This is a genomic window from uncultured Kordia sp. (assembly GCF_947489565.1).
In the GTDB taxonomy this organism is placed as follows: domain Bacteria; phylum Bacteroidota; class Bacteroidia; order Flavobacteriales; family Flavobacteriaceae; genus Kordia.
The window spans coordinates 1-57,671 of the sequence record NZ_CANLEA010000010.1 but is presented as its reverse complement, the minus strand read 5'-3'; the positions used below and the strand labels follow the sequence as shown (position 1 = coordinate 57,671).

53 protein-coding genes and 1 other RNA gene (1 of these 54 running past the window's edge) are annotated in these 57,671 nt (G+C 33.5%); 32 read left to right on the top strand and 22 right to left on the bottom strand.

What is annotated here, in order from left to right; translation table 11 throughout:
- Positions 1 to 993, bottom strand: the beginning of a protein-coding gene (gene clpB, locus Q0845_RS14650; protein ID WP_298514605.1) for an ATP-dependent chaperone ClpB. The gene continues 1,608 nt to the left of window position 1, outside the view; the window shows 993 of its 2,601 coding nt (coding positions 1-993); its start codon is at positions 991 to 993; the stop codon falls past the left edge of the window.
- 159 nt (positions 994 to 1,152) lie between these two features.
- Between clpB and ytxJ the strand changes: the two genes are divergently transcribed.
- Both ytxJ and Q0845_RS14640 read left to right on the top strand, forming a co-directional pair.
- Positions 1,153 to 1,548 (top strand): bacillithiol system redox-active protein YtxJ, encoded by a 396-nt coding sequence (ytxJ, locus tag Q0845_RS14645; RefSeq protein WP_298514603.1) that lies wholly within the window; start codon positions 1,153 to 1,155, stop codon positions 1,546 to 1,548.
- A 124-nt stretch (positions 1,549 to 1,672) separates the two neighbouring features.
- Positions 1,673 to 2,788, top strand: coding sequence for an AraC family transcriptional regulator (locus Q0845_RS14640; RefSeq protein WP_298514601.1), 1,116 nt, complete (start codon positions 1,673 to 1,675; stop codon positions 2,786 to 2,788).
- A 184-nt stretch (positions 2,789 to 2,972) separates the two neighbouring features.
- Here the strand turns inward: Q0845_RS14640 and Q0845_RS14635 are convergent, their stop codons facing one another.
- Positions 2,973 to 4,166 (bottom strand): hypothetical protein, encoded by a 1,194-nt coding sequence (locus tag Q0845_RS14635; protein WP_298514597.1) that lies wholly within the window; start codon positions 4,164 to 4,166, stop codon positions 2,973 to 2,975.
- Between the two features lie 281 nt (positions 4,167 to 4,447).
- Here Q0845_RS14635 and Q0845_RS14630 point away from each other — a divergent pair, with 281 nt between their 5' ends.
- From Q0845_RS14630 to Q0845_RS14605, 6 genes are all read left to right on the top strand, one after another.
- Positions 4,448 to 4,648 carry a hypothetical protein gene (locus Q0845_RS14630; protein ID WP_298514594.1) on the top strand — a complete coding sequence of 67 codons (201 nt, stop codon included), beginning with the start codon at positions 4,448 to 4,450 and terminating at the stop codon, positions 4,646 to 4,648.
- A 60-nt stretch (positions 4,649 to 4,708) separates the two neighbouring features.
- Positions 4,709 to 4,903 (top strand): class I lanthipeptide, encoded by a 195-nt coding sequence (locus Q0845_RS14625; RefSeq protein WP_298514591.1) that lies wholly within the window; start codon positions 4,709 to 4,711, stop codon positions 4,901 to 4,903.
- A gap of 38 nt (positions 4,904 to 4,941) precedes the next feature.
- A complete protein-coding gene (locus Q0845_RS14620; RefSeq protein WP_298514588.1) occupies positions 4,942 to 5,184 on the top strand; it encodes a hypothetical protein in 243 nt (80 codons plus the stop codon).
- Between the two features lie 351 nt (positions 5,185 to 5,535).
- Complete coding sequence (locus tag Q0845_RS14615) at positions 5,536 to 6,285, top strand: sulfite exporter TauE/SafE family protein (RefSeq protein ID WP_298514585.1); 750 nt, start codon at positions 5,536 to 5,538, stop codon at positions 6,283 to 6,285.
- Positions 6,286 to 6,500: 215 nt separating this feature from the next.
- Positions 6,501 to 7,811: a polysaccharide lyase family 7 protein gene (locus Q0845_RS14610; RefSeq protein WP_298514582.1), complete on the top strand. Its 1,311-nt coding sequence runs from the start codon at positions 6,501 to 6,503 to the stop codon at positions 7,809 to 7,811.
- Positions 7,812 to 8,077: 266 nt separating this feature from the next.
- The gene (locus tag Q0845_RS14605; protein ID WP_298514579.1) at positions 8,078 to 9,205 is read left to right on the top strand and encodes an AraC family transcriptional regulator; all 1,128 of its coding nucleotides are present in this window, start codon (positions 8,078 to 8,080) and stop codon (positions 9,203 to 9,205) included.
- A 441-nt stretch (positions 9,206 to 9,646) separates the two neighbouring features.
- On the opposite strand, the gene Q0845_RS14600 is transcribed toward Q0845_RS14605, so the two are convergent.
- Together Q0845_RS14600 and fahA are read right to left on the bottom strand one after the other, a co-directional pair.
- The gene (locus tag Q0845_RS14600; protein ID WP_298514575.1) at positions 9,647 to 10,588 is read right to left on the bottom strand and encodes a hypothetical protein; all 942 of its coding nucleotides are present in this window, start codon (positions 10,586 to 10,588) and stop codon (positions 9,647 to 9,649) included.
- Positions 10,589 to 10,777: 189 nt separating this feature from the next.
- Complete coding sequence (fahA, locus tag Q0845_RS14595) at positions 10,778 to 12,067, bottom strand: fumarylacetoacetase (protein WP_298514573.1); 1,290 nt, start codon at positions 12,065 to 12,067, stop codon at positions 10,778 to 10,780.
- A 122-nt stretch (positions 12,068 to 12,189) separates the two neighbouring features.
- On the opposite strand from fahA, the gene glyA reads away from it, so the two are divergent.
- On the top strand, positions 12,190 to 13,464 hold the full coding sequence (gene glyA / locus Q0845_RS14590) for a serine hydroxymethyltransferase (RefSeq protein ID WP_298514571.1): 1,275 nt from the start codon (positions 12,190 to 12,192) through the stop codon (positions 13,462 to 13,464).
- An 81-nt stretch (positions 13,465 to 13,545) separates the two neighbouring features.
- Entirely contained in the window at positions 13,546 to 15,258 is a 1,713-nt protein-coding gene (locus Q0845_RS14585; protein WP_298514569.1) for an FG-GAP-like repeat-containing protein, read from the top strand.
- 7 nt (positions 15,259 to 15,265) lie between these two features.
- On the opposite strand, the gene Q0845_RS14580 is transcribed toward Q0845_RS14585, so the two are convergent.
- The 7 genes from Q0845_RS14580 to Q0845_RS14550 all read right to left on the bottom strand — a co-directional run bounded on the left by Q0845_RS14580 (position 15,266) and on the right by Q0845_RS14550 (position 22,305).
- The gene (locus tag Q0845_RS14580) at positions 15,266 to 15,643 is read right to left on the bottom strand and encodes a hypothetical protein (RefSeq protein WP_298514567.1); all 378 of its coding nucleotides are present in this window, start codon (positions 15,641 to 15,643) and stop codon (positions 15,266 to 15,268) included.
- Between the two features lie 138 nt (positions 15,644 to 15,781).
- Positions 15,782 to 17,356, bottom strand: a complete 1,575-nt coding sequence (locus Q0845_RS14575) for a hypothetical protein (protein ID WP_298514564.1) — start codon at positions 17,354 to 17,356, stop codon at positions 15,782 to 15,784.
- Positions 17,357 to 17,473: 117 nt separating this feature from the next.
- On the bottom strand, positions 17,474 to 19,225 hold the full coding sequence (locus Q0845_RS14570; RefSeq protein ID WP_298514562.1) for a LytTR family DNA-binding domain-containing protein: 1,752 nt from the start codon (positions 19,223 to 19,225) through the stop codon (positions 17,474 to 17,476).
- A gap of 80 nt (positions 19,226 to 19,305) precedes the next feature.
- On the bottom strand, positions 19,306 to 20,133 hold the full coding sequence (locus Q0845_RS14565) for a carboxypeptidase-like regulatory domain-containing protein (protein WP_298514559.1): 828 nt from the start codon (positions 20,131 to 20,133) through the stop codon (positions 19,306 to 19,308).
- A 10-nt stretch (positions 20,134 to 20,143) separates the two neighbouring features.
- A complete protein-coding gene (locus Q0845_RS14560; RefSeq protein WP_298514556.1) occupies positions 20,144 to 21,007 on the bottom strand; it encodes a carboxypeptidase-like regulatory domain-containing protein in 864 nt (287 codons plus the stop codon).
- 10 nt (positions 21,008 to 21,017) lie between these two features.
- On the bottom strand, positions 21,018 to 21,860 hold the full coding sequence (locus Q0845_RS14555) for a carboxypeptidase-like regulatory domain-containing protein (RefSeq protein WP_298514554.1): 843 nt from the start codon (positions 21,858 to 21,860) through the stop codon (positions 21,018 to 21,020).
- A gap of 163 nt (positions 21,861 to 22,023) precedes the next feature.
- Entirely contained in the window at positions 22,024 to 22,305 is a 282-nt protein-coding gene (locus Q0845_RS14550) for a hypothetical protein (protein WP_298514551.1), read from the bottom strand.
- 229 nt (positions 22,306 to 22,534) lie between these two features.
- On the opposite strand from Q0845_RS14550, the gene Q0845_RS14545 reads away from it, so the two are divergent.
- From Q0845_RS14545 to Q0845_RS14525, 5 genes are all read left to right on the top strand, one after another.
- A complete protein-coding gene (locus Q0845_RS14545) occupies positions 22,535 to 23,311 on the top strand; it encodes a hypothetical protein (RefSeq protein WP_298514549.1) in 777 nt (258 codons plus the stop codon).
- A gap of 132 nt (positions 23,312 to 23,443) precedes the next feature.
- Entirely contained in the window at positions 23,444 to 23,986 is a 543-nt protein-coding gene (locus Q0845_RS14540; protein WP_298514547.1) for a hypothetical protein, read from the top strand.
- The gene (locus tag Q0845_RS14535) at positions 23,953 to 24,747 is read left to right on the top strand and encodes an ATP-binding protein (protein WP_298514545.1); all 795 of its coding nucleotides are present in this window, start codon (positions 23,953 to 23,955) and stop codon (positions 24,745 to 24,747) included. The genes Q0845_RS14540 and Q0845_RS14535 overlap by 34 nt, the downstream gene beginning before the upstream one ends.
- A complete protein-coding gene (locus Q0845_RS14530; RefSeq protein ID WP_298514543.1) occupies positions 24,744 to 25,394 on the top strand; it encodes a response regulator transcription factor in 651 nt (216 codons plus the stop codon). Before Q0845_RS14535 ends, Q0845_RS14530 begins: the two co-directional genes overlap by 4 nt.
- 306 nt (positions 25,395 to 25,700) lie before the next feature.
- Positions 25,701 to 26,588, top strand: coding sequence for an aldose 1-epimerase (locus Q0845_RS14525; RefSeq protein ID WP_298514540.1), 888 nt, complete (start codon positions 25,701 to 25,703; stop codon positions 26,586 to 26,588).
- A gap of 24 nt (positions 26,589 to 26,612) precedes the next feature.
- Here Q0845_RS14525 and Q0845_RS14520 read toward each other — a convergent pair whose 3' ends face one another.
- From Q0845_RS14520 to Q0845_RS14505, 4 genes are read right to left on the bottom strand one after another with little or no spacing between them, the layout of a single operon-like run.
- Positions 26,613 to 27,803 (bottom strand): AGE family epimerase/isomerase, encoded by a 1,191-nt coding sequence (locus tag Q0845_RS14520; protein ID WP_298514538.1) that lies wholly within the window; start codon positions 27,801 to 27,803, stop codon positions 26,613 to 26,615.
- Complete coding sequence (locus Q0845_RS14515) at positions 27,803 to 28,978, bottom strand: glycosidase (RefSeq protein ID WP_298514536.1); 1,176 nt, start codon at positions 28,976 to 28,978, stop codon at positions 27,803 to 27,805. The genes Q0845_RS14520 and Q0845_RS14515 overlap by 1 nt, the downstream gene beginning before the upstream one ends.
- Before the next feature lie 16 nt (positions 28,979 to 28,994).
- Positions 28,995 to 30,827 carry a sodium:solute symporter family protein gene (locus Q0845_RS14510; RefSeq protein ID WP_298514533.1) on the bottom strand — a complete coding sequence of 611 codons (1,833 nt, stop codon included), beginning with the start codon at positions 30,825 to 30,827 and terminating at the stop codon, positions 28,995 to 28,997.
- The gene (locus Q0845_RS14505; RefSeq protein WP_298514531.1) at positions 30,824 to 31,963 is read right to left on the bottom strand and encodes a glycoside hydrolase family 26 protein; all 1,140 of its coding nucleotides are present in this window, start codon (positions 31,961 to 31,963) and stop codon (positions 30,824 to 30,826) included. The genes Q0845_RS14510 and Q0845_RS14505 overlap by 4 nt, the downstream gene beginning before the upstream one ends.
- Positions 31,964 to 32,064: 101 nt before the next feature.
- Here Q0845_RS14505 and Q0845_RS14500 point away from each other — a divergent pair, with 101 nt between their 5' ends.
- Together Q0845_RS14500 and Q0845_RS14495 are read left to right on the top strand one after the other, a co-directional pair.
- Positions 32,065 to 32,943 carry an AraC family transcriptional regulator gene (locus Q0845_RS14500; protein ID WP_298514529.1) on the top strand — a complete coding sequence of 293 codons (879 nt, stop codon included), beginning with the start codon at positions 32,065 to 32,067 and terminating at the stop codon, positions 32,941 to 32,943.
- Between the two features lie 288 nt (positions 32,944 to 33,231).
- Entirely contained in the window at positions 33,232 to 33,618 is a 387-nt protein-coding gene (locus Q0845_RS14495) for a hypothetical protein (protein WP_298514527.1), read from the top strand.
- Here the strand turns inward: Q0845_RS14495 and Q0845_RS14490 are convergent.
- Entirely contained in the window at positions 33,605 to 34,669 is a 1,065-nt protein-coding gene (locus Q0845_RS14490; protein WP_298514525.1) for a glutaminyl-peptide cyclotransferase, read from the bottom strand. The two genes, Q0845_RS14495 and Q0845_RS14490, sit on opposite strands and share 14 nt — an antisense overlap.
- Before the next feature lie 86 nt (positions 34,670 to 34,755).
- Between Q0845_RS14490 and ffs the strand changes: the two genes are divergently transcribed.
- From ffs to Q0845_RS14435, 11 genes are all read left to right on the top strand, one after another.
- An RNA gene (ffs, locus tag Q0845_RS14485) (signal recognition particle sRNA small type) lies at positions 34,756 to 34,854 on the top strand.
- Positions 34,855 to 35,024: 170 nt separating this feature from the next.
- On the top strand, positions 35,025 to 35,834 hold the full coding sequence (locus Q0845_RS14480) for an SDR family oxidoreductase (protein ID WP_298514522.1): 810 nt from the start codon (positions 35,025 to 35,027) through the stop codon (positions 35,832 to 35,834).
- A 98-nt stretch (positions 35,835 to 35,932) separates the two neighbouring features.
- Positions 35,933 to 36,502: a DinB family protein gene (locus Q0845_RS14475; RefSeq protein WP_298514519.1), complete on the top strand. Its 570-nt coding sequence runs from the start codon at positions 35,933 to 35,935 to the stop codon at positions 36,500 to 36,502.
- A gap of 11 nt (positions 36,503 to 36,513) precedes the next feature.
- Positions 36,514 to 37,563: an alpha/beta hydrolase gene (locus tag Q0845_RS14470; RefSeq protein WP_298514517.1), complete on the top strand. Its 1,050-nt coding sequence runs from the start codon at positions 36,514 to 36,516 to the stop codon at positions 37,561 to 37,563.
- Between the two features lie 20 nt (positions 37,564 to 37,583).
- Positions 37,584 to 37,946: a hypothetical protein gene (locus tag Q0845_RS14465; protein ID WP_298514514.1), complete on the top strand. Its 363-nt coding sequence runs from the start codon at positions 37,584 to 37,586 to the stop codon at positions 37,944 to 37,946.
- A complete protein-coding gene (locus tag Q0845_RS14460) occupies positions 37,943 to 38,179 on the top strand; it encodes a VF530 family protein (RefSeq protein WP_298514512.1) in 237 nt (78 codons plus the stop codon). Before Q0845_RS14465 ends, Q0845_RS14460 begins: the two co-directional genes overlap by 4 nt.
- A gap of 369 nt (positions 38,180 to 38,548) precedes the next feature.
- A complete protein-coding gene (locus Q0845_RS14455) occupies positions 38,549 to 39,307 on the top strand; it encodes a LytTR family DNA-binding domain-containing protein (RefSeq protein ID WP_298514510.1) in 759 nt (252 codons plus the stop codon).
- Between the two features lie 117 nt (positions 39,308 to 39,424).
- Positions 39,425 to 40,087 carry a type II CAAX endopeptidase family protein gene (locus Q0845_RS14450; protein ID WP_298514508.1) on the top strand — a complete coding sequence of 221 codons (663 nt, stop codon included), beginning with the start codon at positions 39,425 to 39,427 and terminating at the stop codon, positions 40,085 to 40,087.
- Between the two features lie 71 nt (positions 40,088 to 40,158).
- Positions 40,159 to 40,695 (top strand): hypothetical protein, encoded by a 537-nt coding sequence (locus Q0845_RS14445; protein WP_298514505.1) that lies wholly within the window; start codon positions 40,159 to 40,161, stop codon positions 40,693 to 40,695.
- Positions 40,696 to 41,152: 457 nt separating this feature from the next.
- Complete coding sequence (gene fsa, locus Q0845_RS14440; RefSeq protein ID WP_298514503.1) at positions 41,153 to 41,806, top strand: fructose-6-phosphate aldolase; 654 nt, start codon at positions 41,153 to 41,155, stop codon at positions 41,804 to 41,806.
- Positions 41,807 to 42,180: 374 nt separating this feature from the next.
- Positions 42,181 to 44,298 (top strand): glycoside hydrolase family 3 protein, encoded by a 2,118-nt coding sequence (locus Q0845_RS14435; protein WP_298514501.1) that lies wholly within the window; start codon positions 42,181 to 42,183, stop codon positions 44,296 to 44,298.
- Between the two features lie 207 nt (positions 44,299 to 44,505).
- Here the strand turns inward: Q0845_RS14435 and Q0845_RS14430 are convergent, their stop codons facing one another.
- The gene (locus tag Q0845_RS14430; protein WP_298514498.1) at positions 44,506 to 45,924 is read right to left on the bottom strand and encodes a thioredoxin-like domain-containing protein; all 1,419 of its coding nucleotides are present in this window, start codon (positions 45,922 to 45,924) and stop codon (positions 44,506 to 44,508) included.
- Between the two features lie 193 nt (positions 45,925 to 46,117).
- Between Q0845_RS14430 and Q0845_RS14425 the strand changes: the two genes are divergently transcribed.
- A complete protein-coding gene (locus tag Q0845_RS14425) occupies positions 46,118 to 47,749 on the top strand; it encodes an ABC-F family ATP-binding cassette domain-containing protein (RefSeq protein WP_298514496.1) in 1,632 nt (543 codons plus the stop codon).
- Between the two features lie 129 nt (positions 47,750 to 47,878).
- On the opposite strand, the gene Q0845_RS14420 is transcribed toward Q0845_RS14425, so the two are convergent.
- From Q0845_RS14420 to pheT, 3 genes are all read right to left on the bottom strand, one after another.
- Positions 47,879 to 48,031 (bottom strand): hypothetical protein, encoded by a 153-nt coding sequence (locus Q0845_RS14420; protein ID WP_298514493.1) that lies wholly within the window; start codon positions 48,029 to 48,031, stop codon positions 47,879 to 47,881.
- Between the two features lie 73 nt (positions 48,032 to 48,104).
- The gene (locus Q0845_RS14415) at positions 48,105 to 48,527 is read right to left on the bottom strand and encodes a hypothetical protein (RefSeq protein ID WP_298514490.1); all 423 of its coding nucleotides are present in this window, start codon (positions 48,525 to 48,527) and stop codon (positions 48,105 to 48,107) included.
- Positions 48,528 to 48,883: 356 nt separating this feature from the next.
- On the bottom strand, positions 48,884 to 51,316 hold the full coding sequence (pheT, locus tag Q0845_RS14410) for a phenylalanine--tRNA ligase subunit beta (RefSeq protein ID WP_298514488.1): 2,433 nt from the start codon (positions 51,314 to 51,316) through the stop codon (positions 48,884 to 48,886).
- Positions 51,317 to 51,541: 225 nt separating this feature from the next.
- Here pheT and Q0845_RS14405 point away from each other — a divergent pair, with 225 nt between their 5' ends.
- On the top strand, positions 51,542 to 51,988 hold the full coding sequence (locus Q0845_RS14405; RefSeq protein ID WP_298514486.1) for a GNAT family N-acetyltransferase: 447 nt from the start codon (positions 51,542 to 51,544) through the stop codon (positions 51,986 to 51,988).
- Positions 51,989 to 52,048: 60 nt separating this feature from the next.
- On the top strand, positions 52,049 to 52,741 hold the full coding sequence (locus Q0845_RS14400; protein WP_298514484.1) for a hypothetical protein: 693 nt from the start codon (positions 52,049 to 52,051) through the stop codon (positions 52,739 to 52,741).
- 22 nt (positions 52,742 to 52,763) lie between these two features.
- Here the strand turns inward: Q0845_RS14400 and Q0845_RS14395 are convergent, their stop codons facing one another.
- Together Q0845_RS14395 and Q0845_RS14390 are read right to left on the bottom strand one after the other, a co-directional pair.
- The gene (locus tag Q0845_RS14395; protein ID WP_298514481.1) at positions 52,764 to 53,489 is read right to left on the bottom strand and encodes a LytTR family DNA-binding domain-containing protein; all 726 of its coding nucleotides are present in this window, start codon (positions 53,487 to 53,489) and stop codon (positions 52,764 to 52,766) included.
- 6 nt (positions 53,490 to 53,495) lie between these two features.
- A complete protein-coding gene (locus Q0845_RS14390; RefSeq protein WP_298514479.1) occupies positions 53,496 to 54,551 on the bottom strand; it encodes a sensor histidine kinase in 1,056 nt (351 codons plus the stop codon).
- 248 nt (positions 54,552 to 54,799) lie between these two features.
- On the opposite strand from Q0845_RS14390, the gene Q0845_RS14385 reads away from it, so the two are divergent.
- Complete coding sequence (locus Q0845_RS14385; protein WP_298514477.1) at positions 54,800 to 57,214, top strand: outer membrane beta-barrel family protein; 2,415 nt, start codon at positions 54,800 to 54,802, stop codon at positions 57,212 to 57,214.
- Positions 57,215 to 57,671: the final 457 nt, after the last annotated feature.

The following is a 57,671-nucleotide window of genomic DNA, read 5'->3' as shown; positions in this document are numbered from 1 at the left end:
GAAACGACGTTCTAAGGCTTTATCCTGCTCAAAATATTTTTGATATTCGTCTAAGGTTGTTGCACCAATCGCTCTTAATTCTCCTCGTGCTAAAGCAGGTTTTAAGATGTTTGCGGCATCCATAGCACCTTGTCCGCCACCAGCACCAACTAAAGTGTGGATTTCATCAATGAATAAGACAATATCGCCATCTGCAGAAGTGACTTCTTTGATTACTGCTTTTAAACGTTCTTCAAATTCACCTTTAAATTTTGCACCGGCAATCAATGCGCCCATATCGAGCGAATAGATTTGTTTGTCCTTTAAATTTTCGGGAACATCACCTTGAATAATTCTGTGCGCTAATCCTTCCGCAATAGCGGTTTTACCAACTCCAGGTTCACCTACTAAGATTGGATTATTTTTGGTTCTACGAGAAAGAATTTGCAAGACTCTACGGATTTCTTCATCTCTACCAATGACAGGATCTAGTTTTCCATCGTTTGCCAATTGGTTCAAGTTGTTAGCATATTTGTTAAGCGAATTATACGTGTCCTCAGCAGAAGCAGAAGTCACACGTTCTCCTTTTCGCAGTTCTTGAATGGCTGCTTTTAATTCTTTTTCTGTAACACCTTGATCTTTTAAAATCTGCGCTATTTTGCTATTAGATTTGAAGATAGCTAACACTAAATGCGAAGTAGACACAAATTCGTCATTCATTTCTTTTGCTACAATGCTTGCATCTGTCAGAGTTTTTCCAGTAGCTGGCGACAACATAATATTTCCGCCACTTACTTTTGAAAAACTATTTAACGTGCTTTCTAAAATCTGTGAAAGCATAGTGATATTTACATTAAGTTTCTTCAATAAAAATGGCAATACATTGTCATCAACATCCATAATGGCTTTGAAAAGGTGTTCATTTTCAATTTGTTGGTGCCCGTATGTTTGCGTTATAAGCTGTGCTTGCTGTACAGCTTCTTGTGATTTTATGGTATAATTATTAAAATTCATAGCGTTCAATTCTGTAATTTTATAGTAATTTTGCAATAGTTATTCCAATTCAGAATACAAGACAAAATGACGGTTAATGCTAGTATTTACAAGACATTTTGACATTCGTGCAAGTTTTAAAAAAAGCATACGACTGATACTTTAAATTTACAGATACTTATGGGAATATTCAATAAATTATTTGGAAGTTCTGGAACATCAGAAACTCCTGAGCCTTCAAAATTGCAATGGACACGTTTGACAGATGTGTCACAATTAGATACTATTGTTAAAGAATCGAAAACACAACCTGTTGCGATTTTTAAGCATAGTACACGTTGCGGAATTAGCAGAATGGTAATTAAACAGTTTGAAAGTTCGTATGATTTGGAGGAAAACCAAATGAAAGTGTATTATTTAGATTTATTGAGTTTTCGTCCAATTTCACAAGAGGTTGCTGCACGTTTTCAGGTTTGGCATGAAAGTCCACAATTAATTATTGTTAAAAATGGAATTACGGTTGCGCATGCTTCTCACAGTCAAATCAACGCAATTCCACTGGAGCAATTTGTGTAATTTTTCTTTTTTAACTTTTCGCGGATAAGAATTAAGAGTTTTTTAAGACAGATTTTACGGGCTGTTTTGTACATTGATTTACATCATTCAATCAATCAAAATTCGTTCTTAAAAATTACTGCCGATGAAAACTACCATTAATATATGGATAATGCTGTTTTTTGCATTTGCCATACAAGCCTTCGTACTCGGAATTTTGTTTTTCCTAAAGCGCAAAGGTGATCGCGTTGCCAATAGTATATTTGGCGTTTTTTTACTGCTATTTTCTTATAATCAATTATTTAACTGTGCGTATTGGTCTGCCTACGATGGCTATTACATAGAGCACATGTCATTTACCAATTTTATTCCTTGGGTATTGTATGGTCCTTTGTTATATATATATATGAAGCGTGTGCTGAATAAAAATCCATTTACTTGGCGCGATTTACGGCATGCCATTCCCTTAGTCTGGATCTTTTTTGTGTTTGGGAGTTATTATGTATTACCGATAGAACTCAAACATGAAATTGATAGTACAGGAAACTATGCTGAGTATGTAAATTGGTGGCCAATTCCCAGAGAATATATGGTAGATGTAGTGACACTTTTAATGTTGGTATATGCTGTTAAAATTTACTTTTTGTATAGAAAAGAAAAAGATAAAGTTACCGAAGCACAACGGGTTTGGATTAAATCTTTAGGCCTGTGTTTTACTGGATATGCTTTGGTTTTTTTGCTCTATTTTGTATTGGTCAATTTACGACTCATGACCATGTCTAACGATTATTTGATAGGCTATGCGATGGTATTTTTTATAGGAATTGTTTCTTATTTTAGTTTTATGCAGCCTAGTATATTTTCGGGCGCTTTAAAGATTCCATTTATAAAGTATCAAAATAACGGTTTGTCTTCTTCAATTGCTGTTGAGATGAAAGAGAAGTTGATTTCTTTGATGGAAGCCGATAAGTTGTTTTTAGATAGTTCGCTTACGCTAGATGAATTATCTGCACAATTGAATATGTCACGACATCATACATCGCAATTGATTAACGAGCATTTTCAGGTCAATTTTTTTGAATTTGTCAATAATTATCGGATTAACGAGGCTATTCGATTGTTACAGGATAAACAAAACGATTTAAATATTAACGAAATTATTTATGCTGCAGGATTTAACAATCGGACATCCTTTTACAATGCTTTTCGGAAAAAAACGGGGATTTCACCAAAATCCTATCGGAGTCAGCATGCTTTGTGAAATAGATTTTTAGACTTGCTTTGCTTTTAGACTTTTAGACCGCTTTAGCTGTTAGATATTAGATTGCTTCGCTACTAGATTTATAGAAATTCCGAGCACAGTTGAGAAACTAAAGAAAACGAATGTTTCCACTGCATCTCAACTGTGCTCGATTTGATATTTGTATTAAATAATGAGATTAGGTTCAACGCCTAAATTTATTCCGTGTAAGAATGGCTTTGAGTCGTGCTTTTATGTCTTCTCCAGAGTCGTAAATCATTTGCTCATTGCTAGGAAATGGTATTGCTCGTACAGAAATTAAATCACGATATCTGTCGTCCAAAGCTCTTCTATCTCCATCAAAATCAGCATATGCATGTTCAAAAATGAATTCTGTACTAATTGGAAATGCTTCAATTAATTGTTTGGTTCTGTAATCAACAAAACGAACTTGTCCATTAACTTGTGCAGCTTTGAATTGTGTAAATTCATACAATTCGCAACGAATCGTTTTAAATTTATCTACTTTAATATCATTCCCAAGACTATCTTTTAATACGTTTCCATTGTTGTCAAGTGCATATTTCCAGCCATCTTTGATTTCTTTTTCTTTGATGATTTGCTTTTCTCTAATTTGCTCAGGGGAAACTTGAATATCTCTAAAATCTAAGATAAGTCCGAAATCATAGTTGATTTTTGCAATTTCATTTCCATGATATACAGTCCACATATCATTCAATCCATACGTATTAAAGTTCAATAAATCATCTTCCAAACGTCTAGGAATTACCTTGTCAGTTGCATTATTGAGTTGCACAAGTACAAAATCAGTTCCTTTGGCATGTGCTTCTTCCATGAGTCGCTGCACATTTTTATAATTTGGAGAAATCTCATCAATATATTGTAGATCTTCAAAGGCTTTTCGGTATTCGTATTTATTCCCTTTGTTTAAAAGCATTGATTGCGAAACCCTTTCATATAAATGTTCGGTCAATTTATTTTTTGTATCAATAATTTCTTCTGAATAATCTTCCATTGCAAACCGTGCATTTCTTCCTTCTTTCAAAATAGGTAAAGGGAGCAAAGGTTTAATCGATTCTTGACGGTTGTCCAATCCTGTATAAATAGTATACAGCGTTTCCAACTTTTCTGGATTTCCTTCTTTCTTTAAGAATTTAATCTCTGCCAAATCACGTGCTACAGCTTTTGAATATGCAGTTTCTAACAAATGTACATATTGCTGTTTTCTTTTTCGAGTTTTATTCTTCTTCAACTGATTAATGGCATTGTTAATCACCATGTCATAATCTCCTGTATTCAGTGCTTCTTGTGTTTTTTTGACACTGCCACAGGCAATTAATACTAAAGAAATACTAATGGTAAGTAGTAATTTTTTCATACGCTATTTGTTAGGTTTTATAGGTGTATACAATATGAATACCAAACTCACAAAAATACATTGATTTTTTAAAAAACCATGATTTAACTTTTAAAACCCGCGCTATAAAACAACTACAAAGAGTTCCAAAAAAAGCTCAAATCTAATTTTGTCAACCTTTATCGGTTAGGATGTTTTTACAGACTTTTCTGATTTACTTTATGAAAGAAATAAACGGCCATTTATATCTAAAAGTGGAAGCCGAAAAACTATTAGAGTAGGCATTACTAATATATTTTATCATGAAAAAACAAGAGTTAAAATCAAGTTTATCGTTGAATAAGTCTGTGATTTCAAATTTTGAAACTTCATATTTAAAAGGAGGAACTATCGGAATTGAGTCTGAAGACAGATTGAACTGTGAAACAGAAGACTGTGTAACACAAGATTGTATTACCATATTACAAACGAACTGTTATCAATGTCCAAATACGACTTGTTAAGTCTTAAAAATTAAAAATAACGCCAAAACTAAAAGTAGGCAACATTAAACACAAACCATCATGAAGAAAAAAAAGATAGAAAAAACGTTAAAGATTAATAAATCTAACATTGCAAGTTTATCAGACAAAAAAGTTGATATGATAAAAGGAGGATCAGCGGTACCACATTTATGTCCAACATTTATTCCAATTCTTTGTTTAGTTACCTATCGTTCTTGCACATTTACGGAAACGTTTCGTACGTGTCCCGTATAAAAGTATAATTTTTTAAAAATCATTAAAACCGAAACATTATGAAAAAACGAATCAAAAATTCATCGCTAAACATAAATAAATCAACTGTAGCACATTTAATTCAGCGTCAGCTTAGAGGTGGAGGCACATATACATGTCATGGACATTCATGTTGCCCAGAACCAACAGTAGCTGCAACATGTGCGAATACCTGCGCAAATACTTGCGGACCATTATGCGGAGAAGAGACAATTAATCCGAGAAGATGTGTGACTGAAACAATTATCACTTGTCCAGTATAATGAAATGTTTGTTGTAACAGAGTTAAGTTTTAAATTCATAGCATTATAAAAGCAAATCAAAGACTCATAATCACAAATTAAGAAAGCTGCGATAGCCGATAATATTTAGAAGCGAGTAGATTCAGATACATCAGAATCTACATATTCCACCTCAGTATTGGCAGGATAGTATGCTGTTATGAATCCCTCAGAGTATACGACGATTGCTTATTTCATGTATTAATTTTAATTAATTTAACTACAGTTGGATAACTCCAGGCTTCGGCTTGGAGTTATTTTTTTGGAATGGTTTTTTTCAGGATCGTATTAAAAACTAAACTTTTAAAGTAAATTGCAGCCAAATTTTATTGCATGTGTGATCCGCTTATTTATGTTCTTCTTGGTTTGGTAATTGGTTATATTGGAGGTTTTGCTGGAATTGGCGGCGGTCCGTTTTTAGTATCTTTCTTAGTTTTATACTGCGGAATGTCACAATTAGCTGCCCAAGGTAATGTACTTACCATGATGTTGGGACCTATGAGTTTGCTTGGTGTAATGTCACTTTACGGATATGTAAAACAACAATGGCTCAATATTGCTGTAGGCGTGATTTCCTATTGCGTGTTTTCATATTTTGGAGCCGAGCTTGCCTTTTATATCGGAGAAACGGACTTAAAATATTATTTCGCAGTATTGTTAATCCTCATTGCATTGTTACAATTTAAATCTTACCTGAAAAAAAATGCAAAAGAAGCACACAAAGATCATGTTTCCGTGTATTGGATAGGAATTTTGGCAGCTTGTACAGGAATTTTAGGAGGCATGTTTGGAATTGGAGCCGGTGTATTAATGGTGCCAATTTTAATAGGCGTTTTTAAACTAAAAAAAGAATATGCACGTGCGTTGAGCTTAGCCATTTTAATTCCACCGGTGAGTTATGGTGCATTTTTAAAGTATAATTATGAAAGTCCTGTTGATTGGCAATTGGTAGGAATTCTTTTTGGAACTTATTTTATTGCGAATTTCTTCGGAGCAAAAATGGGAAGTAAAATTTCAGGAAAAGCTTTTACACTAGTATATGGCATTCTTCTTCTTTCGATTGCTATTATTTATTTAGTCTAATATCATATTGATCGAATTCTAGACTCTTTCTTTTTTTCTTAGAAAGAGAATTTTGTATGCAATAAATTGTCTCAAAACGAACTGCATTATAAAACCCTCTCAATTTTACGGTTTTACATTTTTTCAATGTATATAAATTGTTGTATAATTGGTAAACCAATTTGGTTTACCAGATTGGTTTACCAAAAGAATAATATCAACCAAAAATTTTAACCATGAAACAATTTTTTATGAATTCATTTTACAACACTATTAAATGCATGCTATTATTATGCTTTTTGCTATGTGCTTCTTGCTCCAAAGATGAAGTAATAATGCTAGACGAAGATGCAGCTATTGAAAACGGGAAAATTCCTATACTCGCAAAAAATGGTCAAATTATACCCAACAGTGTTTCTGCCAATGGTGATGATGGAAATGTTCCACAGAATACATTAGACGGAAACTTAGGAACAAGATGGTCTTCCAATGGCTATAACGGAAAGTATATTACCTACGATTTAGGATCTGTGAAATCAGTTTCTTCTGTAAAATTGGCTTGGTATAAGGGAAATCAAAGAAAAGCCTATTTTAAGATTCGAGTAGGAACCAGTACATCTAATTTACAAACGGTCGTAGATCGAAAGAGCAGTGGAAGTAGTGGAAACACGAATAGCTTGGAAACCTATAGTTTTAATGCAGTAAATGTTCGTTATGTGCGTATTTCTTGTTTTGGAAATTCTTCAAGCTCTTGGAATAGTCTTACAGAAGCAGAAATTTTTGGAAGTGGCGGTACAGATCCAGGGACTGGAAATGGAGATTCTCCAGGTGATGTTTTAGGATTGACATCGAATAACTGGAAACTGAATGGTTTTACAGGAAGTCCAGGATCAAATGCAACCTACAGAGATAATGTATTGGCTTCTACAGGAGAAACTTTTGCTACGTATAACGATCCAAATTATTTTTATACGGATGGCGAATGGACGTATTTTAAATGCTATAGAGGTTTAGGCGGATCGGCAAATTCTGGAAATCCGAGAGTGGAATTAAGAGAAATGAGCAATGGAAATCTTGCTAGTTGGAATGGCGGTTCTGGGAATAATACCATGACGTTTACAGTTAGAGTAGATCGATTGCCGCAAGATGCCGATAATAATGGTGGAATTTTATGTTTTGCCCAAATTCACGGACCTTCCAATACTGTAGATGATGTGATTCGAGTACAATTCTTAGGAGACGAAAATCAAACTTCTGGAGGTGTACGATTGAAAATTAGTGGTTATATAACCGAAGATGTACAAGGAAGCAGCTTGATTATTGATAATGGTTATCAATTAAATACGAATTATACATTTAAAATTAGCTATAATAATGGTGTTGTAAAACTTTTTGATGGCAATAACGAAATCTTTTCACAAGCTATCGGAACAAATACTTCGGGTAATTATTTTAAAGTTGGAAACTATTTGCAATCGGTTCAAGGTGCAAGTTTTACAGGTTCTAACGGAATTGTTCGAATTAAAAATTTAAGCATTACACACTAATCAAAACTTAGTTCTTACATAAAGAGTCGTCTATAAAGTAAAATTTACAGACGATTTTTTTATGCATCTATATTTTTTCAAATGAAGAGCTTGGCAATGAATTTCAATTTGATTTCTAAATAACTAAAAACAAAAAATAAGCTGCATTTTTAGACAGTTTCAAGCTTTTAAATAAAATTCATATTAATTTCTTTTCTTACAAATAGCATTGAATTACTTTTTTGGCTAACTTACTAATGTAGTTGTTTTATGAAAAATACTTTATCGTGATCACACCTCAAATAGACATATGGATTCTGCTTTTTTTTGCATTCTCTTTTCAAGCGTTCATGTTAGGAATTTTATTTTTTCTAAAGCGGAAAGGCGATAAAGTTGCCAATAGACTTTTTGGCGTATTTATACTTTTATTTTCATACAATTTACTTTACAATTGTTCTTATTGGGCTACAAATGGCGGCGTATACCATCCGCATTTTATATTTACCAATTTGATTCCTTGGATTTCCTATGGTTCCTTATTGTACTTATACATTCGTCGTGTGTTGTATCAAAAGAAATTAACGCTAAAAGATAGTTTGCATGCAATTCCATTAGTGTCTGTTTTAGTAGTTTATGGAAATTTTTATGTATTGCCAGCTTCAGAAAAAATTCGAGCTTTAAGAACTACCGTGTTTTCTCACGATATTACTCTGATTAAGTTGTATAGAGAGTATGTGATTATCATCGTTATTTTCATCATGTTTTTTTATATCGGATTGATATCTAGAGAATATTACAAATACAAGGAAGAAACACCTTCGACTCAAAAGAAGCTTTGGATCGCAAGTTTATTAGTCTGTTTTGCTGCGTATGTGTTTGCCTTTACCTTATATTTTGTGTTGAATTATTTTAGATTAATGACCATTACAGGCGATTATATTATTGGCTATTGTATCGTCTTATTTATAGGTGTTGTTTCGTATTTTAGCTTTATGCAACCCGATATTTTTTCAGGAAAAAAAATCATTCCGTACATAAAATATCGTAAAAATGGAATGCTAGAATCTTTTGCACTGGAGATGAAGCAGCAGTTAGAAGATTTAATGGTCACAGAAAAAGTATATTTAGATCATACACTCACACTAAACAAACTGGCAGATTTATTAAATCTTTCCAGACATCATACTTCACAAATAATAAATGAGTATTTTCAATCAAATTTCTTCGAATTTGTAAATAACTATCGTATTAACGAAGCCATCAACTTAATGTCTGATAGTACGAATACAATGAATATTAATGAAATTATTGATGCAACAGGATTTAACAATCGTTCTTCATTTTATACAACTTTCAAAAAGAAAACGGGCATGTCTCCAACGGCATATCTACAAAAGTTTTCCAAAGACTCTTAGTCTACGCTTATAACGCTTTGTCAATCATAATCGGGAGGATTCAAAATTTGTCAATCCTTGTCGGCTCACGTGTCATTTCTTACACTTTTAATTTCCTTTGAAAAGAATTGTTAACGGCCAAAAACATTCTTTTTATAGCGGAATCCGAAAAGCTAATAGAGTAGGAAAATTATTTTAATCTTTTATCATTATGAAAAAAAATAGAAAATCAAATATGTTAGAATTAAAGAAGTCAGTTGTCGCTGAATTGTCTAATAAAGAAGTTACATCAGTATTAGGTGGATCAACCGTTTCGACTTCGGTTATACGTGCAGCGTGTGCGACTATCAATCCGTTAAATTGTTCTATGAGCGCATTTTGTGCTTATTAATACGCATTGATTGATAAGATCGTCTACTAGTAGACGATCTTATTTTTTAGGTATATAATATCTACAAATTTTTAATCGATTAGCTTTATGAATTGTTTCAAATCTTTGAATGTAATTTTCTTTTTTACACGATTTATTGAGATACTGATACCATTTGATGGAACAAAAACATAAATAACTTCATTAGTTGCAGAATCATAAACACTATATGAGATCATTGATAACGTACCATCGTCAGAAAGTATACTTTTACTTTTTCGCATGGGTGGTTGTATTTGTGCAATTCCTTTTATATATGCTTTATCTTCATAACTATTTATGATAGCATCGTCAATTACTTCTTTGCTTACGATTTCATACTCATATTTATACATTGATTCGAACTTCTTCAAGGCTTTTTTTGTAAAAGTATTTGCATCAATTAAAAGTGTTTTATTTTTTAAAACAGATACTCCTTTTAACTGTTCTTTGTATGCTTTCATTATTTCTTTTCGTTTCATTTTTTTATACTTAGTAAAAGAATCAATGTTTAATTGCAATTGTTTTACGGCAAATAATAAATCAGCTTTTGTAAAATCCTTTTTTTTATTTGTAGCTACTACTTTTGAAGCATTCTTTCCAAATATATTTCTGGCATATTCAGTAGAAACGGCTGTATAATATATAGGACTTGCTTCTCCTAAAAAACTTACTTTAATAACATTTCCCGGATACATTCCAATTTTTGGAGATGAAGTATAATCTAAGTAAGCATATGCATCACGTTCTTTTTTATTTTTCCTAAACACTTTTAGTTCTTCTTTAGTAACAAACTTGATCTCTTTATTAAATGTCCAATTTTCTTGTACAGCGGTTTTTAATCGTTGTCCAAAATCAGAATCTTCTACAGGAACTAATAGGATTTTCTCTTTTAATAATTTAGCTTGTTTCATCTTTTTTTTCATGCCCATTTGAGCTACACTTGTAGAAACTATGAATAGTGTAAATAATGCAAACAATATTTGTTTTTTCATGTCGATGCGTATTAAATATTTTTATGTTTTTGAATGCACAATTTTACATAGATAAAATTTAAAAACTACAGTGTTTACGGATACTAACGCCCGTAATTATCGAATTAAAGGTTGTAGTTGAAAAGGTGTAAAATCAAAAAGACCAGACATTTAGTCTGGTCTTTTAAAAATAATATTGTGTTAAAAGAATTATTTCTTCTTCGGTTCAAAAACAGGCAATAATTTTGAAGTCACTTCTCCAAAACCAATACGCACATGCTCATTTTTACAATGTCCGCGCATCGTTACCGTGTCACCATCATTGATAAATGTACGTTCAGAACCATCATTTAATTTCACAGGATTTTTTCCTGCCCAAGATAATTCTAACATAGAACCGTACGAATCAGGCGTTTTTCCAGAAAGTGTTCCACTTCCCATCATATCACCAGAATTTACAGGACAACCATTTACGGTGTGGTGCGTTAGTTGCTGCGCCATATTCCAATACATATATTTAAAGTTAGAACGCGAAACAATCGTTTCTTCACCATTCTCTGGCGTAATTCCAACTTCTAAATGTACATCATAGCTTTTCTTTCCCGTGTATTGTAAATACTCTAATTGTGGTTTTAACGGCTTTGGTGTTTCAACTCTAAATGGTTCTAAAGCATCCATCGTTACAATCCAAGCAGAAATTGAAGAAGCAAAACTTTTTCCTAAGAAAGGGCCTAATGGCACATATTCCCACTTTTGAATATCGCGCGCACTCCAATCATTGAATAATACGACTCCAAAAATATAATCTTCTGCTTCATCAATAGGAATTGGTTCTCCTAAATGATTGGCATCTGTAGTGATAAACGCCATTTCTAATTCAAAGTCAACACGTTTTGAAGGACCAAATATAGGCGCATCTGCTCCAGCTGGCAAAGTTTGCCCTTGTGGACGGTGAATTGGAATTCCTGAAGGAATAATAGAAGAACTTCTTCCATGGTATCCAACTGGGACATGAAGCCAGTTTGGCATCAATGCGTTTTCTTTTCCTCTAAACATGACACCAACGTTGGTAGCGTGTTCAATACTAGAGTAAAAATCTGTATAATCACCAATTTGCACAGGCAATTGCATTTCTATTTCATCTAAAGTAAAAATAATGGTATTTCTATGTTCAGCATTGTCACGTAAACTGGCATTATCAGCATCAAAAATGTCTCCAATGCGATTACGTACCAAACGCCATGTTTTCTTTCCGTCAGAGATAAAATCATTTAAACTATCCTGAAGAAAAATATCGTCTGTTAATGGAATTCCATCAAAGTATCCTAATTGGTGCAAAGCGCCTAAATCAATGGCATAGTCACCAATTCGGGTTCCGATCGTAATCACGTCATCTCTAGTAAGAAAAACTCCAAATGGTATATTTTGAACTGGAAAATCACTATTGTCAGGGACTTCTAGCCAAGTTCTTCGGTTGGGATTATTGGTTGTATCTGGCATAGTTGTGTGGAATATTTATAATTTTAAAAATTTTGTTATATCTATTCAAATATATGAGTTTTCTATATGAGTTATGGAATCTAAATCATATTTTTGGTTTTTATTAACATAGAGTCAAAATAATGCAACGCGACGAACAAATTTTTGAATTAATTCAAGCAGAAAAAGAGAGACAAATTGAAGGATTAGAGTTAATCGCTTCGGAGAATTTTACAAGTGAACAAGTCATGGAAGCTGTAGGTTCTGTATTAACTAATAAGTATGCAGAAGGCTATCCAGGGAAACGCTATTACGGCGGCTGTGAAGTCGTTGATGAGGTAGAAACTATCGCCATTGAACGTGCAAAAGCATTGTTTGGTGCTGCGTATGCAAATGTACAACCGCATAGTGGAAGTCAGGCAAATACAGCAGTTTTTGCAGCATGTTTGAAGCCTGGAGATAAGATTTTAGGATTCGACTTGTCTCACGGAGGTCACTTAACACATGGTTCTCCAGTAAACTTTTCAGGAAAATTATATACGCCAACTTTCTACGGAGTAGAGAAGGAGACTGGTGTATTAAATTATGATAAGATTCAAGAAATTGCAACGAAAGAACAACCAAAAATGATCATTGCTGGTGCGTCTGCATATTCAAGAGATATTGACTTTAAACGTTTCCGTGAAATTGCTGATAGTGTGGATGCATTATTGTTAGCAGATATTTCGCATCCAGCAGGATTGATTGCAAAAGGAATTTTAAACGATCCAATTCCGCATTGTCATATTGTAACTACAACGACACATAAAACTTTACGTGGACCACGTGGAGGATTAATTTTGATGGGGAAAGATTTTCCAAATCCTTTCGGAATTACATTAAAGAACGGAAAATTGCGTAAAATGTCTTCCATGTTAGATGGTGCAGTATTCCCAGGAAATCAAGGTGGACCTTTAGAGCATGTTATTGCCGGAAAAGCAATTGCTTTTGGAGAAGCATTAACCGATGAATTTATGCACTATATTTTGCAAGTTCAAAAAAATGCACAAGCAATGGCAGAAGCATTTGTAGCAAAAGGATATAATATTATCTCTGGAGGAACTGACAATCACATGATGTTGATAGATCTACGTAACAAAAACATCACAGGAAAAGAAGCTGAAAAAGCTTTAGGTGTTGCCGATATTACGGTGAATAAAAACATGGTTCCTTTTGATGATAAAAGTCCATTTGTAACTTCTGGAATTCGTGTTGGTACGGCAGCGATTACCACTAGAGGTTTAAAAGAAGACGATATGGCATTGATTGTAGAATATATTGATGAAGCCATTACAAATTTTGAAGACGAAGGAAAATTAGAAAACATTGCATTCAAAGTAAATACAATGATGTCTGATAAACCTTTATTTCAAGCATAATTCATAAAAAATAAACAATCGTGTAATTTTTTAACATAAAATTAAGATTTATTATATTTGCTTCTATCAAAAGTTGCAGATATGAAAAATTACACGATTGTACTCTTATCTTTTCTATATTTTCCCCTTGTACACGCGCAAATACTTTTTGAAGAAAAAGCGATTGAATTAGGGATCAACATCACAGGAAGCTTTAGCACACAACTTGGAGGCGTTAGTTTTTATGACTACGATAATGATGGTTGGGACGATATTACTTTTGCGAGTAAAGGGAACTTTCCGGTTCGATTTTTTAAAAACAATTCAGGCACTTTTGTAGAAGAAACTTTTAATATGACTGTTACGGGACATTCGAAACAGGTATTATGGGTTGATTATGATAATGATGGCGATAACGATTTGTTTGTAGCACGTTTGGATGGCGCAAATAAATTATACAATAATGACGGAAGCTTTAATTTTACAGATGTTTCCCTTGCTGCGGGAATTCCCACGACTATATTATTTACATACGGCGCTTCTTTTGGAGATTATGACAACGATGGCGATTTAGATTTGTTTTTGAGCAATAAAGACGATGCTAAAATCATTCCGAATAAATTATACAGAAATAATGGTGACGGAACATTTACAGATGTTTCACTCATTGCAGGCATTAGTAATGTAGGTCATTTATCGTTCTGTTCTTCTTTTTTTGATTATGACAATGATGGATATTTAGACATCTACATTTCAAACGATCGTTTTGCAAACACCAATATTTTATATAAAAATAACGGAAATGGTACGTTTACAGATGTAAGTGCGTCTTCTGGAGCTGGTGTTGCGGCAAATGCGATGTCTACTACGATTGACGATTATAATTATGATGGTTATTTGGATATTTATGTAACCAATACTGTAGAAGGAAATCATTTATTAAAAAATAATGGCGACGGTACTTTTACAGATATCGCTTCAACTTCAGGGACTATTTTTAATAGTATTGGTTGGGGCGCAAATTTCTTTGATGCAGACAATGACACAGATTTAGATTTGTATGTGTGCAGCATGATCAATAATACAGCCTCTGGCTTGTTGACTTCTGGTTTTTATGAGTGCAATGCTATAGACAATTATACAATTCCGACATCGGCAGGCTTTACCAACGATACGTTTACAAGTTTTTCCAATGCCATTGGAGACATTAACAATGATGGTTATCAAGATTTTGTCGTGGTAAATCAAGCACCAGAAAATCATGCGTTATGGAGAAATGCTGGTGGTACAAATAACTGGCTGAAAGTAAAGTTGGAAGGTACAACGAGCAATAAAGCTGGAATTGGCGCAAAGATAAAAGCGACGGTTAATGGACAAGAGATGTACAGATATATTCTGTGCGGGGAAGCTTTTTTAGGACAGAATTCGGCAACAGAAATTTTTGGCTTGGGAACAGACACAACTATAGATATGCTAGAAATTTTCTGGCCAAGCGGATTGGTAGATACATTGAATAATGTTTCAGCAAATCAGACTATGACCATTATAGAAGGAAGCACTTTGAGTATAAACGAAGAAAACGCCGAACAATTCAGCGTTTTCCCAAATCCTGCATCGGATTATATTATGATAGCTACCACAGTTTCTGAACCGTATACGGTGACAGTTTTTGATAGTTTGGGAAGAAAAGTGTTTGTTCAAAAAGAACAAAACGGTCAAACAAAATTGGACGTTTCTTCACTTTCTAGTGGATTGTTCTTTGTAGAAATTCGCACCACAACTACCAAAACTGTACAAAAAGTGGTAATTCAGTAATTTCTTCTTATCCTAACGGATGAATACTTAAAAAGCGTAATACTGTTAATACTAGCAATGCTATACCAACAATTACTTTAAAAGGCATCAACGTTTTAGAAATTTTTACGAGCGTATCTCCAATTTTTGGTACTTGACTCAGTACGTGTGTTAATAATAATACACCGGCAGCCATCGCAAGTATATTGAAAATTAAATGATCAAAATGAAGTAGGTAGTAAATTCCCAATCCTAAAATACCACCACCAATCATAGTTGTAAAAGGCATGAGTTTTTTTGCAATATCATTAAAGAAGTTGCTTTCTCCATCTAGTTTGTCTAGTGCTGTTAATCCTAGTAAGATTCCGGCAGCTAAACAGGCAATCTTAAAAATAATCTCAATCATGTCGTTAATTTTTGTGTTTAATTATTCTTTGTTTCGTTAATAAGTTCTCCTAAATATACGTATAAAAAAAGAATCATAAAATAGCGAACTATATTTATGATTCTTTTCGGTGTATTGTATGTTTTTTAGCTGAATGTATTAATCGTCCCCAAAAGGAGCATTATTATACGCGCCTACATCCGAAGGATTTGTTCTAGGATTGCCTAGAAGATCACTTTGAACTGCAGGAATAGCTGATGTATTTCCAATACCAATGGCGGCTGAGTTTTCTCCAATATTGAATTCGCCAGTATCTGTATTTTTAAAGTCAATTGTATTTGAATTCATAACCAATGAAATATTTTCAAAGTTATCCATAGTTGGATCATTGAAGTTATATAAAGGATCATTGAGAAAACGATCATTAAAGTCATCAAACTTAATCAAACAGTTTTTAAAGTTATATTCTAATAAAATAGAAGAATCATTTTCAACTTGATTGAATAGTAGTTCAATGCTATTATTTCCATCAATAATACAATTAGAAAAATTCGCTTGTTCTAAATCTGCCGTAAACACAGTTCCGTTACCAAGATCCAAGAAATTATCTATTAAAACAGTTGGAACTGTTCTAAAACTATTACTCCAGTAGTTTGCAAACGTACAATGTCTGAATGTATATTTTCCACCTAAATTCAAATATAAAGAAGCTTGTCCTGCACTTCCAATAACTGAGTTATTCGCTTCTACATGTCCTGTACGCGCTAATAAACCTACGGTAGCACTGTTGTATATTTTAGAATTGTTAAAGGTTAGAGTCGGATTGTCTGGATCATCACTATTTTCTGTTAAGATTCCTACCGAAGCGTTCTTTATGGTTGCATAATTGATATTGTTATTTGTACTTCCATCGGTAAGCCAAATCGTTCCCCATTGTCCTGGAACATTCGCAAAACTAGGTTCCAAACGATCGCCTTCAAAAATAACTTCGTTTTCAAGATCTTCCGTTGTACTTAATGTTCCATTGACTTGTAACGAACCTAAATTTCCAACGATGAGACCCGAATTTGCATGAAAATGCACACGTGCGCCAGCATCAATATTTAAAACTTGATTTTGTCCTACGGCCGCATATCCATAAATAACATACGGTTTTTCATTGGTCCAGTTCAATTCAGAATCTTCTAAAAAGAAACCTTCTACGCGTGATTCATTGCCTTCTTCATCTACACCAAGTAATAAAGTTTCAATCGTACCATCGTCAAATTGTTGTGGATAAAGAAAAACAGCATCTTGTACAAGTGTTACCAATTCTACTTTTTGCTCATTACTTCCAGTATCAAACTGAATGGCATCTGTATATAAAAATTGATTCCCACCAGAAAAATCGTTGATATCTAAGGTTGTTTCCACAAAAACAAACATACTGTCATTCGCTAATAATTCTATGTCTTGAAATACTTTTCCAGCAATTCCATCCACATTTAAGCGATATCTTGAATTTTCTCCTTCGCCCAATTGAATGGTTGGAATGCGAATATCTTCATCACTTCGGTTGTATACTTTTAAATTGTACGTACTAGAACCAATATTAGTAAAAACAGTGTCTAAATACACTGTATCTTTTGAAAATTGAAGTTGTCCAGAGCTTGGTACAGTTACAAAGTCCTTTCGGCAAGAACTCCAAAGTATGATGGTAGTCAGAATTAAAAACGTGTATAAAAGTTTCTTCATTGTGGTATTTTAATTGTCGTATGTCTTGTGCAGACATAGTTAGCTGTAAAAATATAACTTTTTGAAGTTCTTATTATTGTTTCGGAAGATTAATTTTCTTTGAATTCCTAGAAAGAATTAAGAAACTACATTTTTTTTGAACGTTCTTGAGATTGGAATTTCAATATCTGGCTGTATGTACAAAACGGTTCCGCTAATGGACTTTATTTTGTTTTTATTCACAATATAAGAACGATGCGTTTTAATGAAATTTGGAGGCAATTGTTCGGCAATTTCACTTAACGTACTTCGATCGACAATTGTTTTTTCGGCAGTATGCACTTCTACATAATTTCGATCTGATTTTATATACGTAATATCATCTAAATATACTTTTTGCTTGTTGTGCAGTAAAATGCTTTTGCGTGCTACTTTTTGTGCGATGATTTCTTTTTCCTTTTCAACTTCTATTTTTTCCTTCGCGCTCGATTTGTACTTTTTATACACAAAAACTAACAAGGCTAATAAACCAATACTCAATATAGAAAGCAGTACGAAGTTATTCTCTAAAAATGATACAGAGTCGTTCAAACTTGTGTTTTCATCTTGTAAATTTTCAACTTCTTCACGATACTTTACAATATTCACAAAGGCTTCTTTTTGATTTTCTATGATATTTCTATTGATATTGTTCGCATAGGTTTGATATTGAATACTTTTGTCTTTATCAGCCGTTGTATAATGCTTTGCCAATACATCATAGGTAAAATATAAATAGTCCAAAAACTGTGTCGTATCAACCTTTGCCAAGTTTTCTTCTAGTCGTGAAGCATAATAATTGGCAGAATCTTTTGCTTTTGTTTTGATGGAATAATCCAATAGAAAATTATGCACATTTAAGGAAACAAACGCACGATTGGTTGCATACGCAATAGGTTTAAACTTTAGTGTATAGTTTCTGTAGCTTTCTAAATTGTTGGTCGATTTTGCAATCTCGCACAATTGCTCATATTTTGAGAATACAATATTTTTTGGCAGAGAATCGCTAATGGCTAGCAGAATCTCTTCACTTTTTGCATAGCTTGTTTCATGAATGTAAAACTTTGCCAAATAGAGTCGTGTAAACATTAAAATGTTCAGAATGTCATGTTTCTCCATAAACTTTTCGGCAATAAGTGCTTTTTTTATCAATGGTCTTACATCTTCCGCTTTTATCGGTCGCGGAATTAGCTGATATGACAAATCGAGCTCTGTAACTTTTGCTGCTGCAACGAGATACGGATCTTTTGATTTTTCGGCAAAAATGGCTTCTTGTTTGTTGTAGTTTAGTGCTTTCCCAATTTCTTTTCGATTTCTGTGTAATAATGAAGTTCTGCTTAAGACTTCCGTAATCAGATCGTACTTTTCGGAACCTTCTAAATCTTTGAGAATTTGTTTGTACATCACCAAAATACTATCTGAACTTGCATCTTTATGGCGAATTAAATACGAAGCATGTCTGAGTTTATTTATGACATATACTTCATTCAAATTTGACACATTGTTGGTTTCTGCAACGAAAAATAGTTCTTTGTATAAATTAGAAACACGTGCAGTATCGTTCTTTATCAGCGCATTTAGTATTTGCGCTTGCATGCCTTGTAGTTGAAGCACAGGACTTTTGGCACGTTTGGCATATTTTAAAGCAGAATCTGCATATTGTAGTTGTGCTTTATAATCTTTGGTGAAATCTGACTTTTCAGAAAGCTTAAAGTATTCCTGACTTTTCACAGAATCATTATCCGTTTCTTGAATTTTTTGCAGTGTTTCTTCAATATTTATGTTAACTGGCGCTTGACACAGAGAAGACTGTACAATAAAAAGAATTATGGGGAAGATTATTTTTTTCACAGATAAAAGTCACATTTAATACGCATAAATGTAGCCATTCTTAAGAAGAAAACATAGTTTGTTAACAGAATAATTGGTGCCTATTCTTTCTTATTTTTTGAAGCTTTTTTTGGTTTTATTTTTTTTAAACTTTCTTTTAAAGAAGTAATAATTGACTTCTTTTTTTCTTGATTAGTTGTAAGTTTATCTCCATCTATAGCAATCGCAGCTCCCGCAACACCACTAAGTTTTACAGCTTGTCCAGCCACAACTATAACTTCTTCTAAAGGTTCTCCTGGCTTCAAAATTACCTTGTAGACTGTTTTATCTGCTAATATTTTTACTTCTTGACTTTCACAACCTACATAGCTTACCAATAGAATATCTCCAACAGTCACTTGTAGTGAAAAGTTTCCATCAAAATCTGTGGAAGTCTTTGTATTGGTTCCGTTTATTTGAATTGTTGCGCCAGGAAAAGGTATTTTAGTTTCGTCCAAAATGATTCCTGTGATGGAGAGTGTATCTTTTTGAATCTTCTTTTTAGCTTTTCTATCGAGAGAACCTATATGCAATCGGGTAAAGTTATACGTATCCAATTGCTCCGTTTTTGTAACCTTTTCAGTCATTTTGGGTTTGCCTTGCGAAAATACAGTCATCGGTAACAGTAATGTTGCAGCATAGGATAACCAATGATTGCGTTTCTTCCGGTCTGCAATTAGTTTTCTATTGAGTTGTGTAGTCTGAAAGCGTCCACATAAGTTTCCATGATTGCTAAAATGATTGATAATTTCTTCATCACTTTTTGCGGTAAAATCAACGACTTCTTTGGTACAGACTTTACAAAACCTACCTTTTTCAGTCGGAGACATTTTGTTCCAATCTTCATGACAAGGTTCAGGAATTTTTACGATAAGTTCAGGATGTTTCATACATAGAAGATTAGTTATTGTTAGCTTGTTTTTCTGCTTTTCTAGCAGCACGTTCTGCACGACGTTGCGCGCGTTTCTCTTTCCATTTTTTTCTTTGAAACTCGAAATAGTTTTTAGTACGTTCTTTAAGCACTTTCGCTTCTGCAGTTTCAATATGGGTTGAAGGATACGAAGTAGTATCACAACTACGATAACCGCCAACTACCACAACTTCTAGCAATGCATTTTCATCTGGAATCATCTCAATTTTATATTCAGAGACATCCGCTAGTATTTTAATTTCCTTCGTTTTATAACCAACATAATCAACTACTAAAATGTCTCCAGAAGTTACTTTTATTGAAAATATTCCGTCAAAATCGGTAGCTTTTCCTGTAGTAGTTCCTTTTACAATTACGGTAGCAGCCGGAAGTGGTATTCCAGAATCATCGTGTACAGTGCCAATTACTGTCATAGTTTTTGTAGACTTCTCTTTTTGAGCAATTGGTTTTGTTCTGTTGAGTGCGCTTATATGTAGTGTTTTAAATTTTAAGGTATCTAATTGCTCTGTTTTAGAAGTTTTCTTTTCAGCAGACTTTGTTTGTTGTGAAAACAAAGTCATCGGAAGCAATAATGTTGCTGCATACGATAACCAATGATTCCGTTTTTTTCTATCGGCAATGAGTTTTCTATTCAATTGCGAAGCATAAAAACGACCGCAAGCATTTCCATGATTGTTGACATGTGTTATAATTTCTTCATCACTTTTGCTTGTAAAATCGATTACTTCTTTTGTACACGCTTTACAGAATCGTCCTTTTTCTGTAGGAGACATGTTTTTCCAGTTTTCATGGCAAGGTTCAGCAATTTGGACAATCAGATTAGAATCTTTCATAACTAGAAGATTAGTGGTTATTTTTAGTTTGTCTCTCTTCACGGCGTTTTGCACGCTTGTCTAACCATTTCTTTCTTTGAAACGCAAAATAATTCTGAGTACGTTGCTCACGTTCATTAATTTCTTCTGGAGTTTTTGAATATGATTTCTTAGTGAATTTACTTCGATATCGTTCATTAGGTCCTGCTGTGACAACTTTGCCAAGAAAATCACATGAGGTGCCATCGAGTTGGACATTTATAATTGATTCTTTAATCTTTATAGTTTTCGAATTAAAACCAACATACGCAAAAACTAACTGATCTTTTTTACGTGCTTTTATTTTATAATTTCCATCAAAATCTGCTGTTGTTCCATTTCCTGTTCCTTTAATAAATATGGAAGCTCCAGGAAGTGGCAATCCACTATCATCTGTAATAGTACCATTTACAGTGATAGAATCATTTTGCACATTGGTATTTCGATTTGTTTTTCTATCGAGTGAACTTATCTTTAATGATTTAAAACCAGACGTATCTATTTGTTCTGTATTGGTAGTTTTTTGCTCAGAGATTTTTGTTTCTTGTGAGAATAAAGTCATTGGCAATAGGAGTGAAGCTGCATACGACAACCAATGATTTCGTTTTTTTCTATCGGCAATCAGTGTTCTATTGAGTTGTGAGCCATGGAAACGCCCACAAATATTTCCGTTATTAGATAAGTAGCGTAATACTTCTTCGTCAGATTTTGCAGTAAAATCTACAACTTCTTTAGTGCAGACTTGACAAAACTTGCCTTTTTCAGTAGGAGACATTTTGTTCCAATCTTCATGACAAGGCTCAGGAATTTTCACTATAAGTTCAGGATGCTTCATGATGGTTCGCTTTTAAATTCAATTCAAAAAAAGCACATATCCTATAATAAAGAAACCAACAATGAGTAAACAGGCGTTTTGGGTGAGTAAACTTTCAGTCATAAAAAAACTCCTTTACTTCATAGCGAAATAAAGGAATTCATTACGTATTAATTTTGAATGATTAGAGTTCTTTCACGATAAAGTTAGAACTACTCGCAACAGGTGTAAGCACACCACCAGCATCTTGAAATACTTGTAGCGTAAAACCATTTGTATATGGATATAACATATAAGTTAATCCAGGAATTTGTTGCGTTGGAGATACAACTACTGAAGCTCCGGCCGCAACATTTCCATTATAACTTACAGTATACTTTTGCTGTCCAGAATCGTATTGACATGAAAAGTTGTTATTACTTGTAATTTGACCACTAGAAGTGATCGTTCCGCAATAAGTTGACATAATTTTAAGGTTTTAAATGATTAATAATTGTTAGTTTTTTTATCAATTAGTTTTTGACGTCATTACTAATAAATTGATATGGTTCAAAATTAGTATGCTGACTAAAGATATAAAAGATAGCTTTTACTTGAACTATATTACGTATTTTAAGAATGTAAATACGTAGAAATACTTATTTTTAATTTTCTTGTTTTCAATACTTTAGTGTTAAATTTAAAAACAATTAATTATGGCTTTAGAACCAATTAACAATTATGACCTAACTCCTTTTGGTCTTGTAGACGAATATGCAAAATCATGGCAAAAAGTAAATGATTTAAAAGCATTTTTATTTCACCGAAATGATATTGAATGTATTTTGGATGAAAAACAAGCCGTTGCTGTACGTTTTTATATGGGAATTAAAGAAGATGGAGATACTAAATGTCCTGATATGATAGTCGTCGGAGTGAATGAAAGTAATAGAGACATTATTTCTTTACTTCCAAAGGATTCAGGAATCGGACCAGAAAACGAAATCAGAACGGGAATTTATGATTTTACCATGCCTTGTCCGCGAACCTGTGATACAAGTAGTTATTTGTATTCTAATACTGGTCCGGGAATTATTGGAACCGAAAATTGTGCACCACGTGATGGTGATAGAACGCCAAGTACCGATGATAAATGTAATATTGAAGGATTTCAAATAACAGTTGCAGATGCCAGAACATCAACACTAGCTTGGCAAACATTGTTCAATTTAAAATCGGTACTATTTAAAAAAGAAGATTTAGTCGAAATATACAAACAACTTGGAACAGACGATATTCGTGTATATTTTGGTTTAGATGAAGAAGGAAACGAACGCATTATTCTTGTAGGCGTAAATGAAGAAGGATTTGATATTTTTCCTGAAGATGCAGATGGAAAAATTGAAGAAATGTATGTAAATAGTACTTCGCTCTGCACCAAAAATTCTATAACAACCTGTGCTGTAGATAGTCCGTTATATCATGAAGAATAATTGTATATGTATCTGCTTTCCAAATCTGCTTTATTTTCTATTTTAAACATTGCACAGTTGTTTATTTTGTTACCGTTAATCACTATCGTTTTTCGGTACAAACGCTTCAATACAACGTTTAAATTAATTGCATTGTTACTGGTTAGCGCAGGAATTTTTGCGCTGATAGGAAATATTTTGCACCGACAAGCCATCAATAATATGGTGATTTCACATTTGTATACCATTGTAGAATATATCTGTTGGAGTTTCATATATATGCGATTGTTTGATAATAAACTGGTTAAAAAACTAATTGTAAGTTCTATATTTTTAGTCATCACATTTTCCATTATCAATATATTCTTATGGCAACCATTAGATGTATATAATTCGTATAGCAAAACTGTGGAAAGCGCATTTTTACTATGTTTCGCAATCGGTTGGTTTTACAAAATCTTTGTAGACCAATCGATTCGACGTTTGGAAACACATCCTGTTTTTTGGATCAATGCCGCAGTTTTAATCTACTTTTCAGGCGCTTTTTTATTATTTGTGACGAATAATTTTTTGTTGGAAATTCCGCTTATTGAATATTTTGAAGCTTGGGCATTGCATGGGATATTCATTATGATTCATTATCTTTTCATCTCAATTGGTTTATGGCTACTGAAACACAAGAAGGAACTTCGTTAATACTATTTATTGGCATGTTAGGAATGTTTTTCCTAGCGCTTGCCATTGTAGGATTTGTTATTATTTACAGAAGACGTTTGCTCAAGCAGCAAATGAAATTGCAAGAACAGAAAATCATACATCAGCAACAATTATTACAGAGCGCTATCAAAATCCAAGATGAAGAACGTAAACGCTTTGCAGCAGATTTACACGATGAAATTGGTGGCGGAATTTCTACCATTTTGTTGAGTGTTGAACGCATCAAAAAAGAGCAAGCTGATCAACCAGAAATGGTTTTAAAATCACAAAATGTTCGCGATCAGCTGAATCATTTGCTAAAAAAAGTTCGCGAAATTTCATATAATATCATGCCGCCAACCTTGGAAGATTTTGGGTTGCATGAAGCCATTAGCGATTTGTGTTATTCTATTTCAGAATCGAGTAGTATAATTATAAATTATGAATGGAATGGAGACGAACAACGATTGGGCTTTTCTCAAGAACTCGCATTATATCGTATCATTCAAGAATTGCTAACAAACATTATCAAACATGCTGAAGCCACAAATATTGATATCACCATTGAAAATAATACAGAAAACTTCCAGTTACATTTAAAAGATAACGGAAAAGGATTCAACCCAGAAACGATTCAAAAAGGAGCAGGATTGCGAAATATATATGATCGCGCACAGATTATGGGTGCAGAATTAGTCGTTTCGGGAGTTATTGACGAAGGAACAATAATCCATCTTCATTTAAACAAAGAAAACACATGATAAACATCGCATTAGTAGACGATCATTTGCTCTTTAGAGAAGGAATTAAAGCCATTTTTCAAGATGAAAGTGACAAGGAAATTATACTAGAAGCTTCTGACGGACAGGAATTTTTGGACGCTTTACACAATGCTGTTGTTAAACCCGAAGTCGTACTATTGGACATTCGTATGCCCGTTTTGGATGGATATGAAACGGCAAAAATTATCTTGGAAAAATATCCAGACATGAAAATTGTCATTCTCACCATGCATCAAGAAGAACGCCACATTATTAAAATGATTGAATTGGGCGTGAATGGATATTTGATGAAAAATGCTAGTTCTGATGAGGTGATTGAATGCATTGAAAGTGTGTTGGAATACGATTATTATTTCAATAATAAAATTACGAATATCATGCGGAAAGTCATGATGTACAAAGGCAAGGGAACACCAACGACTGTCATACACGATTTATCAGAACGTGAACTAGAAGTGTTAGAATTGATCTGTAAAGAATATACCGCCAAAGAAATAGGTGAGCAGTTATTTATCAGTTTTCGCACGGTAGAAGGACATCGTAAAAATCTGCTGTCCAAACTCAATGTCCGCAATACTGCTGGCTTGGTAGTGTTTGCGTTAAAAAATGAAATTGTGAAGATTTGATTACTTTTTTTGAACTTCATAACGTCACTTCGAGTAATTCGTAAAAGCGAATTGTATCGAGAAGTACTCTGAAATCAAAATCATTATAAAATCAAAGTAGATCTCGATACTAAATTCTTAGCAGAATTTCACTCGATCTGACGTCTTTAAATTGAAAAATGTTTTTCTTAATCAGCAATCAGCAATCAGCAATCAGCAATCAGCAATCAGCAACCAACAAATCCGTACAAAAAAAGTCATTATTGTATGCGCTCAATACTGAGTTTCGTAGTATTTTCGATCTCGGATTTATAAAAGTATCACAGCGTGTTTCAAATACAAGAAAATAACCATCTTATCACCATTACAAGGACTAATAACAAATCAGCTGCTTCCATTAACTTGGTTGAAGGTGCACGATTGTTTGATGTTAGACTAAACGATCGAACTATCATTTCAGAATACGAGAATTTCCCGTACAATCATTCTTCAGCATCGGCGATTTTATTTCCTTTTGCCAATAGAATTGAAGACGGAACCTATACTTTTGAAGGTGAAACCTATCAAATTCCATGTAATGAAACAGCAAAAAACAATGCGATTCATGGATTGTTATACACACGAAAATTTGAACTTTTTGAAAAACAAGTCACTTCAGATGCAGCAATTGTAACGCTTCAATACATACATGATGGCACTTCGCAGGGATTTCCATTTCCGTTTGATTTCTTTGTTACGTATACACTCACAGAAACTACTTTAAATGTACAAATGAAAGTGGTCAACACAGGAATCAAAACATTTCCGTTTACGATTGGTTGGCATCCGTACTTTAATTCGGAAAACTTATATGAAAGCACGATCAATTTTAATTGTGAAGAAGAATACACTACAAGCGATGATAGAAGTTTGACTAATGGCACAACATCACATGAAATGCAAATGCCTTTTCAATTGAAAGATCATCCGTTTGATACAGCGTATAAAATGCTTGATGATACAATTGGATTCACAACACCAACGTATAAAGCAACGATTGTTGGAAATGCAATAAAAAACTTTGTACAGTTTTACACGCCAAAAGATAAAAGTATCATTGCTATAGAACCTACCGTTGGACTTTCCAATAGTTTTAACAATGGTATTGGTTTGCAAACATTGGAATCTGGTAAAACGTATGAAATAGCTTGGAATGTTGAGGTTGAAAAAATGTAAAATTTAACCTAATTGCGATTCAATTTAAGAAGTTTGTGTATTGAGAACAATACAAGCTCTTGCATTGTGATAAGGAGCTTTCCACATGCTTACTTTGTCTTCAATGGTGTATGGATTGTTATTTTCATCAACTCTAAAATACCATTCTCCATGCGTATGATCAATGATATGTTTTTTAGTATATGACCATATTTTTAACGAAGCTTCTATATATTTTTGATGTTGAGTAAGTTGATACGCATAATCTAAGCCGATCATGGCTTCTACTTGTGGCCACCAATGCAAATCAGTGTCAATTTCGTTGGTTTTTCTATTTTTTTCGTTGAGAACAGCGCCGTTTTTATGCAATGCAGTCGCTAAAAAATTATCCGCAATTTGTATCGCGATGGAGTTTGCTTTTTTGATAAGATTGGAATCATCTACCGCTTTTGCAGCTTCTATGATAAGCCAAGCCGCTTCAATATCATGTCCGTATGAAATGGAATGACTTAGAAGTTTCCATTGGTCGTCAAAGAACAATTCAAAATTGTAATCAACATTTAAAAATTTGTCAAAAAGCAAGTGAATTAAAGAACGTAACGCCTTTTTTACCTCGATACTGTCATGAATTTTTAAAAGTGAAGTATAGGCTTCCAATATGTGTAAATGCGTGTTCATGGTTTTAGAAGCATTTAAATCCTTCTTACTTAAACGCATGTCTTTAATTGGAGACCAATCTTCATGAAAAGCTTCAAAATAACCGCCATGCAATGTATCTTTTGCATACTTTTCAATCGTATTAAAAAGGTCAATTGCCCAAGATTTTGCACTTTCGTTTTTTGTAGTTATGTAGTATTCTGACAATGCATATATGGTAAAAACCTGCGCATATATTTGCTTTCTTTTGTTGATAGGTTTTCCTGTAAAATCTACTTCCCAAAAGACTCCTTTGTGATATGTGTCTTTAAAATACGTCTGAATATACGCAAAGGATTGATCGCAAAGCGTTCTATATTTTTCTGTGTTAAGGTGATTCGCACTTGCTGAAAATGCCCAAAGAATTCGGGTGTTCAGGATGATTCCTTTAGAAGCTTTTGGAACATGATTGTTAAAGAAATCAATTTTGCCCACAAAACCGCCGTGTTCTTCGTCTATGGTATGTGTTTCCCAATACTGAAGAATGTTAAGCAGTTCTTTGTGAAGTTCTAATTTGAGATTTTTGTACGCTTCCGTCATCAATACAAACCTTTATTTTTATCGATTAAATCAATGATCGTATTTACAGAAAGATGCGATTTGTATTGATCTACAGCAGTATTTTCACAATAATCAATTAAAGTATCAATCGTTGTGGTGGCAACATGCATTCTAGTATCTGAAGAAGCATAATAAATATAAACTGCACCATCATTATCTGCAATCCAACCGCTAGAGAATAAAACATTCGACACATCGCCAATTCTTTCTTCATCAATAGGCGCCATAAAATGTCCTGCAGGTTGATGAATTACTTTTGAAATATCTTGCAAATCCGTCATAAACATATACAAAGTATAGCGTAAACCTGCAGCGGTATTACGAACACCATGTGCCAAATGCAACCAACCTTTGTCCGTTTTAATTGGAGCAGGACCCAAACCATTTTTAAGTTCGTAAATGGTATGATATACTTTATTATTGATGATTTTTTCATCCAAAACTTCAGGATGATTCATATCGTTTATATATCCAAGACCGATTCCGCCACCGCTACCAACATTGATAAAACCGTCTTGAGGTCTTGTATATACTGCATATTTTCCATTGATAAATTCGGGATGTAAAACCACATTTCTTTGCTGACCAGAATTCGAAATTAAATCGGGCAAACGTTCCCAATGAAGTAAATCTTTTGTTCTTACAATTCCAGCATTTGCAATGGCCGAACTTGTATCTTCTTTTGGAGCATTTGGATCTTTGCGTTCGGTACAAAAAATACCATAAATAAATCCGTCTTCATGTTTTGTTAGGCGCATGTCATAAACATTCGTATCTGGATTATTCTCTATTTGAGGAATGACGCAAGGTTTGTCCCAAAATTGAAAATTATCAATACCATTTGGGCTTTCTGCCATCGCAAAAAAGGACTTTCTATCATTGCCTTCTACACGTACGCAAAGTACATAGTTGTTGTTCCATTTGATGGCGCCAGCATTGAAAGTCGCATTAAAACCAATACGTTCAAGGAATTTAGGATTGGTTTCAGGATTCAAATCATATCGCCAATGAATTGGAATATGATCACTGGTTATAATCGGATATTTATAGCGTGTATATATTCCATTGGATAAGAACGTGCTTTCATTTTTCTTGGTGATTAATTCTTCATGCTCTTTTTGTAAGCGTTCAAATCTGTTTTTATTTGTATGCATTATGATTGATTCTATATTACCGTTCTGTTAAAGTATTCCACCAATATTTTTTTAGTAATATCAAACAAATGACCAATACCAATAGCGATATTAATAAAGGCGTTGTTTTGTTAAATACGAGATACATTGGCAAGATGACAAGCGTGGTTTGCGCAATGGTGCCGACAAACACGTTAAACATGTCACTTTTAAAGTTTGAAGTGTCTTTTACTTCAATATTTTGTGCAATTAATTTTTCTTTGATTGGTTTCCAAAAACCCCAAGGTTTTACATTTTTATAAAAATCCAGCAATACAGATTCTTCTGTTGGTGGCGCAGAATAAGTTCCTATTACACATCCAGCCAAAGAAATAAGTAGGAGTATTGGAAATAAATAGAGCGCTAAAACATCTGGGAATAATTCAGGAATAATAGCAGCAGCTAAAAGACCAGCTGTCATTCCCCAAAAGAATCCTTCTCCATTAAATCGCCACCAATGCCATTTTAAAATATTGGCAGCTACATAACTTCCATACAACACAGAAACAATCCATTGTAATACAGAATTCACATCTTTTGCAAACAGCCCTAAAATGATGCTTACCACAACGACCAACAATCCGGAAGTGTAATTCATATTCTTAATTTGCTTGGCACTTGCATTCGGATTTTTATATTTTAGATAAATGTCGTTGACTAAATAGGCTTGTGCTGCATTTAAAGTTCCAGCAAAAGTGGACATAAAAGCTGCGATCAACCCAGATAATAGCAATCCTAAAAGTCCTATAGGAACAAATTCTTTGATAGCACTCGGAAGAATTAATTCGAAATCAACATCTCCAGAAGCTGTAATTAAGTCTAATTTTTCATAGTAAATCAATGCCAGTGCAGCAAAACCAGCAATCATTAAATACCTGATTGGCATTAGCACGACAGAGACAAAACCACTCATTTTGGAAGCTTCAGAAGGCGATTTTGTAGATAGTATTTTTTGCATGTCATAATTAGGAGCAGGACCAGCAAAACTTACCAGAATACCTTTAAAAACCATCATCATAAAGAAAATGGTAAATAGATTGAAACCATCATCTTTTATCTTTTGATTGACTTCAGGAATGATATTCACCCAATCCATATTCAGTTCCCAATTAAAAAACGGACTTAACCATCCATCTGGAACCAAAACTTCGTTATCTATCACGGCCATATATCCTAAATAACCAACAACAACGGCAGCTATAGTCATGATGGCAAATTGTATAAAATCTGCCCAAACAATACCGGACATTCCGCCTAAAAGCGAATAAAAGACAGCAAATATGGTAAAAATGATTCCGTAGAAATGCGGTACAAACTCTGGGCTTATGGTAAAAGGTACATAGTTGCTCACAAGTTCCCAAGGAACAAAAATTTCTACAAATTTTCCTAAACCAATAAATCCGTATGCTAAAAAACCAAGACAGAGAACAAGTGCAAATATCACCACAATCAAGTGCGAGCGTTTTGCGCCTTTTTTAAATCCAAATCGTGTCCCAATCCATTCGGCGCCAGTAGTAGCATTGGACCTTCGAAGCCATTTGGATAAATACACCATTAAAAATATTTGATTAAAAATGGGCCATAACCAAGGAATCCAAGCACTTTTAATACCGTACACAAACATTAAGGTAACTAACCAAATGGTTCCTGAAATATCAAACATACCAGAAGCGTTGGAAAGTCCTAACATATACCATGGAATGGATTTTCCGCCCAATAAATAATCGTCTTTACTGCGTTGCGCCTTTTTTCGTAATACAATCCCAATAACTACGATCGTACAGAGATAAAAAGCAATAATTAAAAGATCTACAGTGTTTAAATATTTCAAAATTTTAGGTTATTTAAGTCCTTCAAAAAAAGCGTTTCTGTCAAGCTCTGAAACTTTTTAAAATCGTCTTCATTTTTATGAAATTTATAAGGCATATAATGATGTTTTCTATTGGCATTTCTCCAAAACAAGATCCAAGATATTCCAGAATTTTTAATATTAGGATATAATGTCTCCGTAAACCAATTGTTGGTTGTAACCGATTCCAATCCTGTTTCTGTAAGCGCGTACAGTTTATTCTTTTCGGTGGCAACACGTTTTACCAGACTTAGATCATTTTTAAGCGAAACTACATATTCATCCGATCTGCTATAATCATAAATATCGACACCTAATATATCAACATATTCATCACCAGGATAATATTTTAGATAATCTTCATTCTTTTTAAGTCTGTTTGGCGCATATACATACAAGAGATTATGAACTTTATATTCATCTCTAAGCATGTGTACCGTTTCCCGCCAAAGTGTTTGGTATTCTTCGGGTGTACAATGTCCTTTTCCCCACCAAAACCATTCGCCATTCATTTCGTGAAACGGACGAAAGATGACAGGAATTTTTCGACCTTTATATTCTAGCGATGTTAAAAAGTCAGCAACTTTCTTTCCCCATGCTTTGTATTTTGGTTTCAAATTTCCATTCTTAATAATTTTGCTGACCGCAGGAATGGTGTCCCAAGAACTTGCATCATTTACAGGATTGTATGCATGCCAACTAATTGTGATTAAACCACCTTTTTTATGTGCTTCTACAATTAAATTCCGCATAACATTAAAATCAACGGAATCAATATTTTTACTACTATCAAACTCTATTTTGGCAATATCAAAACCATAAATGGAAGGAAAATTACCGCTAACGTCGTGCATATCGCTTCTCCACACATTTGCGTTTCCAATTTTTTTCCAACCAATACCATATGCTGTAGCATCTTGTTGACCAATGGCAAAACCTGCTTTTGAGATCATGAATAGTTTTTTGTGAAGCACTTTTGTTTCTTTCGATAGTTTCTGATCTACGAGTTGTGGTTTTGCATACGTAGCATCATATAAAGAAGTACACGAAGAAAATGATAACGCGACTAATACTATTATAAAGATTTTGGAGTAATTAAATATGTTTTTTTTGATCACTATGTTGATAATTTGTTTAAAATAAAGGATCAAAGTTAGGTAGACATTCTTATTTTTGATGGTACTATTTTGTCAAATTGATAAAAAATTGATAAAAAATTATGCGTTTACTAAAAAATGTACAACGAGAAATAACACCTTTAACCTTAGAAGATAGCTTTCTTGTTTTTGATAGAAAGAAGAAAATTTTCGATTATCCCATACATTTTCATCCTGAATATGAATTCAATTTTATACGGAATGGAAAAGGAATAAAACGATTTGTAGGAGATAGTTTTGAGGAAATTGATGCGGTAGAACTCGTGTTGGTAGGACCCAATTTACATCATGGTTGGCTATCGGATGAATCATTAGATGAAAATGCTCATGAAATCACCATACAGTTTCATGACAGTTTGTTTCATCAAGGATTATTAGATAAAAAGATCATGAAACCTATTAAAAACATGTTAGAACGATCTTCGTACGGAATATTGTTTTCCAAAGAAATCAGCCTGAAACTGTACGATAGCATTTCAAGCTTATCTGAATTTCAAGGAATGGATTATTTTATAAAATTCTTATCCATACTTCAAGATTTAGCAACTTCCGAAGGACAAACTTTATTGTCAAATTATGCCGTAGACAGACCTAATTTTGAAAATAACAAACGTTTAGAATTGGTGTATGAATACATCAACGATCATTTTAAAGATAAAATCAAATTGGACGATGTATCAAGCTTAGTCAATATGAGCAATGTGTCCTTTAACCGTTTTATAAAAAGTAGAACGGGAAAGACGTTTATTGAATATTTAAATGATATTAGAATCAGTCACGCTTCCATGAAACTTATTGAAGGCGATCATCGAATTTCTGAAATTGCTTTTGAATGCGGATTCAATAATATTGCAAACTTTAATCGTGTTTTTAAGAAAATTAAAAATTGCACACCGACTGAATTCAAAGAGGAATTCTCTGGAATTAAAAGAATTCTTTAAGCTCTAAGAAGTTTATGTGTTTATAAGTTTAGGAGTTTACGTATTATAATCAAAATACAAAAAGACGAAGCTGCGTCTAATAAATCTAAGAGCATAGCAAATCTAAGAAGTCTAAGAAGTTTATGTGTTTATAAGTTTAATAGTTTACGTATTATAATCAAAATACAAAAAGGCGAAGCTGCGTCTAATAAATCTAAGAGCAAAGCAAATCTAAGAAGTCTAAGAAGTTTATGTGTTTATAAGTTTAGTAGTTTTCGTATTGTAATCAAAATACAAAAAGGCGAAGCTGTGTCTAATAAATCTAAGAGCACAGCAAATCTAAGAAGTCTAAGAAGTTTATGTGTTTATAAGTTTAGTAGTTTACGTATTCTAACCAAAATACAAAAAGGCGAAGCTGCGTTTAATAAATCTAAGAGCAAAGCAAATCTAAGAAGTCTAAGAAGTTTATGTGTTTATAAGTTTAAGAGTTTACGTATTATAATCAAAATACAAAAAGGCGAAGCTGCGTCTAATAAATCTAAGAGCAAAGCAAATCTAAGAAGTCTAAGAAGTTTATGTGTTTATAAGTTTAATAGTTTACGTATTCCAACCAAAATACAAAAAGGCGAAGCTGTGTCTACTAAATCTAAGAGCAAAGCAAATCTAAGAAGTCTAAAAAAACCTATCGCTCCATAATCTCAACTTCAAACATTTTATCCCAGTATTTTCCAGTAACAAAATATGTTTTCGTTTTAGGATTGTACGCAATACCATTAAAAACATCGGTTGTAGGAAGCACCGTTGTTTTCTCTTTCAAACCTCTAAAATCAATAATACCTTCCAATGCACCATTCTTTGGATTAATGATCATCATACTAGGTTTTTGATAGCTATTTGCATAAATCTTCCCATTGATATATTCCAATTCATTCGATTTTACATACGTACGTTTGTTGTCACATACTTGAATTGCGTATTCTTCTTTCAATGTCGTAGGATTTAAAATCCAGATTTTTTCAGTTCCATCACTTTTATAAAACTTTTCACCATCGGTACACAATCCCCAACCTTGATTACTCTTTTGATAATAGAAAGTACGAATCTCTTTTAAATTATCAGGATTAAAAACAAACCCTTTATTTGCCTGCCAAGTCAGCATATACAAAGTATCGTTTAAGACTGTAATACCTTCACCGAAATATTGACGATCTAAATCAATTTTTTGGTAAATTTCTCCTGTTTTATAATTCACTTTACGAAGTGATGATTGTCCACGCTGTCCTGTACTTTCAAAAAGTGTATCTCTATAAAACTCCAATCCTTGAGTGTAGGCTTTGTTGTCATGCGGATACGTATTGACAATTTTATAAGTGTAAATCTTAGGTTTACTGTTTGATAAAACAATAATATTCTTCACCACAGGTGCCGTTTTTCCGCCTCCGTAGGTTACTGTAGCTTTCAATAATTGTTTTCCTAACAACATATCTGCAGGAATTGTAGTTTCTAAAACAGAAGGATCTGCACTAGAATTTTCTAACTTTTGATCGTTTAAAGTATACGAAACAGACTCAACAGGACCATTATTTACGTTGATCAAAGTCGCTTTTATAGCGGAACTTAGTTGAAACTTATCCGTTTTTCCATCTATTTTCAGTGAAAACTTGGATGGAGTTGGTTTTTTTTCGCTTCCGCAAGAAAAAATAGTTAAACTTAAAAATGTGATTATGAATATCTTATAAAGTTTCATAGGAATGCAATATTTTTATTGAGCTAAAGTATTAAAATCAGTTCAAAAAATGGTTGCTTAAATGTAAAAACATTTTATCTTTGCAGCGGCAAGTCCTACACAACCAGCTCCTGTTTAATCCTCCAGGGCGGGAACGCAGCAAAGGTATACGGTCGTAGCGGTGTGATGTAGGTAGCTTGCCTTTTTTTATGCCCTAAAGTCAACGATCCCAAAACAACTTCACAAATCATTTATAAGAAGGTTCTATAAATACAAGATAGCAAGTCTTACATTGTTCATCTCGATTATGAAGTCAAGGCTTTATTTCTCCTTTTTTTTAAGCATATTTGTAAAAAATTAACCAAAAATTAAACGAATGTCAAAAGTTGTATTGATTACTGGTGGTTCATCAGGAATTGGAAAATCTATAGGAATCTTATTAGCAGAAAAAGGCTATACTGTATATGGTACAAGTAGAAACCCCGATAAATTCAAAGATTTTACAGCTTTTAAACTCATTGCTTTGGATGTACGTGACACGGAAACTATTCAAAAAGCAGTGGCTACGATTATAGAAGCAGAAGGTCGTTTGGATATATTAATCAACAACGCAGGAGTTGGAATTACAGGTCCTATTGAAGAAACTCCAGACGAAGAAATCCACAAAGCTTTTCAAACCAACTTATACGGTCCAATTGCTGTAATGAAAGCAGTTTTGCCACAAATGCGCAAACAAAAAAGTGGTCATATTGTCAATGTGACTTCTATTGCAGGTTATATGGGATTGCCGTATAGAGGAATTTACTCAGCAACCAAAGGTGCTTTAGAATTGGTGACAGAAGCCATGCGTATGGAAGTAAAAATGTTTGGTGTTGAAATTGCGAATGTTGCGCCAGGTGATTTTGCAACCAATATTGCCGCAGGACGTTATCATACGCCAGTTTATGACGATTCTCCGTATAAAGAAGTGTATGGAAACATGCTTAAAGAAATGGACGAACATGTAGATGGCGGATCGGATCCAAAAATCATGGCAACTTCCGTTTTAAAGATTATTGAAACCAAAAAACCTAAAATTCACTACAAAGTCGGAGCGTTTATGCAGAAGTTTTCTATTGTATTAAAGCGTGCTTTGCCGGATAAAGTGTATGAAAAAATGCTAATGAATCATTATAAGTTAAAATAAGGAACGTTAATAATTCTTAAACTTATTCCTAATTAGTCCAAAATAATCATAGAATTCAGTAATTTCCAGTAAAATATACTAACGAAATTCTTTTACTGATGAAATCATACACACGACCAATCTCTATTTTCTTACTATTAATTGGTATTTGCTCGCCTACATTACAGGCACAACAAATAAAAGCTAAATCGGGCTATGATACCCAGATTGGAAATATGGTGTCTATGCTCGAAGACTTAAAAAGTCGTGTTACGTATAGTGTTGCCAATTTATCTGAGGAAGAAACAGACTTTCTGCTAGATGAAGACGCCAATAGGATAGGAGCAATGATTTACCATTTGGCAGCTACGGAGAAATATTACCAACTATATACATTTGAAAATAGAGGATTTAATCGAAGTGAAAAAGAATGGGAAACAGCATTAGGTTTAGGTGAAAATGGTAGAAAAACCTTTGTAAACAAGCCAATTAGTTATTATCTCGATATTTGGGATGAAGTGCGTAAAGAAACATTACGATTATTAAAAACCAAAAATGATGCATGGTTTGAAGCAAAAGTAGAAGGAAGCAGCATGAACAATCATTGGGCTTGGTATCATGTAATGGAACATCAAGCGAATCATATGGGACAAATACGATTAATTATCAAACGAATTCCAAGAAAGTAATAGAAAATAATATGCTTGCAAAAGATTTCCCTTCAATCCTACTTCGCATATTGCTGCTCATTGTATGCATACTGCAAGTAGCTTGTGCTCCAGAAGTAAGTTCTCTTCCTTCGCAGCATATAGAAAAGGGTTTGCAGGAATTTGAATCACCTATTTCTACTTCTTTAAATTCGGTTAGTTTTCATCCAAATATTATATATGGTGATGACAAACGAAATAGATATGACTTTTTTAAACCTAATACGGAAAAAGTTTCTTCCTTACTAATATTAGTTCATGGTGGCGGATTTGTCAACGGAGATAAATCTAAATATTATGATTCTTATCGCTATCGCGGATTTATTGATAGACTGTTAGAAAAAAATATTGCGGTTGCTACGATCAATTACCGATTTGTAGATCCACATAACAATCAAGGAATTCTCAATAGTTTACACGATGTAAAACGTGCGTTGCAACACATGCGTTATTTTTCAGATAGTTTGCATTTTGACAAAGAAAACGTAATGCTGTATGGAAGTTCGGCAGGTTCGGCTGCTGCTATGTGGATTGCTTTTCAAGATGATATGGCGATTGATGCTGGTAAAAACTCATTGGAGAGTGAATCTACACGGATCAAAGGGTTTGTTGGCATTTCAACACAAGCCAATTATGATATTGCCCAATGGCATCAAACCGTATTTGCATCATTTCAAGAAGATGGATTTACAGCAACTTCTTTGGAAGAATTGATTCAAGAACATCGTATTTTATTGTATTATGGAATAGATACGCGTACAGATTTAACTTCTGAAACCACAAAAAAGTACCTAGAAAAGACCAACATGCTGCAAATGTTATCGGCAGATGATCCAGTGTTTTATTTACAAACAGATACTTCTTCGGGTGGTATTCCAGAGAATATGGGCGAAATTTTTCATCATCCATTGCATGTAAAAACCATTCAGCAACACGCAATAAAAGTAGGTGCAAAAGGAATCTATTATTGTCCACAAATTGATTTGGACACTACAGAAGGAGAAAGTTATGAAGACTTCATCATTAGAACAATTGGCAATTAAATTTATAAAGACAAACAACGATGCGTATCAAGCTTTTATTTTTTTTGGTAATCGGAATTCATATCACAACCGCACAAACAAATTTTAAAAAAGAAATTTATGGCACTTGGGAATTGGAAACTATTACAGGAGAATTAAAAAGTGAACTAGCAAATCCTTTAATTGACAAAAACGTTGTATTTACATTCAAACAAGATGATATTTTAGTAATAGAATTTGCAGACTTTTTACTCGAAGCTACTTATACACTAGAAGGCGATGAGCTTACCATAGGAAAAATGCAGTATAAAATTACATCTATAAATAAAGATACGCTGTCTTTTAAAGAAAATAATAAAGAAATTACATCTCAATATACTTACAAACGAAAAACCAAACAATGAGCAATGAACAACCTAACAATCCGCTACACGGAATAAAACTGGCGGAAATCGTAGAAACTTTAGTTGACCATTATGGTTTTGAAGAATTGGGCGAACGAATTAAAATCAATTGCTTTAGAAGCAATCCATCTATAAAATCGAGCTTAAAATTTTTACGAAGAACACCTTGGGCACGCGAGAAAGTAGAAAAACTATACTTGAAGTTAATAGACAAAGCGATCTACAAAAAATAATGACCAACATTACAAATTACTGTGACATCTATACATATTACGGTAAAATTCTCACAAGTTTTCGCGTACTTTGAATTAACAATATAATCATTGTGTTTCAACAATTACATCATACTACTGTCTTTTTAAGAATAAGCAGTAGCATACTTTGAAATTTGTATTGGAAAGCCTGTGTAATGCAGGCTTTTTTCATAAAAAACTTCCTTTAAAAACGTATCGAAATTCATTCGTCAAGAAAATTATTTTACTTTTGAACCCAATGAAAAAAGGGATTTCTCATTCATGAGTACAACACAAAACAACAAAAATATTTTTAGTAATCTGATTCATAAACTGATACATAATTTTTCGTGGCGCTGGCTACAAAAAATGAGTATCCTAGTAGTTTTTTCATTATTGGTAAATCATTTGATGACGCGCGAAAATTTTCCAGGTAGTGAGTCCTATGTCTTTCCTTGGGAAGGTTTTTTGGCTTCTATTGGTTTAGGAACAATCATTGGCTTCATAGCGCATTTCAATTTCAAATACTACAAGAAAAAATACTTTAGCAAAAAGATAGAGATCGTTACCATCGTAAAATTTTTACTCTCTACGTTGTTATATATCATTCTAATTTACATTCCTATATATTTAATATTAACACCATTGAGTGGCGGAGAACCTGATTTTTATTATTTCCTAATTGGTTTGCTACTTACACTTTTATTGAGTGCTCTTGCCGTTAGTGCCTACTATGCATTTGATATATACGATTTGTATAAACTGTCTATCAAAGATGCAGAAATTGCTATAGAACATGGCGCAAAAACGACCTTGCTTACGTATGAAAATATTGCGTGTTTTTATAGCGAAAACAAAATCGTGTATGCCGTGCAAAATGATGGTAAAACCATTACGACCGATTTTACCTTGAATGGTTTGGAAGAAAAAGTCAACGATCAATTATTTTTTAGAGCAAATCGGCAAATTATTGTTCATATAAATTCCATTGATGAAATTGAAAAAATAGAAAATGGAAAGCTTCTAGTTCGATTAAAATCTGCGATCCAAAATTCAGAAATTGGAGAAATCAACATCAGTCGCTACAAACGAAAACCGTTTATGGATTGGTTTGAACAAAAGACATGAAAAAACAAGCGACTATTCAGTTGTAAATTTGCAACCATTCAGTAAAAGTATAGGTTTTTAAAGGGATTATCAGAGATATAGTTCATTATTTCGCTTTGAAATTAAAATCGAAAAACAATGAACAAAATCACTTTAAAACAAGCATTAATTCCTTTCATCACAATTATTTTAACAACCTTTATATGGTTTGTACCTCTAAATTTGGGATATTTTACAATGATGGTAGCAGCGTTGGTAACCATACTGGCAAGTTATGTAGAATACAAAGGAAAACTATTTTCTTCGCTCGGATTTCGACGTGAAAAATTTACACTAAAAAACATATTATTTTTTGCACCATTGGTAGCAGGTATATTGTTTTTATTTTATGCTTTTGTATTAGTTCCAGGACTCACAAAAGTAACAGGCGTTCCATTAGATTATTCAGGTTTTGAAGACTTCAAAGGAAATCTTCCTGCATGTTTAGTTGCCCTTGTGTATATATGGATTACAGCAGGATTTGGAGAAGAAATCGTTTTCCGCGGTTATTTTATGAGACAATTTGTAAAGCTTTTTGGAGAAAGTAAGATCAGTATTGTCATAAACATTCTTGTATTTGCTTGCTTTTTTGGGTTTTTACATGCGTATCAAGGAATTACTGGGCAGCTGGTTACTGGAGTTATTGGTGCTTTGATTGCCATTATATTTTATATTAAAAAGTATGATTTATGGTTCGCGGTAGCTGTGCATGGTTTCTTTGATACCATTGCGTTGTTATGTGTGTATTTTGACTGTCTATAAAAGAATCTAAAAGGAATGAGATGAACTTTATGTATCTTGGTGTTTATTACTACAATTGAATGTTCAAAACTATGAAGTACGATACTTTTTTGGAAAGACTTGAAACAATAGTGTATGCTGAGGATGTAACTAGTATTCCAATAGAAGAATATTATAGAAAATTATTGTTTCAAGTAGAATTGAACGCTACTGAAAAAGTAACGGCAAAGCTATTATTACACATTTTTAAAATGTCATTCACTTCTGAACCAATTCAATTTGATAATAACTGGAACAATCTTGTAGAAATAGATTTTTTTGTGAATTATGATGACATGTCAAATGAAGAAAGATTGGAATTTACTAAAAATCTGATACGGTTTTTTAGTGCTGATTTAAGAAGGCTTGGCGAAAAAGTCTTAAAAGATCCTTATCGTGGACTTGGAATCTCGTCATCATCAGGAGCACGATGGTATAACTTTGATATTGCTGAAGTGGTGTCAGGATGGGAGCGTTTTTATAAAGATAGCGTTTCTACAGCTCATGAAACTGAGGAAAACATGGAAGAAGAAAACTATTTTTGGACAGATATTGCCGATATATTACTGACAGGAAAAGGCTATGAATAAATGAATTGCTTTTGGATGCATTTGCATTCGTTTCACTATCTAAAGCTGTTAGTTGATCTGCGACAGCTGTTCCTGCCGCTGCAGCAAAAACTTTGAATAATCCTTTAAATTCTGGAGATACTTGTGGGCCAAATTTGTATGCTTGACCGCTAGTTTCGTTTGAAGTTGACATAATATGGTATTGAGGTTGGTTCGTTTTACAGCTTGTATATAAATTTTAAATGTACTAATAAAATTATAAATGTTTCCTGTGGTTTTTGGTTCGAAAATGTTAATAACTCACGAACTATTCTGTGACACAAGTTGATTATCACATGTTTTAATATTGTAATTTTACGCCAAATTGCGTTCAGGATAGTAGCGACATCCTCCCGATTTGCTCGGGAGATATAGCGAATAGCCTGTAAAAACGCCCAAAAAAGAAAACACAACTTTCATATATTAAAATAGATAACAAATGAAATTTTTTATTGACACGGCTAACTTAGATCAAATTCGTGAAGCACAAACATTAGGTATTTTAGATGGTGTAACTACAAATCCGTCACTAATGGCAAAAGAAGGAATTACTGGTGCCGAAAATATCTTGAATCATTACAAAGCCATTTGCGAGATTGTAGACGGACATGTTTCTGCGGAAGTAATTGCAACAGATTTTGAAGGAATGGTAAGAGAAGGAGAAGCATTGGCAGCTTTGAATCCGCAAATTGTGGTAAAATTACCGATGATTGCAGATGGTATAAAAGCGTGTAAATATTTTTCTGATAAAGGCATCAAAACGAATGTAACGTTGGTATTTTCTGCCGGACAAGCTTTATTGGCTGCAAAAGCAGGAGCAACGTATGTATCGCCATTTATTGGTCGTTTGGATGATATTTCTACAGATGGTTTAAACCTAATTGCAGAAATTAGAATGATTTATGATAATTATGCGTTTGAAACGGAAATTTTAGCCGCTTCTGTACGTCATACGATGCATGTGATTGATTGTGCTAAGATTGGCGCAGATGTGATGACAGGACCATTAAAATCGATTGTAGGCTTATTGAAACATCCTTTAACAGACATCGGTTTGGAAAAATTCTTAGCAGATTATAAAAAAGGAAACTAAACTCAAGTTTCAATTACTGATATACAAAAGCGTCTTGGATACTTCCGAGACGCTTTTTTTTATAGGATTTTTTGTAATGTAAATACAGAGATTTGACACTTCAATGGTTAATTTATATTCATGTTTATTGGTCTTTATAATCTGCTAGAAAATAATTGACTAGTGTAAAAGTATTTTTGACAATTTTTGATCATTCTTAGTCATTATAGTACATTTTTCATAGGTAGTTTTTCCTTATACTTGTATCAATCTTGACCAAGAATTACAAAGCCATACCTTAAAAACTTTTTACAATGAAGAAGTCCTACAAACTTTATTTTTCCCTTTGTTTATTAATTATCCTCAGTTCCTGTACTGAAAAAAAGAATCCTGTAATGAATATTGTATCTGAATCCAAACCTAAATTTGAATCACCTATAGCTGAAGAAACTGCTCAAAAGAGAGCCGATTCTATTGTAGCGCTTATGTCTACAGATGAAAAACTGGATTTGATAAAAGGACACAATGGTTTTTTTATAAAAGGATTTGAAAAATATGGAATGCCAGATATTTATTTGACAGATGCTTCGCAAGGAGTGCACATTCGCGAATCTTTCTTGGGATCTGACTTATCTGAATACGCATTACCAAAATCTGTTGCTTTTCCGAATACCTTATGTTTAGCGGCTACGTGGAATCCTAAAATTGCGCGTACGTATGCAAAGAGTATTGGCGAAGAATGTAAAGCCGCTGGTATTGGTGTATTATTAGGTCCAGGAATGAATATCTACAGAAATTCACAGAATGGTAGAAATTTTGAATACATGGGCGAAGATCCGTATTTGGCAGCTAGAATGGTTGAACAATATATAGTTGGTGTTCAAAATACAGGCGTAATTGCTACTTTGAAACACTTTGTTGCCAATAATACAGATTACAGACGTAGAGCTTCCAATACCATCGTAGATGAAAGAACACTGCACGAAATTTACATGCCAGCATTTAAATCGGGAGTAGATGCCGGAGCACTGGCTGTGATGACTTCTTACAATTTAATTAATGGAGAATGGGCTGGACAAAATGATTTTGTAATCAACTATTTGTTGCGTGAAAAACTAGGTTTTTCAGGTTTAGTGATGTCTGATTGGTGGAGTATTAACGACTGTAAAGCGTTGGTAAATTCGGGTCAAGACTTGGAAATGCCAGGCGGCGAATCGATGGCAAATTTGAAGAGTTATGTTGAAAAAGGAGAAGTAGATATCAAAAAAATAGACAAAATGTGTGGCAGAATTATAAAAACGCTCGCACAGATGGGATATTTGGATGGTCCGATAAAAGACACGACATACTTAGAAAAGTTTGAAGTACATGAACAAGTAGCGTTAAAAACTGCTCGTGAAGGAATTGTATTATTACGAAATGAAAACAATGTATTGCCAATTTCGAAAGACAGCAATAAAAAAATACTACTTACCGGAATTTATATCGATGAGGTTATTTATGGTGGTGGATCAGGAGAAGTAAAAGGCTATAATAAAGTAACGATGCTTGATGCTTTGCAAAAAGTATATCCAAATCTTGAATACAAACCAGAAGCTACTGAGGACGATCTGAAAAATGCAGATGTTGTCATTGTCAGTGTTGGAACATGGGATTGGGAAGGTTGCGACCGAAGATTTGCACTTACTACTGAGCAAGAAGAATTAGTTCAAAAAGCTTCAACATTGAATGCAAATACAATGGTGGTTGTCAACTCTGGAAGCGGAATTAGAATGAGCGATTGGAATAATGTAAAAGCCATTGTTTATAATTGGTATCCAGGACAAATTGGTAATGTAGCACTTGCAGAAATCCTTACGGGAATCACCAATCCAAGTGGTAAATTACCGATGAGTATTGAAAAAGAATTTAAAGATTCGCCAGCTTACGGCTATGTGTCGGAAGACACTGCTTTTTTAAGTGATCATGAAAAATATTTAGACACAAGCATTCCAGAATCTGAATTGAATCGTTGGAGCTTTGATACGTCTATTGATGAAGCAAAAGACCTTTTATATAATGTAGAATATAAAGAAGGAGTTTTGGTAGGATATCGTTGGTATGACACAAAAAAGATTGCGCCTTTATTTCCATTTGGCTACGGTTTGTCGTACACAACATTTGCATTGGGCAACATAAAACTTTCTTCCAATGAAATTGCAAAAACGGAAACACTAAAGGTTACGGTAGAAGTTGCGAATACAGGTAAAGTAGATGGCGCAACAACAGTTCAACTCTATGTAGGAGAACAAAATGCAACGGTAACACGTCCAGTAAAAGAACTCAAAGCATTTCAAAAAGTATGGTTAAAAGCAGGAGAAAAAAAGCAAGTAGATCTTTATTTGACTCCTGAATCTTTTTCATATTGGAGTGCAGACACCAGAGATTGGGAGATTAATGCAGGAAAATTTACAGTATTTGCAGGACAATCATCTGCCAATATTGAAGCTGAAACGGTAGTGACAGTTCACTAGTTGAAACCATTTTAAATACAAACAAAAAGCATCTTAGGAATTCCTAAGATGCTTTTTTGTTATACAATGGTGTATGTTTTATAGTATCTACTGACTTTAGAATTCAATGTATAGAACAAAATGTATAGAAATAGTATGAGTAACTAAATCACGTTAACACTTGTTATTATTTTAATCTAAAGTAGAGATGTGATTGAAAATGTGTGATTATTTCAATTGATCGTTTAAATTAGTGTCATAAATATTAGCAAATGCATCTATAATATTACCACTACGATCGGTGATAATGAGCTTATTAATGCTAATCAAAGCGAAGTCGCGAATTACATTTTCTCTTTTTCCAATTCGGTATTGTCTGCTCTTAGGAAATTCGAATTCTTTTACTTCTCTCTTCCAACGTTTGTGATCTTCATCCAAACTAATCCCTACAATATTTAAGTTAGGATGTTGTTTTGCGATGTTTTTTATTTTTTCTGTAATAAATCGCTTATGACGCTTTTGCTTTGAAGTCCAAAAGTAAAATAGTGTCTTTCCGCGCTTAGAATTTAAACGATTTACTGGAATGCGCGTGTGTTTATCGTCATACACAAAAATTTGATTGGAGAAATTATTTCCAGATTGTAAACTCTTAATTCCGTTGTGTAAACTTGTAATTTCTTCTTTCGACTTGCTATCTGTCGCTACTGTTTGATACATTTTAAAGAACTCATTATTCTTTATGATGTTTTCAGTATTGTTTCTAAAATATGAATAGGCAGTATAACGAAGCAATTCATTTCTCAAATACGGATACGTCACTAAACTGTCAATAAGATGCAATTTATTTTTATTATATGTCAAAGAAGTATTGATAGGTTTATTGCCTTTCCACGACTTTTGCAAGCATTCACTATATGATGAATTGTTGATGTATTGCATGATGTAGCGCGCATACGGACGATAATAACTCATGGTAGAATCGTTCATATCAACCTTCGACTTATACTTATAAAAAGCATCTACAATCTTTAAGGAAGAATCTTTTTTCTTACGATTGTAAAATCTATTTTGATAGGTTTCACGATATCTAAAGTTTCTATATTGAATTGCTTTATCTGTAAATGTTTTAAATCCTTGAGAAACATTTGGATTTGCCGCTAAAAATTTGCGTTGTTTTTCAAGTTTTATGTCTTGTAACGAATCTATTTTGTTAAGAAATTTTTCACTATCCAATCGTGTGTATTGATAAATTGGTCGTTCGTGACTAGAATTTAAGAGATATAATTCAATATAAAAATTATTTTTTTCAGCACCTTTTCCGGTAAAAACTAAAGATTCATCAAACTTAAATGTATTCAAACGCAACAACAAACTGTCGCCCTTTTCTAAATAAATATATTGATATTCTGGATAATGATAAAACTTATAAAGTCCGTCTTTAAGGTTTTTCAATTTACCCATAAAACGGTTGTTATCGTCCAGTTTCAGAGAGTCTACGAACTTTCCTTGATGATATAGAATCACATATTCGTCACCTGGATTGATAATTTCTCCACCAAAATACACGATATCTTCCGTGCTTGTTTTTTGGGAGTCACTACAACCAAAGCAAATTAATATGAGTAATAATGGGGTAATATATTTCATAGCAATTTGGTATCCTCTTTTCGGATTTTAACAAAACTAACCATCACAAATGCAATACGGTGTTAATAGGCTGTTAAAAATAACTGTCAAAACGTTAAGACTAACCGAAGTAAAATTTGTTGTAAATCTTAGTAATATTCAATCTAATTCTTACTTTTGCGCAATATATAAAAAAGTTTAAAAAACGAAAAGAATGTTATCTGTATCTAATCTATCTGTTCAATTCGGTAAACGCGTCTTATTTGACGAAGTAAATACAACGTTTACAACAGGGAATTGTTATGGTGTTATCGGAGCTAACGGCGCTGGTAAATCCACTTTTTTAAAAATACTATCAGGAAAGATGGACGCTACTTCTGGGCACGTACATTTAGAACCTGGTAAACGTATGTCTGTTTTAGAACAAGATCACTTTGCATATGATGATCTTCCTGTATTGGAAACCGTAATTATGGGAAATAAACCATTGTTTGCGATTAAAAAGGAAATGGATGAAATTTATGCGAAAGTAGATTTCTCAGATAAAGATGGCGAGCGTGTAGGAGAGTTGCAAATTGAATTTGAAGAAATGAATGGATGGAATGCCGATTCAGATGCAGCCGCTTTATTATCGAACTTAGGAATTTCTGAAGCCAATCACTACTCATTAATGAATGAATTGGATGGTAAACAAAAAGTACGTGTATTATTGGCACAAGCTCTTTTTGGAAATCCTGATGTATTGATTATGGATGAGCCTACCAATGACTTGGATTTTGAAACCATTAATTGGTTAGAAAATTTCTTAGCAAACTATGATAACTGTGTCATTGTGGTTTCGCATGATAGACACTTTTTAGATGCGGTTTGTACACATATTTCAGATATCGATTTTGCAAAAATAAATCACTACAGTGGTAACTATACGTTTTGGTACGAAAGTAGCCAATTAGCAGCGAGACAACGTGCGCAACAAAACAAAAAGGCAGAAGAAAAGGCGAAAGAATTGCAAGAATTTATCATGCGATTTAGTGCCAATGTTGCAAAATCTAAACAAGCAACATCTCGTAAAAAAATGTTGGAACGTTTAAAAGTAGAAGATATCAAACCTTCAAGCCGTCGTTATCCTGCTATTATTTTTGACAGAGATCGTGAGGCTGGAGATCAAATTTTAAATATAGAAGGATTAAAAGCTTCTGTTGATGGCGAAGTGTTATTTCAAAATGTAGATATCAATCTTGCAAAAGGAGATAAAGTTGCCGTTATTTCAAAAAATTCACGTGCAACGTCTGCTTTTTATCAAATTATTAATGGAAATACTGAAGCTGAAGCTGGAACTTACAAATGGGGAGTTACCACATCACAAGCATACTTGCCAGTAGATAACTCTGAATTCTTTGATAATGATATGACATTGGTTGATTGGTTACGTCAATGGTCAAAAACAGAAGAAGAAAGAGAAGAAGTATTTGTTCGTGGATTCTTAGGGAAAATGATTTTCAGTGGAGAAGAAGCTTTAAAAACGGCACGTGTACTTTCGGGAGGAGAAAAAGTACGTTGTATGTTATCGCGTATGATGATGATTAGAGCGAATGTATTAATGCTTGATGAACCAACAAACCACTTGGACTTAGAAAGTATTACTGCATTCAACAACTCATTAAAAAACTTCAAAGGAACCGTATTGTTTACAACACACGATCATGAGTTTGCACAAACGGTTGCTAACAGAATCATTGAATTGACACCAACAGGTGTAATTGACAGATACTTAACGTTTGATGATTATATGAATGATAAGAAAATAAAAGAACAACGTGAAAAAATGTACGGAGTAGGCGTATAATTCACAAAAAGTATAGCACTAAAAAGTCCCTTGAAATTATTTCAAGGGACTTTTTTTATAAGTAATATATTCAGTAATTTACTGAATAATCGAAATTTCTATTTACTTTTTATTGTAAAAATGAACGTACTAAGGTAATCTGCAAATTCCGTTATAACATGCATACGGATAATCACAAGGCCTACGATGACTACAAAAACGAGGTGCTCCACCAATAATGTTTCGTTGTCCATTTTTATTAATAAAACTAAATCCGTCGAGATTTGAGATTTTATCTAACATAACTTACTTTTTTTCATGAGGTTTAAATGTACAAAAAAAATATGTATTAAAAAGTATGGTTTTTCCTTATTTTTTATCTGTATATCTCTAATTCTAACGTACTAGAACTAAGATAGTGTATTTTATAAAGCATATGGCGTCGTTTACTGTCTAAAACTAATATTGAATTGCCATCAATAATTTTGATGCTCCAAGTTCCTTTTTCAAGTTCTGTAGTAGTAGTACGATTTCTATTTCTAACATTATTGTTAGTCTTTATAAGTTTACTATTATAGTTAGCACATCGTCTTGGTCTTTTTGAATGTGGTATGCTAAATGATTGATCGCGATGTAGCGTAAATTGAAAACCTCTATTTTGATTTTTCTTGAAAACAGAAAATACAATGATGCCATCAGTATTAGAAACTTGATACCAAGTATTCCCTGCTAATTTTTCTGTGTTAATTTGACCAAATGCAAACGTGCTAACGAATAGTAAAATGTAATGTAATTTCATGTTCAACTCAGCACAAAAATAGTACCAAGGATTCAGAATCAGTTTATAAAACGTCACTACGAGGAGTTTACGACGTGGTAGTCTGTTTCTAATGAAAACGGTATTTTCTTTGAAGTAGATTGCTTCACTTCATTCGCAATGACGAATCAAAATAAACTGTTACATCGAGTGATTTTCTAAAAGAAAATAGTATCGAGATGTACTGAGCAAATCAAAGCGATTCTCTATATAATTTTTCTACATTTCATTTCGAAAAATCGCTCGAATTGACGGTAGAAGGATCAAAAAAAACGCTTCCTACCGAAGTAAAAGCGTTTCTATATATTTTTAAATCATCAAATTAGCATATCAAAATGCTATCTCAATTCAGCACCTAATTGTTTTTCAAAACTCTGCTGTAATTTATTCATAATCTTATCAATCTGCTTATCTGTCAGGGTTTTGTTTTCATCTTGAAGCGTAAAGCTTACAGCGTAACTTTTCTTTCCTTTTGGTAAATTATCACCAGCATACACATCAAACAAACTTACTTCTTTCAATAAGTTACGTTCGCTTTGTTTGGCGATGTTATCAATTTCTGCAAAGGTTGTTTTCTCATCAATCAACAAAGCAAAATCTCTACGAACTTTCGGGAATTTTGGAATGTCTTTAAACTTAATCTTTCTGTTTTTTACAACTTGAATGACATTATCCCAATTGAAATCAGCATAAATTATTTGTTGTTTGATGTCAAAAGCTTTGGCAACTTTACGTTTCACAATTCCAAAATCAACCAACTTAATTTTTCCTAAACTCAAGCTAATTCCTTCAGATAATAAATCGTTCTTTACAGGCGCAACTTTTAATGAGTTGATTCCCAAACGAGATAAAATAGACATTACAACTCCTTTTGCATAGAAAAAATCTGTAGCAACAGGCTTGCTTTGTGTCCAACTTTCTGAGTTAGTATTTCCAGTAATGAATACTGACAAATGCTTGTGTTCTTCACGATTTCCTTCACTGTATGCGTGATAGGTTTTTCCGAATTCGAATAATTTTAAATCATTACTTTTTCGGTTGACATTATGTGAAATTGCTTCCAATCCGGAGAATAATAATGATTGACGCATTACTGACAAATCATTACTCAACGGATTCAACATTGAAATATTATGTTCTGCTTTTAACTGCTCTGAAAGTTCAATATAAGAAGCATTTGTCAAGGAATTTGACATGATTTCATAAAATCCTTGCGAAACCATTTGTGTAGCAACTACATTTTGTAATTTATAATCTTCCAGTCGAGAAGTATTCGAAATTGACGTATGCCACTTTTCATCAAATTTGATGTTGTTGTAACCGTACACACGCAAAATTTCTTCAATAACATCAGCTTCACGTTGCACATCTACTCTGAAAGCAGGAATTGTCAATCCTAATCCAGCATCTGTTACCGAATTAATTTTGATCTCTAAAGAAGACAAAATATTTTTGATGGTTTCTCTTGGCAATTCTTCACCAATCAATTTGGTAATATTTTCGAAAGAAACACGGACTTGAAAGTCTTCAATTTTTGTTGGATAACTATCAGAAACATCGCTTGTAATTTCGCCACCAGCTAATTCTTGAATCAACAATGCAGCTCTTTTCAAAGCATATTCCGTAATATTTGGATCAATTCCTCTTTCAAAACGGAACGAAGCATCTGTGTTCAATGCATGACGTTTTGCTGTTTTACGAATAGAAATAGGATTGAAATAGGCACTTTCTAAGAAAATATTAGTTGTATTCTCAGTCACACCAGATTTAATTCCACCAAAAACACCAGCAATACATAAAGGCTTTTCCGCATCACAAATCATTAAATCATCTTCATGTAATTCGCGTTCTATTTCATCTAAGGTGGTAAACTTTGTGCCAGCTTCTAAGGTTTTTACGATGATTTTATTTCCAGAAATAAAATTCGCATCAAACGCATGCAATGGCTGTCCCAATTCGTGCAATACATAATTCGTCACATCAACTACATTATTTTTTGGCGTCAAACCAATCGCTTTCAAACGATGTTGCAACCATTCTGGCGATGTTTTTACTTGAACTCCAGAAATTGTCACACCACAATAACGCGGTGCTAAGGTTTTATCTTCCACATCTACATCCACTTTTAGAGTTCTATTGTCTACTCTAAAACTACTGGTAGAAGGAGTAATTAATTCTAGGTTGATATCTTGTTGTAGTAAACCAGCTTTTAAATCTCTGGCAACTCCGTGGTGACTCATTGCATCAGCTCTATTTGGCGTCAATCCAATTTCAAACACCATATCATTTTCGATGTCAAACACATCGCTTGCTGGTGTTCCTGGCACTAGAGTTTCATCCAAAACCATAATTCCATCATGACTTTCTCCTAAACCAAGTTCATCTTCGGCACAGATCATTCCGTTAGAAACTTCTCCACGAATTTTCCCTTTTTTGATCTTAAATCCTTTTCCTTCCGCGTCATATAAAGTCGTCCCAACCGTTGCTACAGGTACTTTTTGTCCAGCAGCTACATTTGGTGCGCCACACACAATTTGTACAGGTTCTCCTGTGCCTAAATCAACGGTAGTTACGCTGAGGCGATCTGCATTTGGATGTTGTACACAGGTAAGTACATGTCCGACAACAATGCCTTCCAATCCGCCTTGTACAGATTCATATTTCTCAATGCCTTCAACTTCTAGCCCTAAATCAGTTAAAAGATCTCCCGTTTTTTCAGCGTCCCAGTCAAGTTGAATAAATTGCTTTACCCAATTGTATGATATTTTCATTAGTATTCGTATTGTATAGTCCGCAAAGATAAGATAATGCGGTAAGTTGACAAATAAGTTTGTGCCTGATTTTAGATTGATTTGCTTTTAGAATCAAGACTGCTTTATAGTTAGTTAGTATGTAGTTTATATAGAAATCATCTTGTAAATCCTTTGAATGATTTTGACCTTGAAAAAGAAAATTGTAGTTTTAAAATTGTACTTTATTTTAGACTACTTCAAAACATGATAAAAATAGTAAGAACGAATTCTGAAAATCTGGAATTCAAAAAACTAGTGCAATTACTGAATTCGGATCTTGCAAAGAGAGACGGGAAAACGCATCCTTTATCTCAATTCAATGACATTTCCAATGTAAATTATGTGGTTTTAGCATTGAAGAATGACAAAGCAATTGGCTGTGGAGCAATCGCTATATATGATTTGAATACTATGGAAGTTAAAAGAATGTATGTTTCGCCCGAAGCTAGAGGGCAAAGAATCGGAGAAAAAGTTTTATCTGAATTGGAAAATTGGTCTAGAGAATTAGGAAGCACCAAATGTGTACTCTTTATGGGCTCAAAACAACCTGAAGCAAGCAAACTTTATCAAAAAAATCAGTATCATTTAATTGAAAAATACGGCAAACTAAAGGATATTCCAGACAGTATTTGCCTTGCAAAGGAGTTATGACTATAATAGCAAATGCACAATACGAATATCAACCCTTAGCAGCAATTACAAAGAATTAAAATGGGAGTACGCATACATTTTTATAAAAACAATTCTGGAAAAGAAATCGAAGATTTAATTTTAGAACACTATTCTGACTATGCTCAATGGTATGTTAACAGAAATGAAGCTTCAATTGAAGAGTTTGACGAAATATACGGAACGGTTGAGTTGATCGACTTTTTTTCTAATAATAAAACCATTGATAACAATATAAATCATCTTGATAAAAAGATTGTTGATGAAATGACAGTTGGCTTTGTAGTTGAATATTCAGAATACAACAAAGTATTAGAAGGTTTTGGTCCGATGATGAATAAATGGAGATATCAAAAAAGTACTAAACTAGTGTTAGAAACAAAAGATGATGAATTTATTAAACTTTGGAAATATCTAATTTATGGACGTTCTTTAAAAGCATCTGAGGAATTTAATAGTTATACCAACGATTATAAAATTGGATTTTTATCATTCAAAGAACATTCAAAATTGGAAGAGTTGATCATTGATTATTTTGGGGATTTAGAAGGAATGAAAGAAAAATATTGGACAGATTCTGAAAAGGAAGAACTCGAAATTGCAATCCAGAATTCTGTAAACGGAGTGTATTCGTTATCAGATCATAATCCTATAACTTCTGGTCTTGAATATGTTTTGGAAGCTCTAAATGAAATGAAAACTGGTGAAATGGAATTAATAACTGTAATAGAATAAAAAAACAAATACATCTACCATTCTAAAGAATCAACTCCTTAATCTTATTGGCATAACTTCTACTTACTTTGAGTTTTTCGTTGTTTTTCAGAATCAAAATGTAGCTTTTTCCATATTTAGAAACTTCTTTGACTGCAGTCAAATTCACAATAACACTTCGATGAATGCGCATAAATTGCTTCGGATTCAGTTTTTCTTCCAATTGAGAAATTCCGCGATTGCTTAAATAACCTTCGCTAGTATCATAGATTTTAGAATAACTACCATAGGCTTCAATATACATGATTTCTTCGGTGGCAAGGGTTACGTATTTGGTGCCTTTTTCCACAATAATACGATCTGGAAAATCTGACTTGGAAAGTATATGTTCATTGGCTAATGGCGCAATTTGACTTGGCGAATTGTCTTTTAACTTACCAATAGCAGTATTGAAACGATCTTTTGTGTACGGTTTCAGTAAATAATCCACTGCGTGGACTTCAAAAGCTTTGAGCGCATATTTATCATACGCAGTACTAAAAATAATCGTTGGCAATTCATTCAAATGTTCCAACACATCAAAACCTGTCAATCCAGGCATTTGAATGTCCATAAACACCAAATCGGGTTGAAACTTATTGATAATTTTAATCGCATCCACACCATTATTGGCTTCTCCAACAAGAATCAACTCTTTATGGTCCTCCAAATATTCTTTGATCAATGTTCTTCCTGACTTCTCGTCATCAACTATGATTACCTTTTTCATGAGCGCTTATAATTCAAAATATACTTTAAGTCCAGATGGCAGATTGTCAGAGAATTGTAAAGTAGAATTGTACATTTTTTGCAAACGTTTCTGCGTATTACTGACACCTACACCAAGATTAAAAATACTGTCTTTATTCTTCATTCCAACTCCTGTATCATTAATTTCAAAAATGAGTTTTTCATCTGCTTCTTTAATAATAATATCAATTTCTCCACCTTGTACCAACGGAGAAATTCCATGCTTTACAGAGTTTTCTACCAAAGGTTGGAGCAGCATTGGCGGGATTTTTCGCGATAATAAATCTTTTGGAACATTGATATTAATTTCGAGGCGATCTTCAAATCGGCGCTTCTCTAATTTCAAATATTTATTCACAAAATCGAGCTCTTCTTCCAAGGTTACCAAATCTTCACGACTGGCTTTTAATTGGTAACGGAATAAATCGGCGAGTTCTGCAATCATTTCGCGAGTATCTTCCATTTCTTTCGGAACACTGGCGTTGATCGTATTAAACACATTATATAAAAAATGCGGATTCAATTGTGCTTTTATGGCGCTCAATTCACTTTTTAAGGCAGTATTTTTCAATTCAACTTCATATTGTATTTTCCGTTGATTGATCACATAATGTTCATACGCATGCAATAATGAAAATTGAATTAGGTAAATCAACATCGGAATGTACAAATCCCAAACTTGTCCAGTGCCAGTTAAATGAGTAAACCCTAGCGCTTCGCATATATAATAAAACACCTTCCAAGCAAACAATATAAACAATGGTAAACCCAATAAATGTAATAATAATCGCTGCGATAGCTTCCAATTTTTGAATAATTTGAATACGATCATCCAAATAATAGCAGTAACAATAAACATGATTGAATACTGAAGTCCGGCATGATCAATCCATTTTTCAATACTAAAAAAATCAGCGGTAGTTCTATATTTTACAGGTGTATTGAACAATATTGCAAAATGATATACTAAGGACAATAAAAAATACAAACCTGAAAATACAAGCAATTCTATAGTTTTAATCCCAAAAATACGTTTGTTCATAATAAGTTTCTTTTTCAAAGCGATCGCAATATGTAGCTAAGCAAACATCAATATAACGAATATACTTTTATTAATAAGTTATTTCAAAACTAGCAGTATTCGCTTGTATATCAAACAAACTTTTAACGAGTCGCCCTATACGCTTACGAATGGTCCTTGGGCAACTCATATGCGATTTGGGTCAACTCGTAACTTATACATTGTATCGCGCAAAAAGACATTGCATATTTGTTGAAAATTAAAACATCATGAAAACAACGAACATTCTCCTAATTTTTGTATCACTCTTCTTTTTTTCTGTATCGATGTATGGTCAGAACAAAGAAACAACATTTGTGAAAGGAAAGGTAATCTCTGAAAAAAATGAGAGCTTACCTTTTGTAAATGTATTATTGAATACTTCCGATGGTACTTTGGTAAAAGCCACCATTTCTGATGTAGATGGAAATTTCAACATAAAAAACATACCACAAGGAACTTATGTATTAAAAGTTTCTTTTGTAGGATATGAAACAATTTCAAAAGAAATCAACGCTGTAAGTTCAGAAACGAATATAGGAAGCATTCAGATGAAAGTTTCTTCAGAATCTTTGGATGCAGTGACAGTTGTGGCCGAAAAACCAATTATACAGGTTGAACCTGATAAAACCGTTTTTAATGTCGCAAATACTGTGGGAAGTGCAGGAAATAACGGACTTGAAATTCTGCGAAAAGCACCTGGCGTACGCTTGGATAATGATAATAATGTCATAGTAGAAGGAAAAACAGGCGTGTTAGTCTACATAGATGGACGTCAAAGTTTTTTAGCAGGAGACGATCTCACCGCATATTTACAATCGTTACAGGCAGATACGATAGAAAGTATTGAAATTATTACGCAACCATCTTCCAAATATGATGCGGCTGGAAATGCAGGAATCATCAATATAAAACTCAAAAGAGAAAAAGGATTGGGAACGCGCGGAAGTGTGTCTAGTACGGTAACTGTTGGTGATTATGCACGAACAAACAATTCGGTATCTGTCAACAGCCGATTTAAAAAATGGAACTTTTTTGGAACCTATTCTAACTTTTTAGGACGTTCTACGAGTTTTATAAATTTATATAGAACGCAAGGCGATAAAATTTTCGATTCACAAGCAGATAGTGAAAATGAATCGTTTAGCAATAACTTTAGAACTGGAGCCGATTATTATCTGTCTAAAGAAAGCATTTTAGGAACTGTAGTTACTTTAAATTTCCGCGATGCAGAATCAACTTCAAACAACATCACACCAATCATTGATAGAAATACGAGTGTTATTGATAGCATTTTGCGTGCGCCAAATAGTTCTGAAAACAACAGTTTCAATCTAAATGCCAATATAAATTATCGTTATAAAGATACGCTTGGGACGAGTTTTAGTGCCGATTTAGATTACGGACGTTACAGTCGCGATCGTTTCAATAATCAGCCAAATTTCTACACAACACCAACAGGAGAAGTGTTGAATGCAAATATTACCTATCAGGAAACTCCGATTGATATTGATATTTATGCAGCAAAAGTAGATTATGGACAAAAATTAGGAAAAGGATCTTTTGAAACTGGAGGAAAGGTATCAAAAGTAGTGACGGATAATACGTTTAACTTTTTTGATGTGATAAATGGTGCAAATAATCTAAACTTAAATCGCAGCAATCAATTCGAATATGATGAGGAAATTTATGCGGTCTATACAAAATACAATTTCGGAATCAACAATTGGAAATTTCAAGCAGGTTTGCGAATGGAACACACAAGCTCAGAAGGAAGATTGACAGCAGAAAATACGGCGCAAAACCAAGTGGTTTCTCGAAATTATACAGACTTTTTTCCTTCGGCAGGAATCTCATATCAAGCCAATCCGATTAACTCTTTCGCATTGAGTTACAGCCGACGCATTCAACGTCCAAATTATCAAATCTTAAATCCGTTCGAATTCCAATTGGACGAACTCAGTTTTACACGTGGAAATCCGTTTTTACAACCGCAATACACAGACAACTTTAAACTATCGCATACGTATAAATATACCTTAACTACGAGTTTTAGTTATTCGTACATCTCAGACTTTTTTGCCCAAGTAACAGAAGCTGTAGGAGAGAATAGAAACTTTTTAAGCACTCGAAATGTTGCTGATCAACAAGTATATAATTTAAGTGTTTCGTATCCGTTTCGAGTGAACGATTGGTGGCGTGCGTATGCAAATGTATACGGTTCGTATAGCAAGTATACTGCAACAAATCCGGCGTTTATCTCTATAGACCAAGAAACCTTCGGATTTTATGCACAAAACACCTTTTCATTACCAAAAGATGTAAAACTAGAAGTAAGTGGTTGGTACAGCAGTCCGTCTATTTGGGGCGGAACGTATGAAACGAGAAGCTTAGGCTCATTGAATATTGCAGTACAAAAATCATGGGGAAATTGGACAGGAAAAATCACAGCCAATGATGTCTTATATACAATTCCATGGCAAGGAATGACACAATTTGGAAATTTGCGAATTGATGGTAATGGAGGAAGCGACAGCCGTAATATCAACTTTTACCTAAGATATTCGTTCGGAAATAGTGATGTGAAAACAGCTAAAAAACGTGATGGGAGTTTAGAAGATGAGAAAGGGCGAATTGGGAATTAGTTTAGAGCGCTTTGCTTTTAGACCGCTTACGCTGTTAGATATTAGATCGCTTCGCTTTTAGATTTTTTATTTTGAATACTGAATACTGAATACTGAATACTGAATACTGAATTTTAAATTGATTCACTAAATATTTTCAAAACGTCAGATCGAGTGAATTTGTAAAACAAATTAGTATCGAGATCTACTATGAATTAGCTTTTTTTGAGATGTCATTGCGAGGAAGTATGAAGAAACAATATGTTTCAATAAAATTCTGGCAATGACATTTTGTTAGATCGCTTACGCTTTTAGATTTTTTATTTTGAATACTGAATACTGAATACTGAATACTGAATGTTGAATTTTAAATTGATTCACTAAATATTTTCAAAACGTCTGATCGAGTGAATTTGTAAAACAAATTAGTATCGAGATCTACTATGAATTAGCTTTTTTTGAGATGTCATTGCGAGGA

Excerpts from the sequence above, each read along its gene's own strand:
- ytxJ (WP_298514603.1), top strand. The coding sequence starts at position 1,153 with ATGGGAATATTCAATAAATTATTTGGAAGTTCTGGAACATCAGAAACT.
- Q0845_RS14640 (WP_298514601.1), top strand. The coding sequence starts at position 1,673 with ATGAAAACTACCATTAATATATGGATAATGCTGTTTTTTGCATTTGCC.
- Q0845_RS14635 (WP_298514597.1), bottom strand. The coding sequence starts at position 4,166 with ATGAAAAAATTACTACTTACCATTAGTATTTCTTTAGTATTAATTGCC.
- Q0845_RS14630 (WP_298514594.1), top strand. The coding sequence starts at position 4,448 with ATGAAAAAACAAGAGTTAAAATCAAGTTTATCGTTGAATAAGTCTGTG.
- Q0845_RS14625 (WP_298514591.1), top strand. The coding sequence starts at position 4,709 with ATGAAGAAAAAAAAGATAGAAAAAACGTTAAAGATTAATAAATCTAAC.
- Q0845_RS14620 (WP_298514588.1), top strand. The coding sequence starts at position 4,942 with ATGAAAAAACGAATCAAAAATTCATCGCTAAACATAAATAAATCAACT.
- Q0845_RS14615 (WP_298514585.1), top strand. The coding sequence starts at position 5,536 with ATGTGTGATCCGCTTATTTATGTTCTTCTTGGTTTGGTAATTGGTTAT.
- Q0845_RS14610 (WP_298514582.1), top strand. The coding sequence starts at position 6,501 with ATGAAACAATTTTTTATGAATTCATTTTACAACACTATTAAATGCATG.
- Q0845_RS14600 (WP_298514575.1), bottom strand. The coding sequence starts at position 10,588 with ATGAAAAAACAAATATTGTTTGCATTATTTACACTATTCATAGTTTCT.
- fahA (WP_298514573.1), bottom strand. The coding sequence starts at position 12,067 with ATGCCAGATACAACCAATAATCCCAACCGAAGAACTTGGCTAGAAGTC.
- glyA (WP_298514571.1), top strand. The coding sequence starts at position 12,190 with ATGCAACGCGACGAACAAATTTTTGAATTAATTCAAGCAGAAAAAGAG.
- Q0845_RS14585 (WP_298514569.1), top strand. The coding sequence starts at position 13,546 with ATGAAAAATTACACGATTGTACTCTTATCTTTTCTATATTTTCCCCTT.
- Q0845_RS14580 (WP_298514567.1), bottom strand. The coding sequence starts at position 15,643 with ATGATTGAGATTATTTTTAAGATTGCCTGTTTAGCTGCCGGAATCTTA.
- Q0845_RS14575 (WP_298514564.1), bottom strand. The coding sequence starts at position 17,356 with ATGAAGAAACTTTTATACACGTTTTTAATTCTGACTACCATCATACTT.
- Q0845_RS14565 (WP_298514559.1), bottom strand. The coding sequence starts at position 20,133 with ATGAAACATCCTGAACTTATCGTAAAAATTCCTGAACCTTGTCATGAA.
- Q0845_RS14560 (WP_298514556.1), bottom strand. The coding sequence starts at position 21,007 with ATGAAAGATTCTAATCTGATTGTCCAAATTGCTGAACCTTGCCATGAA.
- Q0845_RS14555 (WP_298514554.1), bottom strand. The coding sequence starts at position 21,860 with ATGAAGCATCCTGAACTTATAGTGAAAATTCCTGAGCCTTGTCATGAA.
- Q0845_RS14550 (WP_298514551.1), bottom strand. The coding sequence starts at position 22,305 with ATGTCAACTTATTGCGGAACGATCACTTCTAGTGGTCAAATTACAAGT.
- Q0845_RS14545 (WP_298514549.1), top strand. The coding sequence starts at position 22,535 with ATGGCTTTAGAACCAATTAACAATTATGACCTAACTCCTTTTGGTCTT.
- Q0845_RS14535 (WP_298514545.1), top strand. The coding sequence starts at position 23,953 with ATGGCTACTGAAACACAAGAAGGAACTTCGTTAATACTATTTATTGGC.
- Q0845_RS14530 (WP_298514543.1), top strand. The coding sequence starts at position 24,744 with ATGATAAACATCGCATTAGTAGACGATCATTTGCTCTTTAGAGAAGGA.
- Q0845_RS14520 (WP_298514538.1), bottom strand. The coding sequence starts at position 27,803 with ATGACGGAAGCGTACAAAAATCTCAAATTAGAACTTCACAAAGAACTG.
- Q0845_RS14515 (WP_298514536.1), bottom strand. The coding sequence starts at position 28,978 with ATGCATACAAATAAAAACAGATTTGAACGCTTACAAAAAGAGCATGAA.
- Q0845_RS14500 (WP_298514529.1), top strand. The coding sequence starts at position 32,065 with ATGCGTTTACTAAAAAATGTACAACGAGAAATAACACCTTTAACCTTA.
- Q0845_RS14490 (WP_298514525.1), bottom strand. The coding sequence starts at position 34,669 with ATGAAACTTTATAAGATATTCATAATCACATTTTTAAGTTTAACTATT.
- Q0845_RS14480 (WP_298514522.1), top strand. The coding sequence starts at position 35,025 with ATGTCAAAAGTTGTATTGATTACTGGTGGTTCATCAGGAATTGGAAAA.
- Q0845_RS14475 (WP_298514519.1), top strand. The coding sequence starts at position 35,933 with ATGAAATCATACACACGACCAATCTCTATTTTCTTACTATTAATTGGT.
- Q0845_RS14470 (WP_298514517.1), top strand. The coding sequence starts at position 36,514 with ATGCTTGCAAAAGATTTCCCTTCAATCCTACTTCGCATATTGCTGCTC.
- Q0845_RS14465 (WP_298514514.1), top strand. The coding sequence starts at position 37,584 with ATGCGTATCAAGCTTTTATTTTTTTTGGTAATCGGAATTCATATCACA.
- Q0845_RS14460 (WP_298514512.1), top strand. The coding sequence starts at position 37,943 with ATGAGCAATGAACAACCTAACAATCCGCTACACGGAATAAAACTGGCG.
- Q0845_RS14455 (WP_298514510.1), top strand. The coding sequence starts at position 38,549 with ATGAGTATCCTAGTAGTTTTTTCATTATTGGTAAATCATTTGATGACG.
- Q0845_RS14450 (WP_298514508.1), top strand. The coding sequence starts at position 39,425 with ATGAACAAAATCACTTTAAAACAAGCATTAATTCCTTTCATCACAATT.
- Q0845_RS14445 (WP_298514505.1), top strand. The coding sequence starts at position 40,159 with ATGAAGTACGATACTTTTTTGGAAAGACTTGAAACAATAGTGTATGCT.
- fsa (WP_298514503.1), top strand. The coding sequence starts at position 41,153 with ATGAAATTTTTTATTGACACGGCTAACTTAGATCAAATTCGTGAAGCA.
- Q0845_RS14435 (WP_298514501.1), top strand. The coding sequence starts at position 42,181 with ATGAATATTGTATCTGAATCCAAACCTAAATTTGAATCACCTATAGCT.
- Q0845_RS14430 (WP_298514498.1), bottom strand. The coding sequence starts at position 45,924 with ATGAAATATATTACCCCATTATTACTCATATTAATTTGCTTTGGTTGT.
- Q0845_RS14425 (WP_298514496.1), top strand. The coding sequence starts at position 46,118 with ATGTTATCTGTATCTAATCTATCTGTTCAATTCGGTAAACGCGTCTTA.
- Q0845_RS14420 (WP_298514493.1), bottom strand. The coding sequence starts at position 48,031 with ATGTTAGATAAAATCTCAAATCTCGACGGATTTAGTTTTATTAATAAA.
- Q0845_RS14415 (WP_298514490.1), bottom strand. The coding sequence starts at position 48,527 with ATGAAATTACATTACATTTTACTATTCGTTAGCACGTTTGCATTTGGT.
- pheT (WP_298514488.1), bottom strand. The coding sequence starts at position 51,316 with ATGAAAATATCATACAATTGGGTAAAGCAATTTATTCAACTTGACTGG.
- Q0845_RS14405 (WP_298514486.1), top strand. The coding sequence starts at position 51,542 with ATGATAAAAATAGTAAGAACGAATTCTGAAAATCTGGAATTCAAAAAA.
- Q0845_RS14400 (WP_298514484.1), top strand. The coding sequence starts at position 52,049 with ATGGGAGTACGCATACATTTTTATAAAAACAATTCTGGAAAAGAAATC.
- Q0845_RS14395 (WP_298514481.1), bottom strand. The coding sequence starts at position 53,489 with ATGAAAAAGGTAATCATAGTTGATGACGAGAAGTCAGGAAGAACATTG.
- Q0845_RS14390 (WP_298514479.1), bottom strand. The coding sequence starts at position 54,551 with ATGAACAAACGTATTTTTGGGATTAAAACTATAGAATTGCTTGTATTT.
- Q0845_RS14385 (WP_298514477.1), top strand. The coding sequence starts at position 54,800 with ATGAAAACAACGAACATTCTCCTAATTTTTGTATCACTCTTCTTTTTT.